The sequence below is a fragment of the Paraburkholderia sp. BR14312 genome (assembly GCF_040948675.1).
In the GTDB taxonomy this organism is placed as follows: Bacteria; Pseudomonadota; Gammaproteobacteria; order Burkholderiales; family Burkholderiaceae; genus Paraburkholderia; species Paraburkholderia nodosa_A.
Map to the genome: position 1 here is coordinate 170,942 of NZ_JBFPKI010000015.1, position 54,664 is coordinate 225,605.

The 54,664-nt window shown below is 66.0% G+C and carries 53 protein-coding genes and 2 pseudogenes (1 of these 55 only partly in view); 28 read left to right on the forward strand and 27 right to left on the reverse strand.

Features of this window, described 5'->3' with window-relative positions:
* The first annotated feature begins 81 nt into the window (after positions 1 to 81).
* From AB3X98_RS34815 to AB3X98_RS34845, 7 genes are all read left to right on the forward strand, one after another.
* Positions 82 to 543, forward strand: coding sequence for a universal stress protein (locus AB3X98_RS34815; protein WP_069261958.1), 462 nt, complete (start codon positions 82 to 84; stop codon positions 541 to 543).
* A gap of 389 nt (positions 544 to 932) precedes the next feature.
* Entirely contained in the window at positions 933 to 1,484 is a 552-nt protein-coding gene (locus tag AB3X98_RS34820; RefSeq protein ID WP_368604828.1) for a hypothetical protein, read from the forward strand.
* The gene (gene phbB / locus AB3X98_RS34825) at positions 1,474 to 2,220 is read left to right on the forward strand and encodes an acetoacetyl-CoA reductase (RefSeq protein WP_368604829.1); all 747 of its coding nucleotides are present in this window, start codon (positions 1,474 to 1,476) and stop codon (positions 2,218 to 2,220) included. The genes AB3X98_RS34820 and phbB overlap by 11 nt, the downstream gene beginning before the upstream one ends.
* A gap of 252 nt (positions 2,221 to 2,472) precedes the next feature.
* Entirely contained in the window at positions 2,473 to 2,904 is a 432-nt protein-coding gene (locus tag AB3X98_RS34830) for an Hsp20/alpha crystallin family protein (RefSeq protein ID WP_368604830.1), read from the forward strand.
* 236 nt (positions 2,905 to 3,140) lie between these two features.
* Positions 3,141 to 3,353 carry a hypothetical protein gene (locus tag AB3X98_RS34835; RefSeq protein WP_069261954.1) on the forward strand — a complete coding sequence of 71 codons (213 nt, stop codon included), beginning with the start codon at positions 3,141 to 3,143 and terminating at the stop codon, positions 3,351 to 3,353.
* A gap of 158 nt (positions 3,354 to 3,511) precedes the next feature.
* Entirely contained in the window at positions 3,512 to 3,673 is a 162-nt protein-coding gene (locus AB3X98_RS34840) for a hypothetical protein (RefSeq protein ID WP_176732820.1), read from the forward strand.
* A 243-nt stretch (positions 3,674 to 3,916) separates the two neighbouring features.
* Complete coding sequence (locus AB3X98_RS34845) at positions 3,917 to 4,906, forward strand: hypothetical protein (RefSeq protein ID WP_342946079.1); 990 nt, start codon at positions 3,917 to 3,919, stop codon at positions 4,904 to 4,906.
* A 68-nt stretch (positions 4,907 to 4,974) separates the two neighbouring features.
* Here the strand turns inward: AB3X98_RS34845 and AB3X98_RS34850 are convergent, their stop codons facing one another.
* On the reverse strand, positions 4,975 to 5,823 hold the full coding sequence (locus AB3X98_RS34850; protein ID WP_368604831.1) for an SH3 domain-containing protein: 849 nt from the start codon (positions 5,821 to 5,823) through the stop codon (positions 4,975 to 4,977).
* Between the two features lie 271 nt (positions 5,824 to 6,094).
* On the opposite strand from AB3X98_RS34850, the gene AB3X98_RS34855 reads away from it, so the two are divergent.
* The gene (locus tag AB3X98_RS34855; protein ID WP_069262390.1) at positions 6,095 to 7,417 is read left to right on the forward strand and encodes a TIGR00366 family protein; all 1,323 of its coding nucleotides are present in this window, start codon (positions 6,095 to 6,097) and stop codon (positions 7,415 to 7,417) included.
* 33 nt (positions 7,418 to 7,450) lie between these two features.
* Here the strand turns inward: AB3X98_RS34855 and AB3X98_RS34860 are convergent, their stop codons facing one another.
* Together AB3X98_RS34860 and AB3X98_RS34865 are read right to left on the reverse strand one after the other, a co-directional pair.
* Positions 7,451 to 7,819, reverse strand: coding sequence for a DUF488 domain-containing protein (locus tag AB3X98_RS34860; RefSeq protein ID WP_368604841.1), 369 nt, complete (start codon positions 7,817 to 7,819; stop codon positions 7,451 to 7,453).
* A gap of 42 nt (positions 7,820 to 7,861) precedes the next feature.
* Positions 7,862 to 8,479: pseudogene (locus tag AB3X98_RS34865) on the reverse strand (uracil-DNA glycosylase family protein); the annotation flags it as partial.
* A 193-nt stretch (positions 8,480 to 8,672) separates the two neighbouring features.
* On the opposite strand from AB3X98_RS34865, the gene AB3X98_RS34870 reads away from it, so the two are divergent.
* The 4 genes and pseudogenes from AB3X98_RS34870 to AB3X98_RS34885 form a co-directional block, all read left to right on the forward strand.
* Positions 8,673 to 9,731 carry a patatin-like phospholipase family protein gene (locus AB3X98_RS34870; RefSeq protein ID WP_368604832.1) on the forward strand — a complete coding sequence of 353 codons (1,059 nt, stop codon included), beginning with the start codon at positions 8,673 to 8,675 and terminating at the stop codon, positions 9,729 to 9,731.
* Complete coding sequence (locus tag AB3X98_RS34875; RefSeq protein WP_368610381.1) at positions 9,728 to 11,215, forward strand: GntP family permease; 1,488 nt, start codon at positions 9,728 to 9,730, stop codon at positions 11,213 to 11,215. Before AB3X98_RS34870 ends, AB3X98_RS34875 begins: the two co-directional genes overlap by 4 nt.
* A 91-nt stretch (positions 11,216 to 11,306) precedes the next feature.
* Positions 11,307 to 12,851 carry a hopanoid C-3 methylase HpnR gene (gene hpnR, locus AB3X98_RS34880; RefSeq protein WP_368606865.1) on the forward strand — a complete coding sequence of 515 codons (1,545 nt, stop codon included), beginning with the start codon at positions 11,307 to 11,309 and terminating at the stop codon, positions 12,849 to 12,851.
* A gap of 58 nt (positions 12,852 to 12,909) precedes the next feature.
* A pseudogene (locus tag AB3X98_RS34885) lies at positions 12,910 to 13,098 on the forward strand (hypothetical protein); the annotation flags it as partial.
* 78 nt (positions 13,099 to 13,176) lie between these two features.
* Here AB3X98_RS34885 and AB3X98_RS34890 read toward each other — a convergent pair.
* From AB3X98_RS34890 to AB3X98_RS34910, 5 genes are all read right to left on the reverse strand, one after another.
* Complete coding sequence (locus tag AB3X98_RS34890) at positions 13,177 to 13,944, reverse strand: DUF4410 domain-containing protein (protein WP_368606864.1); 768 nt, start codon at positions 13,942 to 13,944, stop codon at positions 13,177 to 13,179.
* Between the two features lie 189 nt (positions 13,945 to 14,133).
* Positions 14,134 to 15,531, reverse strand: a complete 1,398-nt coding sequence (locus tag AB3X98_RS34895) for an ATP-binding protein (RefSeq protein WP_368606863.1) — start codon at positions 15,529 to 15,531, stop codon at positions 14,134 to 14,136.
* Complete coding sequence (locus AB3X98_RS34900) at positions 15,531 to 16,244, reverse strand: response regulator (protein WP_342946085.1); 714 nt, start codon at positions 16,242 to 16,244, stop codon at positions 15,531 to 15,533. The genes AB3X98_RS34895 and AB3X98_RS34900 overlap by 1 nt, the downstream gene beginning before the upstream one ends.
* 16 nt (positions 16,245 to 16,260) lie before the next feature.
* Complete coding sequence (locus tag AB3X98_RS34905; protein WP_069262388.1) at positions 16,261 to 16,566, reverse strand: hypothetical protein; 306 nt, start codon at positions 16,564 to 16,566, stop codon at positions 16,261 to 16,263.
* Positions 16,567 to 16,668: 102 nt separating this feature from the next.
* Positions 16,669 to 17,646 (reverse strand): hypothetical protein, encoded by a 978-nt coding sequence (locus AB3X98_RS34910; RefSeq protein WP_368606862.1) that lies wholly within the window; start codon positions 17,644 to 17,646, stop codon positions 16,669 to 16,671.
* 332 nt (positions 17,647 to 17,978) lie between these two features.
* On the opposite strand from AB3X98_RS34910, the gene AB3X98_RS34915 reads away from it, so the two are divergent.
* Together AB3X98_RS34915 and AB3X98_RS34920 are read left to right on the forward strand one after the other, a co-directional pair.
* A complete protein-coding gene (locus tag AB3X98_RS34915; protein WP_342946087.1) occupies positions 17,979 to 18,920 on the forward strand; it encodes a sterol desaturase family protein in 942 nt (313 codons plus the stop codon).
* Between the two features lie 90 nt (positions 18,921 to 19,010).
* Positions 19,011 to 19,721, forward strand: a complete 711-nt coding sequence (locus AB3X98_RS34920) for an SDR family NAD(P)-dependent oxidoreductase (RefSeq protein WP_368606861.1) — start codon at positions 19,011 to 19,013, stop codon at positions 19,719 to 19,721.
* 76 nt (positions 19,722 to 19,797) lie between these two features.
* Here AB3X98_RS34920 and AB3X98_RS34925 read toward each other — a convergent pair whose 3' ends face one another.
* From AB3X98_RS34925 to AB3X98_RS34940, 4 genes are all read right to left on the reverse strand, one after another.
* Positions 19,798 to 20,154 (reverse strand): hypothetical protein, encoded by a 357-nt coding sequence (locus AB3X98_RS34925; RefSeq protein WP_368606860.1) that lies wholly within the window; start codon positions 20,152 to 20,154, stop codon positions 19,798 to 19,800.
* 117 nt (positions 20,155 to 20,271) lie between these two features.
* Positions 20,272 to 21,774 (reverse strand): PepSY-associated TM helix domain-containing protein, encoded by a 1,503-nt coding sequence (locus AB3X98_RS34930; protein WP_368606859.1) that lies wholly within the window; start codon positions 21,772 to 21,774, stop codon positions 20,272 to 20,274.
* Between the two features lie 64 nt (positions 21,775 to 21,838).
* Positions 21,839 to 24,235, reverse strand: a complete 2,397-nt coding sequence (locus AB3X98_RS34935; RefSeq protein ID WP_368606858.1) for a TonB-dependent receptor — start codon at positions 24,233 to 24,235, stop codon at positions 21,839 to 21,841.
* 101 nt (positions 24,236 to 24,336) lie between these two features.
* On the reverse strand, positions 24,337 to 24,708 hold the full coding sequence (locus AB3X98_RS34940) for a DUF2946 domain-containing protein (RefSeq protein ID WP_069261940.1): 372 nt from the start codon (positions 24,706 to 24,708) through the stop codon (positions 24,337 to 24,339).
* A gap of 373 nt (positions 24,709 to 25,081) precedes the next feature.
* On the opposite strand from AB3X98_RS34940, the gene AB3X98_RS34945 reads away from it, so the two are divergent.
* Both AB3X98_RS34945 and AB3X98_RS34950 read left to right on the forward strand, forming a co-directional pair.
* Positions 25,082 to 25,672, forward strand: coding sequence for a YSC84-related protein (locus AB3X98_RS34945; RefSeq protein WP_069261939.1), 591 nt, complete (start codon positions 25,082 to 25,084; stop codon positions 25,670 to 25,672).
* 45 nt (positions 25,673 to 25,717) lie between these two features.
* Entirely contained in the window at positions 25,718 to 26,155 is a 438-nt protein-coding gene (locus AB3X98_RS34950) for a thioesterase family protein (protein ID WP_069261938.1), read from the forward strand.
* A gap of 14 nt (positions 26,156 to 26,169) precedes the next feature.
* Here the strand turns inward: AB3X98_RS34950 and surE are convergent, their stop codons facing one another.
* Positions 26,170 to 26,958 (reverse strand): 5'/3'-nucleotidase SurE, encoded by a 789-nt coding sequence (surE, locus tag AB3X98_RS34955; RefSeq protein WP_133186902.1) that lies wholly within the window; start codon positions 26,956 to 26,958, stop codon positions 26,170 to 26,172.
* Between the two features lie 157 nt (positions 26,959 to 27,115).
* Here surE and ydiK point away from each other — a divergent pair, with 157 nt between their 5' ends.
* The gene (gene ydiK, locus AB3X98_RS34960) at positions 27,116 to 28,213 is read left to right on the forward strand and encodes an AI-2E family transporter YdiK (protein WP_368606857.1); all 1,098 of its coding nucleotides are present in this window, start codon (positions 27,116 to 27,118) and stop codon (positions 28,211 to 28,213) included.
* A 199-nt stretch (positions 28,214 to 28,412) separates the two neighbouring features.
* A complete protein-coding gene (locus tag AB3X98_RS34965) occupies positions 28,413 to 31,103 on the forward strand; it encodes an ATP-dependent Clp protease ATP-binding subunit (RefSeq protein WP_368606856.1) in 2,691 nt (896 codons plus the stop codon).
* Between the two features lie 37 nt (positions 31,104 to 31,140).
* Here AB3X98_RS34965 and AB3X98_RS34970 read toward each other — a convergent pair whose 3' ends face one another.
* From AB3X98_RS34970 to AB3X98_RS35010, 9 genes are all read right to left on the reverse strand, one after another.
* Positions 31,141 to 32,376: a type II toxin-antitoxin system HipA family toxin gene (locus AB3X98_RS34970; protein WP_368606855.1), complete on the reverse strand. Its 1,236-nt coding sequence runs from the start codon at positions 32,374 to 32,376 to the stop codon at positions 31,141 to 31,143.
* A complete protein-coding gene (locus tag AB3X98_RS34975) occupies positions 32,373 to 32,651 on the reverse strand; it encodes a helix-turn-helix domain-containing protein (protein ID WP_368606854.1) in 279 nt (92 codons plus the stop codon). The genes AB3X98_RS34970 and AB3X98_RS34975 overlap by 4 nt, the downstream gene beginning before the upstream one ends.
* 213 nt (positions 32,652 to 32,864) lie before the next feature.
* The gene (locus tag AB3X98_RS34980) at positions 32,865 to 34,502 is read right to left on the reverse strand and encodes an AMP-binding protein (RefSeq protein ID WP_368606853.1); all 1,638 of its coding nucleotides are present in this window, start codon (positions 34,500 to 34,502) and stop codon (positions 32,865 to 32,867) included.
* Between the two features lie 52 nt (positions 34,503 to 34,554).
* Positions 34,555 to 34,971 (reverse strand): RidA family protein, encoded by a 417-nt coding sequence (locus AB3X98_RS34985; protein WP_368606852.1) that lies wholly within the window; start codon positions 34,969 to 34,971, stop codon positions 34,555 to 34,557.
* Between the two features lie 41 nt (positions 34,972 to 35,012).
* On the reverse strand, positions 35,013 to 36,200 hold the full coding sequence (locus tag AB3X98_RS34990) for an acyl-CoA dehydrogenase family protein (RefSeq protein ID WP_368606851.1): 1,188 nt from the start codon (positions 36,198 to 36,200) through the stop codon (positions 35,013 to 35,015).
* Position 36,201: 1 nt separating this feature from the next.
* Positions 36,202 to 37,056 (reverse strand): enoyl-CoA hydratase family protein, encoded by an 855-nt coding sequence (locus AB3X98_RS34995; RefSeq protein ID WP_368606850.1) that lies wholly within the window; start codon positions 37,054 to 37,056, stop codon positions 36,202 to 36,204.
* A gap of 35 nt (positions 37,057 to 37,091) precedes the next feature.
* Positions 37,092 to 37,655 carry a MarR family winged helix-turn-helix transcriptional regulator gene (locus tag AB3X98_RS35000; RefSeq protein WP_069261929.1) on the reverse strand — a complete coding sequence of 188 codons (564 nt, stop codon included), beginning with the start codon at positions 37,653 to 37,655 and terminating at the stop codon, positions 37,092 to 37,094.
* Positions 37,652 to 38,431, reverse strand: coding sequence for an SDR family NAD(P)-dependent oxidoreductase (locus tag AB3X98_RS35005; RefSeq protein ID WP_368606849.1), 780 nt, complete (start codon positions 38,429 to 38,431; stop codon positions 37,652 to 37,654). Before AB3X98_RS35005 ends, AB3X98_RS35000 begins: the two co-directional genes overlap by 4 nt.
* A gap of 2 nt (positions 38,432 to 38,433) precedes the next feature.
* Positions 38,434 to 40,794 (reverse strand): bifunctional salicylyl-CoA 5-hydroxylase/oxidoreductase, encoded by a 2,361-nt coding sequence (locus tag AB3X98_RS35010; RefSeq protein WP_368606848.1) that lies wholly within the window; start codon positions 40,792 to 40,794, stop codon positions 38,434 to 38,436.
* 578 nt (positions 40,795 to 41,372) lie between these two features.
* Between AB3X98_RS35010 and opgC the strand changes: the two genes are divergently transcribed.
* Positions 41,373 to 42,461, forward strand: coding sequence for an OpgC domain-containing protein (gene opgC, locus AB3X98_RS35015; protein ID WP_368606847.1), 1,089 nt, complete (start codon positions 41,373 to 41,375; stop codon positions 42,459 to 42,461).
* 33 nt (positions 42,462 to 42,494) lie between these two features.
* Here opgC and AB3X98_RS35020 read toward each other — a convergent pair whose 3' ends face one another.
* The gene (locus AB3X98_RS35020; RefSeq protein WP_368606846.1) at positions 42,495 to 43,271 is read right to left on the reverse strand and encodes an SDR family oxidoreductase; all 777 of its coding nucleotides are present in this window, start codon (positions 43,269 to 43,271) and stop codon (positions 42,495 to 42,497) included.
* Between the two features lie 209 nt (positions 43,272 to 43,480).
* Here AB3X98_RS35020 and AB3X98_RS35025 point away from each other — a divergent pair, with 209 nt between their 5' ends.
* Positions 43,481 to 44,431: a ProQ/FINO family protein gene (locus tag AB3X98_RS35025; protein ID WP_069261924.1), complete on the forward strand. Its 951-nt coding sequence runs from the start codon at positions 43,481 to 43,483 to the stop codon at positions 44,429 to 44,431.
* A gap of 212 nt (positions 44,432 to 44,643) precedes the next feature.
* On the opposite strand, the gene AB3X98_RS35030 is transcribed toward AB3X98_RS35025, so the two are convergent.
* The 3 genes from AB3X98_RS35030 to AB3X98_RS35040 form a co-directional block, all read right to left on the reverse strand.
* Positions 44,644 to 45,381, reverse strand: coding sequence for a transglycosylase SLT domain-containing protein (locus AB3X98_RS35030; RefSeq protein WP_368610382.1), 738 nt, complete (start codon positions 45,379 to 45,381; stop codon positions 44,644 to 44,646).
* A 154-nt stretch (positions 45,382 to 45,535) separates the two neighbouring features.
* Complete coding sequence (locus tag AB3X98_RS35035; RefSeq protein ID WP_342946106.1) at positions 45,536 to 46,432, reverse strand: fructose bisphosphate aldolase; 897 nt, start codon at positions 46,430 to 46,432, stop codon at positions 45,536 to 45,538.
* Positions 46,433 to 46,629: 197 nt separating this feature from the next.
* Positions 46,630 to 48,024: a PLP-dependent aminotransferase family protein gene (locus tag AB3X98_RS35040; RefSeq protein WP_368606515.1), complete on the reverse strand. Its 1,395-nt coding sequence runs from the start codon at positions 48,022 to 48,024 to the stop codon at positions 46,630 to 46,632.
* Between the two features lie 172 nt (positions 48,025 to 48,196).
* Between AB3X98_RS35040 and cyoA the strand changes: the two genes are divergently transcribed.
* The 5 genes from cyoA (at position 48,197) to AB3X98_RS35065 (ending at position 52,542) form a co-directional block, all read left to right on the forward strand.
* Positions 48,197 to 49,231, forward strand: coding sequence for a ubiquinol oxidase subunit II (cyoA, locus tag AB3X98_RS35045; protein WP_368606514.1), 1,035 nt, complete (start codon positions 48,197 to 48,199; stop codon positions 49,229 to 49,231).
* A gap of 7 nt (positions 49,232 to 49,238) precedes the next feature.
* Complete coding sequence (cyoB, locus tag AB3X98_RS35050) at positions 49,239 to 51,248, forward strand: cytochrome o ubiquinol oxidase subunit I (RefSeq protein ID WP_342946109.1); 2,010 nt, start codon at positions 49,239 to 49,241, stop codon at positions 51,246 to 51,248.
* Positions 51,249 to 51,251: 3 nt separating this feature from the next.
* Entirely contained in the window at positions 51,252 to 51,869 is a 618-nt protein-coding gene (cyoC, locus tag AB3X98_RS35055; protein WP_368606513.1) for a cytochrome o ubiquinol oxidase subunit III, read from the forward strand.
* Complete coding sequence (cyoD, locus tag AB3X98_RS35060; protein WP_368606512.1) at positions 51,866 to 52,240, forward strand: cytochrome o ubiquinol oxidase subunit IV; 375 nt, start codon at positions 51,866 to 51,868, stop codon at positions 52,238 to 52,240. The genes cyoC and cyoD overlap by 4 nt, the downstream gene beginning before the upstream one ends.
* Before the next feature lie 104 nt (positions 52,241 to 52,344).
* Positions 52,345 to 52,542: a CsbD family protein gene (locus AB3X98_RS35065; protein ID WP_069261918.1), complete on the forward strand. Its 198-nt coding sequence runs from the start codon at positions 52,345 to 52,347 to the stop codon at positions 52,540 to 52,542.
* Between the two features lie 98 nt (positions 52,543 to 52,640).
* On the opposite strand, the gene AB3X98_RS35070 is transcribed toward AB3X98_RS35065, so the two are convergent.
* Positions 52,641 to 53,060 (reverse strand): response regulator transcription factor, encoded by a 420-nt coding sequence (locus AB3X98_RS35070; protein WP_368606511.1) that lies wholly within the window; start codon positions 53,058 to 53,060, stop codon positions 52,641 to 52,643.
* Positions 53,061 to 53,090: 30 nt separating this feature from the next.
* On the opposite strand from AB3X98_RS35070, the gene AB3X98_RS35075 reads away from it, so the two are divergent.
* The 3 genes from AB3X98_RS35075 to AB3X98_RS35085 form a co-directional block, all read left to right on the forward strand.
* Entirely contained in the window at positions 53,091 to 53,522 is a 432-nt protein-coding gene (locus tag AB3X98_RS35075) for a hypothetical protein (protein WP_368606510.1), read from the forward strand.
* A gap of 147 nt (positions 53,523 to 53,669) precedes the next feature.
* Entirely contained in the window at positions 53,670 to 53,993 is a 324-nt protein-coding gene (locus tag AB3X98_RS35080; RefSeq protein ID WP_368606509.1) for a hypothetical protein, read from the forward strand.
* Between the two features lie 178 nt (positions 53,994 to 54,171).
* Positions 54,172 to 54,664: the 5' portion of a histidine phosphatase family protein gene (locus AB3X98_RS35085; RefSeq protein ID WP_133186972.1), read on the forward strand. 125 nt of this gene lie beyond the right edge of the window; only the first 493 of its 618 coding nucleotides appear in the window; its start codon is at positions 54,172 to 54,174; its stop codon lies beyond the right edge, outside the window.

The window sequence follows — 54,664 nt, forward strand, 5'->3', positions numbered from 1 at the left end:
CTGAATGCGCTACAACGATCTTTATCTGGATAGCGCGCCGGGAGCCGGTGCGCAACATGGGCGACGCCCGGGAGGTCCATGATGTACAAGCAGATTCTGGTAGCGGTCGATGGCAGCCGCAGCGGCCGGCGCGCGCTCGAGGAGGCCGTGAAGGTCGCGAAAGCGACTGGCGGCGCCGTTCAGGCGCTGTATGTCGTGCGGCATCCGGCGCGGCTCGTGGACGTCAGTACGGGCTTCGCCGAGGAACAGGCGCGCCACTCGGCGGAAAACGACGCGGCAACGGCGGCGCTCGAAGAGGCGAAACTGGTGTTCGCGCAGGCTCAGGTGCCGGGCTCAACGCGCGCGGCCGATGCAAGCGGCGAGGAGATCGCCGCAGTGATCTCGCGCATCGCCGCCGAGGACGGCGCGGACCTCGTCGTGATGGGTACGCGTGGCTTGTCGGGCATGAAGCGCCTGTTGCTCGGCAGCGTGGCCGAGTCGTTCCTGCGCATGGCGGACCGGCCGGTGATGCTGGTGCGCGACGAAGAGCTGCCGGCCAACTGACCGGTGTGCCCGGTTCCACCGGCCGGTTCGGGTCGAGGGCGCGATCGGCCGGGCAGCGTTCCCGCCCTTACAGTCCGTCGCGAAATACCCGCGATGACAAGCCTGGTGTTGACTCGCTGCGCATCAGGTATCTCGAAATGTGACGTCGATCAAGCGACAAATCGCCCATTCGTCGCGCGGGACGCCGTCTTCCTGCCTATGATGTTGGCTTGAGTCGGCCGTCTTGCGAACATACGGCACTCCGAAGCATCCCGTTCCCCATCGTCGCGCGTGAAGCGCTTTCATTTCGCTCGCCGCAGCCCGCGTCCCGTCGCGGTCCACCGCGGTCTCTTTGGCAGCAAACGCATCCGGCCGCGCCGGGCGAAAGCTACATAAGGAGGAGATTGACCATGGCAACCGCTTCCCATCCCTCATTCGACGCCGCCTCGCCCGGCAACGCGATGGGCGCCTCATTCGACACGTACCGTGCCAACACGTCGGCCGCGTTGCGCCTGCTCGTCGGGCAGCAGCAATGGCGCGAGCAGTTGCTGAAGCTGGAGCAGCGCCGCATCGCGCGCGACCGCGAGGCGGTCGAGGGCCTGCTCGAATCGCTGCGCACCGCGCGCGACTGGACCGATTTCGCGGTCGCCACGCAATCGGTCTGGCGCGACTATCTCGGCGCGAGCACCACGCTCTGGCAAGAGGGCGTCGCGGCGGCGATGCAGAGCGCGAGCACGTGGTCCGACAGTGCGCGCGACTTCACGCAGCAGTGGCAGGAGGCCTGTGCGGGCGCGCAAGCCAGCGCAGCCAAGGTGCCGGGTGCGCTGCCGATGCGCGAGTGGATGAACGCCTTCGAGCGCGCAATGAGCAGCGCCGCCAATGGTGCAGTGCATCCGGGCAAGGCGGCGGGCGCAGGCCGTGCGCAGGGCGCGAGCGCGGGCGGAGGCCAGCATGGCCACTAAGCGCGTTGCTTTCGTCACGGGCGGCATGGGCGGACTCGGCGAGGCGATCAGCCGGCGCCTGCACGATGCGGGCATGACCGTCGCCGTCTCTTGCTCGGCGGCGAACACGCGCGCCGATGCCTGGCTTGCCGCCGAACGCGCGGCGGGCCGTGACTTCGGCTGCCACCAGATGAACGTCGCCGACTACGAGGCCTGCGAGCGCGCGGCGCAGCAAGCGCTCGACGATCTCGGCCAGGTGGACGTGCTCATCAACAATGCGGGCATTACGTGCGACCGCAGCTTCGTGAAGATGTCGAAATCCGATTGGGACTCCGTGCTGCGCACCGATCTCGACGCGCTCTTCAACGTGACGAAGCCGTTCCTGCCCGGCATGATCGAGCGCGGCTTCGGGCGCATCATCAATATCGGCTCGGTCAACGGCTCGCGCGGCGCTTTCGGGCAGACCAACTATTCGGCGGCGAAAGCGGGCATGCATGGCTTCACGAAGGCGCTCGCACTGGAAGTGGCGAAGAAAGGCGTGACGGTGAACACCGTGTCGCCGGGCTACCTCGCCACGCAAATGGTGGAAGCCGTACCGAAAGATGTGCTGGATGCGCGCATCCTCCCGCAGATTCCAGTAGGCCGTCTCGGGCAACCGAACGAGGTCGCGGCACTCGTGGCGTTCCTCTGTTCGGACGATGCGGCGTTCATCACCGGCGCCGATATCGCGATCAACGGCGGCATGCACATGCAATGACGCGCCGCGCGGCGACACAAAAATTTCGCGCGCGGCAAAAAACGGGTCTTGCAAACGCGCGAGGCGCCTTCATGTTGGAACGGCAAGCGGCAGCGACCGCGCCGCGCGAGCGGCGCGCTTCGTTGCAGGCGATTCCCGGACGTCGGCCGCAGAGGTGTCATGCGCCTGTGCGAGTTGATGGGGGAACTTAGGAATCCGACGCAACGCCGTCGTTGTGTGGACACGAAAAACGTTCTGCCCATGGAGGCATCAATGAGCACTATCTCGCGTTACGATCCGTTTTCGATGGAAGGTGTGCCCGATCTGTTTCACGGGCTGTTCCGGCCGTTGCGTGCTACGAGCGGCGCGGAAGGGCAAGCGGCCAGTATCCGGATCGACGTGACGGAAGACGAGGCTGGTTTCACGGTGAAGGCTGAAATGCCCGGCGTCGACCGGAAAGACATCGACGTGAAAATCGATGGCAATCTCGTTTCGATTGCCGCGAAAGTCGAGCGCGGCAGCGAACGGAAGGAAGGTGAGCGCGTGGTGCGTCGCGAGCGTTATGCGGGCAGCGTGAGCCGCGCGTTCACGCTCGCCGCGGAAATCGACGATGCAAAGGCGGCCGCGCAATACAAGGATGGCGTGCTGACGCTGACGCTACCGAAGCGGGCCGCAAGCGCCAGTAAGCGCCTCGAAATCAACTAAGGGCGAGAGGCTGTAAGCGGGCGGCGCGCAGACTGCATATCGTGCAGCTGCGCGCCGCTTTCTTGCTTCAGACACCGGCGCGTAACACAGCGAAACATGGCTGTAGCGAAACTGTACGATTGACTCGCTATGCTGGGGTGACTCAAGCCCACGGCCCTTCGGTCGATTGCTTTTTCGGGCATGTGGCTGGAATCGGCGCTTGCGCCTCGACTCCGGCCAACAACTGGAGAGACCTGATGCTCAGTCACCACGAACTAGCGACCCTGCTGCTGATCCGTGATGCGGACGCGCCGATTCAAATGATCGATTCCGATTTCCTTGCGCTGCAGCGCTATCGTCTCGTCGAAATGGACGAGGCGGGCGGCGACCCCACGCTGCGCCTCACCACCCGCGGTCGCGAACTGCTGCGGCGACTCACCCACGACGAGGGTGGCGAGCCCACTATTTGAGCGGCCGCCGCGAGCCGCTCTTGCGTAGCAAGGCGTGTCAAGAGCGTTTCATCGAGCGCTACGCCCGTTACATCCGTGTAATGCGTCGCGGAACGCTCTGCGATACAGTGCTGGCTTTTGATTCCCACCACGCTGTTTTCATACGCAAGAGCCGAGTCATGAACGCCGTTACCAAGCCCGCTGTCCGCCTGTTTGCCCTGATTTCCTGCGCCGCGCTTTTCGCGCCGCTCGCTGCTGTCGCCCAACCGTATCACCACGAGGTATGTCACGTCGAGCACGTCCACCATCACGCTGAGCGCGTCTGTCATCACGTGCGCTGATATTGCACCGCTTGCAAAGCTGAATGCAGGAAGACGCCGCACTTTTTGTGCGGCGTTTCTTTTTTATTCATGTAATTAGGATGGCAAAATAAATATCAGAAATTTGTGCTACGTCATGTCGTAATTAATTGAAAGAGTGGGTTTCCACAAAATATGCCGCGTCGCGGTATGCTCCGCGTTCCGTTGCATACGTTTTCCTTGCAGCGAGTCACGTCATCCCAACCGCAAGGCCAAACGCACGCAATGAAAAACATCACGTCGCTAGCCGCAGCCGGTGTTGTCGGCAGCGCGCTCGCCTTGGCTTCGGGGTCAGTTTGCGCGCAGGAATTCACGCTCTACACAGGGCCGCTCAAAAGCGGCGCCGATCATACCTATTCGTGGCAAATGGATTACACGGAGGGTTTCGGCCAGTATTTTGCCGGCAGCATTGCCTGGCTCAACGAAGGCCATATTCCGGATCATCACCGCGACGGCCAGGCCATCCAGGCGTGGGCGCGTTTGCCGCTCGCGCAACGCCGCTTCGTATTCGCGCTGGGTGTCGGGCCGTATCGCTATTTCGATACCGAGGCCGCGTCACAGGGTCAGGGCTGGTCCGATACGCACGGCTGGGGCGTGCTCTACAGTGCGCGCGCCACGTGGTACTCCACGCATCGCTGGACAGCGAACCTGCAGCTCAACCGCGTGCAAGTGTCGCGCGGGCCATCGACGACATCGCTCATGCTGGGCGTGGGCTATCAGCTCGACGCGCCCGGCACGCCAGGGCCGCGCGATTTCGCGCTGCCGCGCACGCAGAAAGTGACGAACAACGAGATCACGCTGATGGCGGGCGAGACGATCCTCAACAGCCTCGAATCGCAGACATCTGCGGCCGAGGCAATCGAGTACCGGCGCGGCATTAATTCCTTTCTCGACGCCACAGTGGGATATCTGCACGAGGGCAATGGCATCTCGGCGCGGCGCGATGGCGCGACGGCGCAAATCTGGCTCACGCGCGCGTTCTTCGACGAGCGTCTCACGCTCGGGTTCGGCGCTGGCCTCTACGCGGCGATCCATCACGGCGAGCATCCCGACGAGCGTGATACCGGCGACGGGATTCTCTCGGGGCTTGTCTCCGTTTCGGCTTCCTATCGCTTGACGCAGCACTGGGCGGCGCGCGTCACCTGGAACCGCGTGGTCACGCGCTATAGCCGCGATACGGACGTGATCCTGGGCGGTATCGGCTACCGGTTCTGAGCGATGGTGAAGTAGCCAGCGCGGGCACGCCTTGCGTCGGCATGGACTTTTGCCCGCTAGTCGCGACGTTAGCTACCCTGAGGCGGACGGCCACCGCCGCCGCCAGGCCCGCCACCGCCGCCAGGTCCGCCACCGCCTCCCGGTCCGCCACCACCACCGCCGCCACCAGTCCCGCCACCACCGCCACCTCCCTGCGGTCGATTATTCCCGCCGCCGGACGGCCGCCCACCGCCTTGCCCCTGAGGCCGGCCGCCGCCCTGGCCGGGCGGACGGGCATTCCCTTGACCAGGCGGACGGGCATTTCCTTGTCCCGGCGGCCGCGCGTGCCCTTGTCCGGGCGGCCGCGCGTTGTTATTGCCGGGGCCCGCGCCGGGTGGCCGGTTTCCCTGTCCCGCGTTGTTGTTGGGCGGCCGATTCCCGCCGCCCTGGTTGGGCGGCCGTGTGCCGCCCGGCGGACGACCGACGGGCGGACGCGGCCGCACGGGCGGCGGCGGCAGAGGTCGTGGTCCTGGATGGCGCGCCCAGCGCGATTGATTGGAGTACCACGGCCGGTCGCGGTAGTGCATGCCCCAGTACGCGCCGAGCGAGAACGTCACGATAGGCAGACCGATGCGCGGGCCATAGTTCATCACCGGCACGCGTTGTCCTTGCCACGGATAGCTGATGAAGGTGCCGTAGACCCAGCCTCGCAGGCCCGGAAAACCGATGTCGCACCAGCTAAAGCCCGCGACGCAGCCCCATACCGTCACTGCCACGCCACCCGGAATCTGCGCGACGATAGGAAAGTCGGCTGCGGGTCCTGCGTAGATGTTGACGGTCTGATTCGTGAATGCCTGCGACTGGGCGTGCGCGGGCGGAGTAGCCACGAATATGCCGGCTAGCGTGGCGAGCACGACACCGAGAAACTGCTTGCGCATTGCTGCCTCCCGCTGGGTGGAATCACCCGGACATTTATTGAGATAGCAACCATAACGGTAGCAGATAAGGCTTTTAGGGCGCACCGAGGCATGTAACGGCTTATTTCGTGCGGGTGCGCGCGCACCGGTCAGGCGCAGCGTTCAGCACGCATTCGGCCAATTGCCGGCGTGGCGCACGCAGTATGCCGCGCTGTGCAAAAATCGCGGCCTCGGTTCGCAAAGAAGAAAACAGGCGGCCGATTCCGTATCAGCAGACGAGGAGCAGACCACCGTGATTCAGCGTATTTCCCACTTCTTTACCGGCGTAGTGCATCGGATCCTGCCGGACCCGCTCATCTTCGCCATTCTCCTCACCGTCGTGACCTTCGTGCTGGCGTTCGCGCTCACGCCGCAGCCGCCTGAAGCGCTCGTCTTGATGTGGGGTTCGGGCTTCTGGAACCTGCTCGCGTTCGCGATGCAGATGGTCCTGATTCTCGTCACCGGCCACGCGCTTGCCAGCTCCGGCCCGGTCAAGCGCATGCTGGTCGCGCTGGCGAGTTGCGCGCGCACGCCGGGCCAGGGCGTGATGCTGGTGGCATTCGTGGGCGCGATTGCCTGCGCGATCAACTGGGGCTTCGGCCTCGTGCTCGGCGCGATGTTCTCGCGCGAAGTGGCCCGGCGAGTGCGCGGCGCGGACTACCGGCTGCTCGTCGCCGCCGCGTACATGGGCTTTCTCACGTGGCACGGCGGCCTTTCCGGCTCGGTGCCGCTCGTCGCGGCCACGAAGGGCAATCCCATGGAAAAGGCCGTCGGCCTGATTCCGGTCTCGCAGACCATCTTCACGGGCTATAACGCGTTCATCACGCTCGGACTGATCGTGCTGCTGCCGATTCTCGTGCGTCTCATGATGCCGAAGCCCGAGGATGTCGTCTCGGTCGACCCCGCGCTGCTCGAAGATCCGCCGAGCGTCGAGCGCAAGCTCGGCCCGGATGCGACCTTCGCCGAGCGCATCGAGGAAAGCCGCGCGCTCGCGCTGCTGGTGGCGGCACTGTGCTTCGTGTTCCTCGGCTTCCGCTTTCACACGAAGGGCTTCGCGCTCGACATCGACACCGTGAACCTCGTGTTTCTCGCGGCGGGCCTCGTGCTGCACAAAACGCCGATGGCCTACGCGCGCGCCGTGGCCGGCGCCGCGAAGGGCGCCTCGGGGATCATGATCCAGTTCCCGTTCTACGCGGGCATTCAGGCGCTCATGGACCACTCGGGTCTCGCGGGCGTCATCACGAAGTGGTTCGTCGATATCGCGAACGTGCACACGTTTCCGCTGCTCGTGTTTCTCAGCTCGGCGGTGATCAACTTCGCGGTGCCTTCGGGCGGCGGCCACTGGGTCGTGCAGGGGCCGTTCGTGATGCCGGCGGCGCAGGCGCTGGGCGCGGACCTCGGCAAGTCGGCGATGGCGATCGCTTACGGCGAGGCATGGACCAACATGGCGCAGCCGTTCTGGGCGCTGCCCGCGCTCGCGATCGCCGGCCTCGGCGTGCGTGACATCATGGGTTACTGCGTGACCACGCTGCTGTTCTCGGGCGTCGTATTCGTCGCGGGGATGTATCTCTTCTGAGCGTGAAACGGGCGGGGCGCGAGCCCCGTCCGGTCATTTGTGCTTCACGTGCTTCGCCAGATAGTCGCGCAGCACGATTGCGTGATTGCGCTCCGTATCGTGGGAGCCATAGAGCAGGGTGATGTGCCCGTTCCCGGCCGCTTCGGCGAGCGGCCGCCAGGCGTCCGGATTGGCGTTCAGCTCGGCCAGATAGCGCTTCCTGAATTCGGTCCACTGCTCCGGGTCCTTGTGGAACCATTGGCGCAGTTCGGTGCTCGGCGCCACCTCCTTGAGCCACTCCACGTTCGCGAGCTTTTCCTTGCTCAGGCCGCGCGGCCACAGCCGATCCACCAGATAGCAGTGGTGTCCCTGCTCGGGCAGCGGTTCGTAGACGCGCTGGATATCGATTGCCGGTTTCGTCATCGTCGGCTCCTTTTTAGTGGTGTGCGCGTGGCGGCCGTCGGGTGCCAGCAATGCTTTTACGCGTGCCTGCAGCGCGGGCAGGACGTCGAGTTCGAACCACGGATGGCGCTTGAACCACGCCTGATTGCGTGGCGACGGATGCGGCAGCGGCACGAAATTGGGTGCATAGTCGCGCCAGGCCGCCACCGTCTCGGTGAGCGAGCCGCGGCGCTCGCTGCCGAGAAAATAGCGCTGGGCATACTGGCCGACGAGCAGGGTCAGGCGCACGCCGCGCAACTGCTCGATGAGCCGCGCGTGCCACAGTGGGGCGCATTCCGGGCGCGGCGGGTTGTCTCCGCCGCCGCCGCGGCCGGGGTAACAAAAGCCCATCGGCACGAGCGCGACCTGGGCGGCGTCGTAGAACGTTTCGCTGTCGATGCCGAGCCACGCGCGCAGCCGTTTACCGCTCGCGTCGTCCCACGGCACGCCCGAGGCGTGGACCTTCGCGCCCGGCGCCTGGCCGACGATCAGCAGGCTTGCCGTATCGCTTGCCTGCAGCACAGGGCGCGGCCCGAGCGGCAGCGCGTCGGCGCAGGCATGGCAGGCGCGGATTTCAGCGAGCAGCGCGGGAAGCGGGCCCGATAGCGAATCCGGCCCGCGAAGCGGATGGGCATTCGACACGGCAAGGCAGGAAGGCGTGGCGGGAGATCCAGTCTACCAAACGCCCTGGTGCGCCGCTGCGACCGGCCCGCCGCGCGCTGATCGCAGCGCGACTCCAGCGCGTTCGAGCCAGATTGCGCGCTGCGTCATTCTCGTGCGGCCATTTGCGCTTTTCCTGTAATCTCGCCCGTGGTCTGTCTGGAACGGAGCCGCAATGCCTGCCGAAGCCGAGACGTCAACCCGCACGACCCGCACCGAGCCCTTGCTCGTCGATCTCGCACTGCAAGGCGGCGGCTCCCATGGCGCATACACATGGGGTGTGCTGGACCGCCTGCTCGAAGAGTCGTGGCTGCAGATCGAAGGCATTTCGGGCACCTCGGCGGGCGCGATGAACGCCGCCGTGCTCGCGAGCGGCCATGCGTTGGGCGGCGCGGCCGGCGCGCGCGAGGCGCTCGAACGCTTTTGGCGCCGCGTGGCCGACGCCGCGCGCTTCAGCCCGTTCCGGCGCGGCCCCGTCGACATCCTGCTCGGGCGCTGGACGCTCGATCATTCACCCGTGTTCGTCGCGCTCGACATGATGGCGCGTGTCGTCTCTCCGTACGACCTGAATCCGGGGCGCGTGAACCCGTTGCGCACGATCCTCGCCGACACCATCGACTTCGACGCGTTGCGCCGCTCGCGCATCAAGCTCTTCGTCACGGCCACGCGCGTTTCCAACGGGCAGGCGCGCGTGTTCCGCAATGCCGATGTCACGCCCGACGCGCTGCTCGCCTCGGCCTGTCTGCCCACGCTCTTTCAGGCCGTCGAGATAGACGGTGAGGCCTACTGGGACGGCGGTTACGCGGGCAATCCGACGATTACGCCGCTGATTCGCGAGACCGATTCAATCGACACGATCCTCGTGCAGGTGAACCCCGTGGAGCGCGCGGGCACGCCGCGCTCGGCGCGCGACATCATCAACCGCGTGAACGAGATCGCATTCAACTCGCCGCTAATCAAGGAGCTGCGCATGATGGCGCTGCTGCACAAGGTCGCCGACGCAGGCAGCGAGGAGGGCCGCCGCTGGGCGCATATGCGCCTGCATCGCGTGCATAGCGCGAAGCTCGTCACGCTGGGCGCGTCGTCGAAGCTCAACGCCGAGTGGTCGTTCATCACGATGCTGCGCGACGAAGGCCGCCACACCGCCGATGAATTCCTGGCGCAGCACGGTGCGCAGCTCGGCGAGGCATCCACGTTCAAGTTCGAAGCGCTGCTCGAAGGGGTGCTGCAATGAGCGCGGGCACGCTCGTTATCGGCCTCGGGGGCATGCTCGCGAGTCTCGCGCTGCTGATCTGGCTCGCGTATCGCGGCTGGAGCGTGCTGCTGCTCGCGCCACTGTGCGCCATGCTGGCCGCGCTCATTTCCGGCGAGCCGGTGCTCGCGCATTGGACGCAAACATTCATGTCGAGCACGGGCCGTTTTCTCGCCCAGTTCTTTCCGCTCTTCCTGCTCGGCTCGCTGTTCGGCAAGCTGATGGAAGACAGCGGCTCGGTGGACGCCGTGGCGCGCCTCATGATCGACAGGTTAGGAACGCGTCACGCACTCGTGGCCGTGGTGCTGGGCGGCGCGCTCGTCACCTATGGCGGCGTGAGCCTGTTCGTCGCGTTCTTCGTGCTCGCCCCCATGGCGCAGGCGCTGTTTCGCTCCGCCGATATCCCGCGCCGCCTGATGCCCGCTGCGATCATGCTCGGCACGGCGACCTTCACGATGTCGGCGCTGCCCGGCACGCCCGCGCTGCAAAACGCCATTCCGATGCCGTTCTTCGGCACGACGCCGTTCGCGGCGCCGGGCCTTGGCGTGATCGCGAGCCTCGTGATGGCGGGCTTCGGCCTCTGGTGGCTCGGGCGCGCGGCGGCGGCGGCGCGGCGCAACGGCGAGGGCTTTGTCGAGCCCGATAACGGCGGCGCCGATGACGAAGAGCGCGGCAAGTCCTCGCTCGTGCGCGAGCGCGCGAGTCTCGCCCAAGCCTTCGATCCCGCCGAGATCGGCGGCGCGGCTGTACCGGACCATGCGGGGCCGCCGTCGCCCTTCGTTGCGCTCGCGCCGCTCGTGGTCGTCGTGGCGATGAACTTCGTGATGAACGTCGTGGCGTTCCCGCGCATCGACGCCTCGTATCTCGCCGAACCGCGCTGGGGTTCGACCACGCTTTCGGCGGTGGCGGGCGTGTGGGGTGTCTCGGTCGCGCTCGCGCTCGGCATCATCGTGCTGGTGGCGCTCAATCGCGGGCGGCTCGGCGCGCTACGCGAGAGCGTCGATGCGGGCGCCAACGCGTCGGTGTTGCCGGTGCTGAGCGTGGGCAGCCTCGTGGGCTACGGCGCCGTGATTGCCGCATTGCCCGCGTTCGAGGCCGTGCGCGACTGGGTGCTCGGCATCGGCGGCGGCCCGCTCGTCTCGCTCGCCGTGGCCACGAACCTGCTCGCCGGGCTCACGGGCTCGGCCTCGGGCGGCTTGACCATCGCGCTCGACGCGCTCGGTGGCACCTACATGGAGCTCGCTGCCCAGCATGGCATCGATCCCGCTTTGCTGCACCGCGTCGCCGTGATGTCGTCGGGCACGCTCGACAGCCTGCCGCACAACGGCGCCGTCGTCACGCTGCTGGCCGTGTGCGGCTCGACGCATCGCGAAAGCTACCGCGACCTCGTGGTGGTGAGCATCGTCGGCGCGCTCATCGCGCTCGCCGTCGTGATCGTGCTCGGTTCGCTGTTCGGCAGTTTCTGACTGGCGTTCCTGCGCGAAACACGCTGCGGGGCAGCGATCCGCCAACGCGCGTAGACTCTCGCGAAGCGGCGGCCCTTCGCAAGGAGGCTTCATGAAATTGCTTGCTGTCCACCCGAGCGGACTGATGTACACGCGCGTGTTCCTGCGGCTCGAGCCGCTGGGTCTGGAATCCGTAGCCGGTACGGCGCGCGAGGCGGGCCATGACGTGCGCCTGCTCGATCTGCAGGTCGAGACACACCGTGACCTCATGCGCATGGTGCGTGACTGGCAGCCCGAGGCGCTCTGCTTCTCGGGCAACTATCTGGCCAACATTCCCGAGATCATCGATCTCTCGAAGGCCGTGAAGGCCGCGCTTCCCTCGTGTTTCGTCTTCGTCGGGGGCCACAGCGTGTCGTTCACCGCACACGATCTGCTGCGCCATGCCGAAGGCGCGATCGATTGCGTGCTGCGCGGCGAGGGTGAAGCTTCGGTGAACGAACTGCTCGAAGCAGTGTCGCGCCGCGCCGACCTGCTCGAGGTGCCCGGCGTCCTCACGAGCCACGGATCGGGTCCGCCGCCAGGCTTCGTCGAGAATCTCGATCCGGTGCGGCCCGCGCGCGACCTGCTACGCCATCGCCGCAAGTATTTCATCGGCACGCTCGATCCCTGCGCCTCCATCGAGTTCGCGCGTGGCTGCCCGTGGGACTGCACGTTCTGCAGCGCATGGACGTTCTACGGACGCAGCTACCGCACGCGCAGCCCCAAAGTCGTCGTGGACGAACTGGCGGCGTTGCGCGAGCCGGGCGTATTCATCGTCGATGACGTGGCGTTCGTGCATGCCGAACACGGCATGGCGATCGGCGAGGCGATCAAGCGGCGCGGCATCGACAAGCGCTACTACCTGGAAACGCGTGGCGACGTGCTTCTGCGCAACAAGGACGTGTTCCGTCTGTGGCAGTCCATTGGCCTGAAGTACATGTTCCTCGGTCTGGAGGCGATCGACGAGGCGGGGCTCAAGGCGTTTCGCAAACGGATCAGCCTTGACAAGAATTTCGAGGCGCTCGAATTCGCGCGTTCGTTGGGGATTACCGTCGCGATCAACCTGATTGCCGATCCGGACTGGGACCGCGAACGCTTCGAGACGATCCGCCAGTGGTGCCTGGAGATTCCCGAGATCGTCAATATCAGCGTGAATACGCCATATCCGGGCACGGAGAACTGGCAGCGCGAGGCGCGGCGCCTCACGAGCCTCGACTATCGCCTTTATGACATCCAGCACGCCGTCGTGCCGACGAAACTTCCGCTGCCCGAGTTCTACGCGGAACTCGTGCGCACGCAGCAGGTGCTCAATCGCAAGCACATGGGCTGGACCGCGCTGCGCGGCGCGGCGGGGCAGGCCACGCATCTGCTATTGCACGGCCAGACCAATTTCGTGCGCATGCTGTGGCGTTTCAACTCGGTGTTCGATCCGCGCCTGCAAATGGCCGACCACGCGCGCGAAGTCCACTACGAGATGACGCCGCCGCCCGGCATGAGCGGCGCGCCGCAGGTCGATATGAAGACCGTCTACATTCATGGCCCCTCCGGCCGCAAGGGCCGCAAGATCGACGACGCCACGGAGAAGTTCGTCGACGAGACACGCATGGGGCTAGGCTGATTGTTCGGCCGGCGCCGTCTTGACGTACACCGGTTGCGCGCGCGTCCTGCCGTCGAGGTTGGACGCGCGCGGCGCCGAATAGCCCGCTGAGCACAACGTCGGCCGTCTCTACGATGCGAAGCCTGCGCTGAAGTCGTTTTACGAAACGCTCGATCCATGCAACTGCTTCAATCCCGGCATCGGCCATACATCGAAGTTCGCGCGACATCGTGAGCCGCAGGCGCAGCGCGAACCGCAGGCGCATTAAACAAAAAGACGGCGGCGGTATCGAACCGTCGCCGTAAAGGGCACGTACCCTCGCGCTGCGCAGCGCGCTTCCTCCGTATCAGCTCTTCGTCGTCGTTGCCATCCAGCCGTTCTGCGTGCTGATTTGCGTGATTACCTTCGCAATCGAGCGGGCCAGCTTGCCGGCATCCGACGAGAGCGTGTCGCGCTTCGCCTCCGAGGCGCCGTGCAGACCGCCGCCCACCACCGCGGCCGTCGCCACATGGCCAGCCGCCGCGCCCACGCCCGCCGTCTCGGCCATGCCAGGCATATGGCCGCTATCCGACTTCGTCTGGAAGCTCAGGAGCGGTTGCGGTTCGCCGCCGTTGGCGGGCCGGAACAGCACCGCGATCGTCGCGCCCACTTCGCTCTTGCCCGCGCCGAGACCAATCAGCATGCGGCGGCGGCTGCTGCCCGCGTCCATCGTGTCGATGCGGCCTTCCACGATCAACGCGTTGCGGCCAGCGGGTGCGGGACCGTCCATGCGCACGGCGGGCAGGCCCATTTTCTGAAGTTCGCTCACGAGCTGATCGGCGAGATGCTCGCGCGTTTGCAGCGCGGCCTGCTGTTGCTGCTGCGCCGACGACTCGCCGCTCGTCATCGTCTTGAGCTTGTGCAGCATGCCGGTGCTGTCGAGCTTCACCTGGTCGGCGGCGGCGTCGAACGTATAGACGTAGACGACGTCGGCGTGCAGTTGCGGGAGCGGGCCGTTCGTCTGCACGACCGGCGCGGCCGACGCGCAGCCGCTCGCGAACAGCGCGCCGGCGAGGAACGTGGTGCCCGCGATGCGCTTGGCCTTGTTGACGAGGAAGTTGATGATCGTTTGCATGTCGATGTCCTTTTACCTGAAAGAGTGTCTCGTTTCTGCCGATACTCGCAATTTATTCAGGATGGCGAACTATCGACCGGGGTGCTTCGGCGTCTGGGCTTCGGTTTGTTCTGCTCCGTTGCTCAGGCTCAGGCGCAAGTATGGGGGGAAGGGCGCACGAAATCCACGCGCAAATTATGTCGAGTCATGTCATGGGCGCGCGGCCGGCGGCGCGCCGTTCCGACTCGACGAGGGACGGTTCAGCGGCATGCGCACTACGGCTTCGAGGCCGCCGCCTTCGCGGTCGCGGAAGGTGAGCGAGCCGCCGTGCAGCCGCGCGATGCGCTCGACAATGGCAAGCCCGAGCCCCGATCCGCCCGAATGCGTACGGGCGTTCGCGCCGCGGCTGAAGGGCGATTTGAGGCGCTCCAGTTCCTCGGCGCGGATGCCGTTGCCACGGTCGGCAACGATCACGCAGGCGGTGTCGTCGTCGCGCCACGTGCGAATCGTCAGACCTGTGCGGCCATAGTTCACGGCGTTCTGCATGAGATTCATCAGCAGACGCATAACCGCGATGGGCCGGAACGCGAAAACCGGCAATTCACCCTCGTCGAAATCGAATTCATGCCCGAGCCCCGCGAAGTCGGCAACGAGTTGGCCTGCGAGCGCGTTGAGGTCGCCTGGTTGCGGCGCTTCGCGCTCGCCGCTGCCTGCGTAGTCCATGAACTGCTGGAGGATCGTGTCGATCTGGTCCAGATAGCTCTCGGACGAGGCCACGAGCGCGTCGTTGCTGCCGCGCGGCAGCGCCATCGCAATCGCAAGGCGCAGTTTCGTGAGTGGCGTGCGGATGTCGTGCGAGACGCCGGCCAGCATCAGCGCGCGCGTGGCCTCAGCCTGCTTCAGCGCTTCGGTCATCTGGTTGAAGGCGCGGCTCACCTGGGCGATTTCGGTCGGGCCGTTGGTCGGCAGTGGCGGCGGCGTTTCGCCTGCGCTCACGCGCCGCGCCGCGCGCGCGAGTTTGCGCAGCGGGCGGTTGATGTGGCGCTGCAACAGGTAGCCGGTGAGCGCGGCGAGCAGCGCGAGCGCGGCTGAGAGGATCAACGCCGTAGTGATGCCGCTCGCTCGCGCGTCGGCGGTCACCGGCAGGGCGATCCAGACCGGTTCGCCCGCTGCGTGAAGGCGGATCCACAGGCGCTCCTGCGCGGCTTCGCCAGCCTCGGCGGGTGCGGTCTCGTCGTGACTCGCGTCCCAGCGCACCAGCAACTCGGGCGGCAGATGGCTTTGCAGCGCTTCGACGAACACGTCGCGCTGCCAGGTGCGGAAAAAGTCGACGAGACTCGGCTGCGCCTCGCTCGACGCTTGTGGCGGCGCCGCACGGCGCGCATCGAACCGCGCGGCCGCCGCGCGCCCTTCGTCGGGTGGCATGGACGCGAGCGTGGTGTCGAGCAGCTTGACGTAATCGGCGAAGATGATCGAGGCGCGTTCGATGCGTGGGCGCTGCACGAAATGCAGCAGGACGACGAGCGAGCAGATCTGCGAGAGCGCGACGAGCGCCACCAGCAGCGCGATGTTGCGCGAGAGCAGCGAGCGCGGCAGCCGCAAGCGCATTACGATTCGACGCCGGCCACCAGCATGTAGCCGATGCCCCAGACGGTCTTGATGAAGCGCGGCTTGGCGGGATCGTCCTCGACGATCTGGCGCAGGCGCAGGATCTGCACGTCCACGCTGCGGTCGAGCGCGCTGTGGTCGCGTCCGCGCGCGCGGGCGAGCAGGTTCTCGCGGCTCACAGCGCGATTCGGCGACGAGCCGAGCGCGTGAAGCAGCAGCATCTGCGCCGAGTGGACTTCGATGGGCGTGCCGTCGCGGTAGAGCGTTTGTTTGCCAACGTCGAACTGAAAGTCGCCGAAGCGCAGCATTTGCGAGGTGACCGTGGGCTCGCCCGAGGCCATCTTCTGGCGACGCAACAGGGCGCGAATGCGCGCGACCAGTTCGTCTGGGAGAAACGGCTTGGCGAGATAGTCGTCGGCGCCGGTTTCGAGGCCGATCACCTTGTCGGCGGCATCGCCTTTCGCGGTGAGCATGAGGATCGGCAGCGTCTGGCCTTCGGCGCGCAGGCGTCGGCATACGGTGAGGCCGTCTTCGGGCTCCATCATGAGATCGAGCACCAGCAGGTCGTAGGGCTCACGCTGGAGCAGGCGGTCGAGGCGCTTGCCGTCGGCGACGGCGCGTACCTCGAAACCCTGGCTCGTGAGAAAGCGCTGCAGCATGTTGCGCAGTTCGGCTTCGTCGTCGAGCACGATGATCCTGTTTGCCTGCTCCATGTGACGCCTCCGGCGTTCATCGGGCTGCTGCGCGCGCTCGCATGAAGTCCTCGATCTGCGCGAGGGTGACGAAGCCGGCCTTTTGCGTGTCGATTTCGTCGAAGTGCTGCGCGACCTTCGGCATACCCGCCTGCGCCTGCTCGCGCGTGAGCTTGCCGTCGTGCGTCGTGTTCGCGGCGGCGAAACGCCCTTGCAGCTGCGCCATCATGCGTTCGACGCGCGCGCTGTCGCCTGAGCCGTCCGGCAAGGCCTGAGCCGATGCCGGCACGCAAACCGCTGCTGAAACGATACACAAAACGAGGGCAGCGATCATCTTCTTCATGGTGTTCTCCGTGAGGTGGCCGACGAAGCTCGCCGGCCGGTTGATCAAGCGAATGAGGCGGGCGGCTGCGGGTCATGCGAATCCGCAGCCGCCGGTGATGGTTCAGGCCCAGTGAGCAGGGACCCACACGCGGCCGACCCAGTGGCCGGGAATCCACACGGCGGGGCGCGGGGCGATGTACACGGCGCGCGGCAGCGGCTGGCCCACATAGACGACCTTGGGTGCCGGCGGCGCCACGTAGACGACCTTCGGTGCGGGAGGCGCGACATAGACGGTCTTCGGTGCAGGAGTCGCGACATAAACCGTCTGCGGTGCAGGTGCGGGCGCGACGACGACCGTCTTGGGGGCGGGCGGCGGCGGGGCGACATACACCGTGGTGCTGGGCGGCGGCGGCGTGACGACGACCGGCGCGGGCACGGGGACCGGGGCGCCGACGACGGCGACCGTCGTGCCCGAGGTCGTTACCGTGCCGGTGGTCACGGTGCCGCCATGGACAACGGTCGTGCCGCCGCCCGTGGTCACCACGCCGGTTCCGACGCCCGTGGCGCTGCCCGAGTGGTAGACGGTGCCGCCCTGCGTGCCGGTGACGGTGCCCGAGCGATTGCACGTGTTGCCCGCGCAGCTCGTGGATGCCGAGTGCCCGTAGGTGTTGCCGTTGCCCGTCGTGACCGTGCCCGTCGACGAATACTGGCCCGGCGCCGTGCGCGTCACGCTGCCCGAGGTGCTCGCGCTGCGGCCATCCGAGCCGTTGAGCGAGCCGGTGTGCGAGCAGGTGCCGCCCGCGCAGCTCGTATCGCCCGAATGCTGGACCGAGCGGCCGTTCGGACCGTAGGCCGTGCCGCTGTTGCTGAACTGGCCCGGTGCGGTGCGGGTGACGGAGCCGCTGTTGGTGGCGACGCCGCCCCAGGGACCGGCCACGCCGCCCGCATGCGAGCAGGTGCCGCCGCTGCAGGAACCGTAGTGCGCGCCGTTGTACGTGCCGTGCGGCGTGTATGCCGTGCCGTGGCCGGACCAGCCGGCGAAAGCGGGGGCGCTGGCGAAGCCGATGAGCGCGGCGACGACGAGGGGGAGCGTTTTCATCAGAGGTCCTTGCGGTTCGTTTCGGGAGGCACGCTGCGGCGTGTCAGCGGAACGAACTATAGGGCTGGGCCAGGCGCAAGTCGCGTCGTAAACCATGTCACGGTGTTACACGTCGCGGGGCCGCTGACGCGCCCTCCCCGCGCACGCGGCGCGGCGGGCGTATCGAGGTGTTTCGCGCGCGTGGCGCGTGACATATCCCGACATACTTTGCGCGTGGTTTTTGCCGCTGCGCGCCACTACAGTGCCCTTCATCCGACGCAACGCCGCGACTCCTGCGTGCAACACGCGTCTTTCTTCACCGCGCAAGACGCGCTCAATGCACACGATCCATCATGCTCACTACAGGAAAACTCGCGTTCTATGTCACGCTGTTCGTCGTTGCCGTCTCGCTGATCGAGGCGTGCGTGCTCACGTTCAGGAAGCGCCGCGAAGCGGCGGGAGAGGCCGCATTCGATTGGTCTGAGGTTGGGCTTTCGCTCGCCGACCTCGCGGGCCGCAAGCTCCTCGCGTTCCTGCCGCTTTCTCTCGCCGCGCCGATCCTGGATTTCGCGTGGGAGCATCGGCTCTTCACACTGAATATCGACACGGTTGCGCTCGTGCTGCTGGTCTTCATCGGTCAGGAGTTCTGCTATTACTGGTATCACCGCGCTTCGCACCGCATCCGCTTCTTCTGGGCCACGCATGCCGTGCACCATTCGCCGAACCAGTTGACGCTTTCGTCTGCCTACCGGCTGGGATGGACCGGCAAGCTGACCGGCCCGGCCATGTTCTTCGGGCCGCTCGTGTGGCTCGGCGTGCGGCCCGAAGTCGTGCTCGCCATCCTCTCGCTCAATCTGCTCTATCAGTTCTGGCTGCACAACACGTGGATTCCGAAACTCGGCTGGCTCGAGTACGTGTTCAACACGCCGTCCAACCACCGCGTGCACCACGCTTCGAACGTCGACTATCTCGATGCCAACTATGGCGGAGTCCTGATCATTTTCGACCGCCTGTTCGGTACCTACGTGCCGGAACGTGCCGAAGAGCCTTGCCGCTACGGGCTCGTGACGCCCGTGCGCTCGCGCAATCCGTTCGTCGTCGAACTGGAACACTGGGAGACGCTCGCACGCGACGTCGTGATGGCGAAGGACATCTGGACCGCCGTGCGCTATGTTTTCCTGCCGCCGGGCTGGCGCGCGGACGGCGGCGGCGACACCACGGAGAACCTGCGCAAGCAGCACGCGCTCGCCACGGTACGCGCGGAGGTTTCACGCGGACGCCCGCGCGCCGGTTGATGGAAGGCCGCGGCTCGCGTAACGTGGCGCCAGCGGCGCCCGCATCGATCGCGGGCCGCATCGAATTCAGGTTAGCAAAGGAATAAGAGCATGGAAAATGGTTTGAACGGCAAAGTGGTCGCGGTGACGGGCGGCTTCGGCAGCCTGGGTCTGGCGACGGCGCAATTGCTGGCCGAACGCGGCGCCCGCGTGGCGCTGATCGGCCGCGGCGCGGCCCCCGAAGCGGCGGCGCTGCCCGCCGCGCTCGCGAACGCGCTGCGCATGGGCGGCGTCGATCTCGTCGACGCGAAGGCGGCCCAGACTGCCTTCGGCGCATTGCAGGAGAGACTCGGCGGGCTCGACGCGCTCGTCAACGTGGCGGGCGCGTTCCGGTGGGAGACTATCGGCGACGGCGACGCGCGCACGTGGGATTTGATGTTCGATTTGAACGTGAAGACGGCGCTCAATGCCTCGAAGGCCGCGCTGCCTCATCTCGTGAAGAGCGGCGCGGGGCGTGTGGTCAACATCGGCGCAGGCGCGGGACTCAAGGCGGGGCTCGGCATGGGCGCGTATTCGGCGTCGAAGGCGGGCGTGGCGCGTTTGACGGAAGCGCTCGCGGAAGAGCTGGAGGACAAGGGTGTGACGGTGAACGCGATCTTGCCGAGCATCATCGACACGCCGCAAAACCGCGCCGACATGCCGGACGCCGATTTCACGCGCTGGGTACAGCCGCGCGAGATCGCTACGGTGATCGCGTTCTTCCTGAGCGAGGACGCGCAGGCGATTACGGGAGCGCTGATTCCGGTGAACGGGCGCGTATAAGCGCGCGCCGCGCTGACACGCACGGTATACGGACCGCTTCAACAGAGTGGTCCCGCTGTGGTCGCGCTGTGACGGGTTAGTGGCCGTGGCCGCCGCCGGCCCCCCTGCCACCGCCGCCGCCTTGCCACGTGCCGCCACCGCCTCCATGCCAGCCGCCGCCGTGTCCACCGCCACCGTGCCAGCCGCCGCCATGGCCACCGCCGTGCCAGCCGTGGTGATAGCAGCATCCGCCGCCACCGCCCCAAATTGCGATGCCGCCATAGCCGCCGCCGAAATAGCCGGGGTAGTAGTCGTAACCGTAGGCGTACGGATAGCCCGAGTCGTACGGGTAGCCGTAGTCATAACCGTAGTACCCGGGGTAACCAGGATAGGGCGCGACCGCGCAGCCCGCAAGCACCGCGGCCGCGCCGAGCGCTGAAATTCGCCGCAACACGATAATCTCCGCATATCTACGTTTGAAACCATTTGGCGCAGCCAGGTTCAGACGTATTTGTGTCCGCAGATTACCGCAGGGCCGCCGCTGCCGCCGACGCCGGCACGACGGCAGCTTCTAGGCGCGTCGGAAGGCTGCACGGTCGAACAGCCAGACCGCCACGAGCGTCGCGCCCATCAGCGGAAACACGATGCCGAGCAGCACGAGACCGGTCTTCCAGGCGCGCAGCGGGGGCGCGGCGCGCTCGCGTGAGGGCGCCGCCAACATCGATGCGCCCTTCGCGCGGGCGGGGCGGCGTAGCCACCACATCACGAAGCCCGTCACCGCGAGCGCGCCGAGGCCCAGCGAAATCGCCGCGCAGATCAACTGGTTGGCGAGGCCAAAGTAGCGGCCCATGTGCAGCGACGTGCCATATGAAATGGCCTGCGAAACTGCGCCGTAATCGTCATAGCGAATGTCCTTGAGCACGGCGCCGCTGTATTGGTCGATATACACGGTGCGTTCCGCTTTCGGATCGGGCGGAAAGTACGAGACCGTGTAGACGCCATCGGGCGTGGCGGGCAGCACGATGTCGTAACCGTCGCGCACGCCGAGATCGCGCATCTGGGCGACGACCTGGGCGAGCGTCCAGTGTTGCGATGCGCCGGACGCGTCGGGCGAGTGCGGCACGGGAACCGCGCCGACGGCCCAGGGCACGAGCGGCAGCGGCATGTCGTCCATCACCATGCCTGGCATCGACGCCATGTCGTGCCCCGCGTGCTCTCCGCTGTGTTCTTGTCGATCGGCGTGGCTTGCGGGAGGATTCGCCGCTGCGCCGCTAGCTGCTGCCGGCGCACCCGGCAAGGCCGACTTCAGCGCGAGACCGCCGCCCCACGCGCCGCGCGGCGCGCCGAGGCTCGCGCGCGTGGCGAGCGCCTTGAACTGCTTGCCCCACGAGCCGGTCCACGGCAAGCCGCTCAACACGAACGCGAGCGCGCCCACGGCGAGCCAGATGCCGACGCTCGCGTGCACGCTCTTCCAGAACGGCCGCCCGCGCGCGGCGAAGCGAGGCAGCAGCGCGGCGCGCCACGACGCACCCGGGCGCGGCCACCAGAGCGCAATGCCGGTGGCGATCATCACCAGCGTCCAGCAGGCGGCCAGTTCCATCAGCAGCTCGCCGGGCTTGCCGAGCAAGAGCTTGCGATGCAGCATGCGGTCGACCTGCATGAAGCGGCGATCGACGTCGAGCGTGCCCAGCACCGCGCCATCGTATGGATTCACGTAGACGCTCTCTTTGGTCCCCCCAGGCAGCGCGAAAACGAATTCGGCACTGCGCGCGGGATTCGACTCGACGTGCGCGCGCAGCGCCCGCGCGTCGGGCGGCAGCGCGGCTCGCGCGCGGGCCAGCAGTGTATCCACGGGCAGGCGCGGTGTCGCCGCCGGCGCGACCACCAGCCGATGCGGGTAAAGCAGCGGTTCGATCTGCGGCTGGAAACAGTAGATCGTGCCCGTAATGGCGAGCACGAGCAGCAAGGGCATGACGAAGAGGCCGGCGTAAAAATGCCAGCGCCACAGCGTGCGGTAGCCGGACTGCGCCGCGTGGGCAGGCGGTGCGCTGACCGGGTCGGATATCGTGGACATCGGGGACTCCCTGTCGAGCCGGCACGGCTCGAATGCATGGATGATTCAAACGAAAACGAGCCGCTCAAATGCCGAGCTTCGCTTCGAGGTAGTAGGTACGGCCGGGATACGGGTGATAGACGAAGTAGCGCGCGTCGAACAGGTTGTCGATGCCCACGCCTATCTCGCTCTTCTTCGTCGGCCGGAAGGTGTACTTCACGTCGGCGACCGTGTAGGTGCTCGTGCCGCCGAATACGTTCGGGTTCGTGTCCGTATTCGTGAGCGTGTTGTACTGGCGCCCCGAGTAGCGCGCGGCGAGTGTGAGCGCGGAGCGCGCGTCGAACCGGTAGGTCGCGACGAGATTCGCGCGCCACAGCGGAATGCGATAGAAGTACTTGCCGACGCTCGCCGGATTCTGCGCGTTCTCCAGGATCTTCGACTGCGTATACGCCACGCTCGCCGCGAGATCGAGCCCGCGCACGATGACGTCTTCTCCCTGATAGCTCGTTTCCACGCCGCGCGAGCGCACCTTGCCAATGTTCTGGAAGTTCGTGACGTTCGGAATGACCGTCGTATCGGTCTGGCTAAAGATCGTGTTCTTTACGTCGTCCTGAAAGAGCGTCAGGCGGAACAGGCCGTTCCAGTGCGCCCATTCGGCGCTCAGTTCCTTCGAGAGATCGTCCTCGGGGCGCAGGTTCGGATTGTTGTTGACGATGGACGAGCCGTTCACCTGCCCCTGGAACAACTCGCTCACAGTCGGGAAGCGGTAGGCGCGCGCAATCGATGCACGCAGCGTGAGGTCGTCGGTCACGTCGAACGAGAGCGAAGCTTTCGGCGAGAAGTGATGGTCGCCCACGTTCGCATAAGGCACGTTCACACTGCCGAGCGCCTGATAGCCGTCGAAGGCGCGCCAATTCTCGTAGCGCACGCCGTACACGAGCTTCCAGCGTGGCAGGAAGCGCCAGGCGTCCTGTGCATAGAGCGCCTGCATTTCGGTCTTGCCCGCGAAGGCGTTGGCGAAACTGTTCGCACCGCCGTCGCGCCACGCGAGCGTGTTGTACGTGCGGTTGTCGAGCGCGTAATCGTCGTAGTGATAGCCGAAGGTGAGCCAGTGGGCGGCGAGTCCGGCGTCGGGTGTGGCCGGCGTCCACGTCGTCTTGAGGTCGAGCGTCTTCCAGCCGGTGCCGTCGCCGAGCGTCATGACGCCGGGGCCGTTGCCGGGTCCCCCGGCATTCGCCGTGCGCCCCACGCTGTTGCTTACGTCGTAGTACGAAGCAACGGCTTCCGCATTCCAGCCGGTGGCCTGATGCGTGCGCAGTGTGGCACCGTAGAGCCAGTTTTCGCTCCAGCCCCGGCTCGGCGCGAACGCGGCGGCGGGAATGGTGTACTCGTAGCCATTGATCGATACCTTGCCGCTGTACACGGGGTTGCCGTTCGCATCGTAAAGGAAGGTCGAGGTGGCGTTGTTATAGGTCTGATGCCAGTAGCCGAGCGTCACGCCGCCTTGCACGGTGGGCGTGAAGTCGTACTGCATGCGCAGCTTGAACTGGTCCTGCACCGTGTGCTGCATGCCTTCGCCGTTCACGCCGAGCACGACCGTGGGCGTGTTGGTCTGGTTGTTGTAGAAGTAGGCGCCACGCACGGGCACGTCGCCCGGCTGCGCGGGTTTCGTCGACTGCGCAAGCGTGGCGAACTGCAGCGGCTGGCTCGTGTTCTCCAGGTGGTTCACGCCAAGCAGATACGAGAACTTGCCGATGCGGTCGCCGATCGAAGCGCTCATCTCGCTGCCGTTGAAGTTCTGGTTTACGCCGAAGAGGCTGAAATGCTGGGTGAACGCCTTCACGTCCGCGGTCGCTTCGAACGCCTTCGGCATGCGCGTGGTGATGAGCACAGTGGCGCCGAGCGAGTTGCCGGGATAGAGCGCGGAATACGGCCCGTAGATCACATCCACTTGCTGGATCTGGTCGGGGAACACCATCGACCAGCGTGGCGGAAAACTGTAACTGTTGCCGAGCAGGTTCGAGAGCAGCAGGCCGTCGGCATAGACGAGACCGCGCGCGCTTTGCGTATTGCTCGTGCCGCGCACGGCGATGATCGAGTTCAGATCGCCCACGTAGCGCTTGCGTACGGCGAGATTGGGCAGGTACTTGAGCACGTCCTCCGTGTTGACGACGTTCCAGTTCGCGAATTGCGCGGGCGTGACGGTTTTCACCGTCGCGGGCAGGTTGGGATCGACGGCGGGCGCCGCGGCGCTGCCAGCGGAGGCGCTGACCGTGACGGTGGGCAGCGTGGTGGCCGAGGCGGCATCGGCGGCTTGCGCCTCGGCAGCATGGGCTGCATGAAAGACGACGGGTGCAACGAGAGGCAGCGGCAAGACGCGCGGCAGCATGGCGAGCGCGAGGCGCCCGGCATGCCGCAGCGCGCGCGGCGTTGCGCGTTCGCGCGAGCGAACGCCAGCGCCACGCGTGGTGAGCGTGGACATGAAATGCTTTCCTGGAAACGGGAATCGAGCAGTCGCGCGTGTCGTGCGTGCTCGTTGGGCACGCGATCAGATCGCGGTCGAACGGCCGGTAAAGGCGTAACTCAGGAAAGGACGGGTGGGGCGCGCGGCCTGCCCGAAGGGAAGGCGCCTAAGGGGAGGTCGTGGGTGACGGGCGGCGCGATCGTCTCGCGGGCGAGCACGAGGGCGGCAAGCGGAGCGGGCGCGGCGACCGAAGCCATCGCCACATGATGCTCGAGCAGATGGCAGTAGCCGCAGGCGCCGAATGCGTCGTCGTGCGAAAGATGCGGCGCGCTACCGGACTGTACCGGCTGCACGGCCGAGCATAGCGTGGCGTCCGGCTCATGCGCGTGCTGCGCGGCGACGAGCTGGCTCACGAGCGGCGCAAGCACGATGAGCCACATGGCGACGAGGCCAAGCCATGCGGTCAGCAGTGAATGCTTGCGTGAATTCATGAGAATGAGAATGATTGCGCGGCGGAGTCTAACACGGCCTTTCGCGTTTGCGCACGCGCGCCCGCGGCCCTGAGGATGGCAATAAGCGCGGTGAGATGTCGCGTCCGTCGACGCCGTTGCGTGGCATCGAAACGCCCGCGGCTGGGGATTTCCTTACCTCTTCGCGCGAACTCGATGCCCGCTGCATGGTCCTATACCCCCAAGGATGAGCGGTCATGGCCGCCGCGGGCGGCCGGTGCCCACGCGCCGGATTGCGGGTTTGCCCCGGCGACGGCCATGCGCGCTATCCTGTAGCGCTTTGCGCACGGCCCGGATGTCCACGATCGGGCCGGCGCGGGCACCCGAAGCCCCATTTGCACAGGAAAACCACGCAATGCGCCGACGTCAATTTCTTCTCAGCTCCAGCGCCGCTCTCGCCGCCAGCGGCCTCGCGCTTGCCGGCTGCACGACCACGCCGCTCGGCACGCAGAACAGCGCCTCGCAAAACACGGCGAAGCGCAATTCGATCGACGCAGGCGTCGACGCCACGCTCTCGCGCCTCTTCAGCACGGTGAGCGGGTCGCAGGAGCTGGTCTCGAAGGCGAGCGGCGTGCTCGTCTTTCCGCAGGTGCTTTCGGCAGGTTTCTGGATCGGCGGTCAGTACGGCACCGGCGCGCTGCGCGTGGATGGCCGCACGACGGGCTACTACAGCACCATTGCGGGCTCGTTCGGCCTGCAGATCGGCGCGCAGTCCAAAGCCATCATCTTCGCGTTCATGAACCCGGTCGCGCTCAACGATTTCACGAGTAGCCAGGGGTGGTCGGCAGGCGCAGACGCCACGGTTGCGCTCGTCACGGTGGGCGCGAACGGCAATGTCGATACCTCGACCGCGACGAGCCCCGTGGAAGCGTTCGTGCTGACCAACGCGGGCCTCATGGCCGGGGTGTCGCTGGAAGGCGTGAAGGTGTCGCGGCTCGTCATTTGACGCTGCCGCGCGCAGTGACGAGTTGGCATGAAAGGAGACACACGCATGGCGATGCCCACGTACCGCCGCAAACACAAGATTCACTTCTCGGAGTGCGATCCCGCCGGGATCGTGTTCTATCCGCAGTATTTCGTCCTCTTCAACGATCTCGTCGAATCGTGGATCGACGAGTTGTTGCCGCAGGAGGGCTATCACGGCGTGATAGGCGCTCGTCGCGTGGGCATGCCGACCGTGCGGCTCGAAGTGGATTTCAAGGCGGTCAGCAAGATGGGCGACGAGGTCTGGCTCTCGCTCGACGTCGAGCGCCTGGGCGGGGCGTCGCTCACGCTCGCGTGGGCCTGCACGGGCGTGGACGGCGTGCTGCGCATGGCGGCACGCCAGACCATCGTGACCACCTCGCTCGACACTCACAAGTCGATTGGCATTCCTGAGGACATTCGCGATGCGATCGCGCGGGCGATGACGGCCGCCGCGCGCGATTGATCATTGGACCACGTTCAGGCGGCAGCGCCGAGTGCCGCTTGCAACGTGACAAACGTTTTTTCGTCGGTGCGTTCGAAATGCAGCGGCGTGACCGAAACGCGGCCGGAGTTCACCACGGCCGTTTCGCTGTCGGGCCCGTTTTCGCGCGGGCCGCGATTGAAGCGCAGCCAGTGGTAGTCCATGCCACGCGGGTCGATCTGCGGCACGACGTCGATGCCCTGCACGAGCCCGACGCCCTGGCGCGTGACCGTGAGCGGGCCTGCGGCGCTGGCGTCGATATCGGGAAAATTCACGTTCAGGCAGACCGGCGCGTCATGCGCGACGGCGGCGAGGCGGCGAATCACGTCCGGCGCGAGCGCGCGGGCGGTGTCCCAGCGCACCCGCTCGCGGTCGCGGAAGGTCTGGCTCAAGGCGATGGACGGCAGGCCGAGCAACAGGCCCGTCATGGCTGCGCCCACCGTGCCCGAGAACATCGTCTCCACGCCGAGGTTGCCGCCGCGGTTGATGCCCGAGAGCACGAGCGAAGGGCGCACGTCGCCCATCAGCTGGCGCACCGCCATCACCACGCAATCGCCGGGCGTGCCGAGCACCCCGAAGCGCCGCGCGCCGCGCCGGCTCACGCGCAGCGGCGTATGCAGGCTGATCGAGTGCGAGGTGCCGCTCTGGTCGTGCTCGGGCGCGACGACCCAGACTTCGTGCGCGAGCTCGGCGGCCACGGCTTCGAGCACGGCGAGGCCGGGCGCATCGATGCCGTCGTCGTTGGTGAGGAGCACGCAGGGCAGTTTCGTATCGGTTGCGGTCATGGCTGGCTCTTCTTCGTGGCAAGGTCGGGGGAAAGGGGCATTATTCCAGAGTGCGTTCCGTGCTGCCGTGCGGGACTTTTGAAACGGATTCGTAGCCTATCCGATATAGACTAGCGCGTCGGCGCCATGAGGCGCGCCCTGCATCGAGGAGAAGTACGTGAAGCCGCAAGCCCTGCCGGACCTGGCCCGCATCCTGTTCGTTGTTGCCATACTCTGCGCGCTGACGATCGGCAGCCTCTATGTCATGCGCCCGTTCCTCCCGGGGCTGATCTGGGCCACGACCATCGTCGTCGCGACCTGGCCCGCCATGAAAGCCATCGAGAGGCGCTGCGGCAACCGCCGCTGGCTCGCCACGCTCGTCATGCTGCTGATCCTTCTGGTCGTGATCGTGCTGCCGCTCTATGAAGCCATCTCGACGCTCGCGGTGCACGGCGGCGAGATCATGGAGCTGATCCGCAAATTGCCCGACTATGCGTTGACCGCGCCGCCGCAGTGGGTCAGCGACATTCCCGTGGTTGGCTCGCGCATTGCCGCCAAGTGGCAGGAGTTTTCGGACGCCGGCCCCGGCGGTCTGCTCGCGCAGCTCGAACCGTACGTTTCGATCGCGGCGCACTGGTTGATCGGCCACGCCGCTTCGGTGGGCGTGTTCGTCATGCACATGTTCATCACCGTCATCATCACGGGCATTCTGTACAGCAACGGCGAGCAGGCCGCCGACTATGTCACGCGCTTCGCCATTCGCGTGGCTCCCGCTTATGGCGAGCAGGCCGTCAAGCTCGCGGGCGCTTCTGTCCGCGCAGTGGCGCTCGGCATCGTCGTGACGGCGGTCCTGCAGTCGGCGCTGGGCGGCATCGGTCTGTGGGTGGCGGGTGTGCCGGGCGCGGGCGTGCTCACGGCCGTGATGCTCATGCTGTGTCTCGCGCAGATCGGCCCGACGTTGCCGCTACTCGGCGGCGTGATCTGGCTGTTCGTGCACGACGCGCATGTCACGGCGATCCTGCTCGCGGTGTGGTCGGTGATGGTCGCCATGCTCGACAACCTCGTGCGTCCGGTGCTGATCCGGCGCGGCGTCAATCTGCCGATGCTGCTCATTCTCTCCGGCGTGCTCGGCGGCCTGTTCGCCTTCGGCATCGTCGGGCTCTTCATCGGGCCGGTGATCCTCGCCGTTTCGTCCACCTTGCTGAGCGCCTGGATACGCGACCCGGCGGCGCAAGCCCACGGGGCGTCCAGTTCGGCCGCCCATCAGGACGTTTGACGCCGCGCACCCAACACCATCGATTAGCAAACGTCTCCTCTTGCCGACGCGCAGTTCGATTCGACGTTACGATGACGTCTGAACTTCGCTTCGGCATTCGTTAGAGCATTCATGCGGTGCTCGCGTGGGCATGCCTCGTGCCGTTCCTGGTCGCGGGCAGCGCACCGCGCGCGCCGCGCATCGCTTCCAAGGAGACGAAATGGCTCAGTTCAACTGCGATATCTGCGGCGTGCGCCCCGCGACGGTGCGGGTCGCCGTGTTGCAGGACGGCAGGCGGCGCTTTCTCGATGTCTGCGACTATCACTACGCGCAACTCACGCGGCATCAACGGACCTTGAGCCCGCTGGAGGCGCTGTTTCGCGCCACGCAGCAGGGTGACGGCACGGACGATGCGGGCGGCCCGGCGGCTGAACCTACGCCACAGGCCATGGAAGCGGGCGACGGCGCCATCGTCGAACGCTATTTCAGCGACGTGGCGCGTGAATTGCTCCAGCGCGCGGCGGAGCGGGCGGTGCAGTTCGGGCGGCGCGAAGTCGACACCGAGCATCTGCTTTACGAACTCGCGGGCAACGACGCGGGCGCGGCGATCCTCAAGCGCCTCGGCATTCAGCCCGACGATGTGCGCGCGTTCATCGACGCCAACGCGCAAAAGCGCGAAGGCGCGCCCGCGCGGGAGGACGGCCGTATCGGCGTCTCCCCGCGCCTGAAGGGCGCGCTCGACCGCGCATTTCTCGTCTCGCGCGAACTGGGTCACAGCTACGTTGCGCCCGAGCATCTGCTCTTCGGGCTCACGCAGGTGCCGGAAAGTTTTGCGGGCCATCTGCTGGGCCGCTACGGCGTCACGCCCCAGAAGGTATTGCAGCGGCTCGTGGAGGCCCAGGGCGACAAACGCGAGCGTCCCGCCGCGAAGGGGCCGAGCGCGACGCCGCAGCTCGACCAATACAGCCGCGATCTCACCGCGCTCGCGAGCGAGGGCAAGCTCGACCCCGTGATCGGCCGTTCGAGCGAGATCGAGACCGTGGTGGAAGTGCTCGCGCGCCGGCGCAAGAACAATCCGGTGCTGATCGGCGAACCGGGGGTGGGCAAGACCGCGATCGCCGAAGGCCTCGCGCAACGCATGCTCAACGGCGACGTGCCCGAATCGCTGCGCGGGCGGCGCCTCGTCGAGCTGAACGTCAACGGGCTGATCGCGGGCGCGAAGTATCGCGGCGAATTCGAAGAGCGCGTGAAAGGCGTGATGGAGGAAATCTCGGCGCAGCGCGAAAGCCTCGTGCTCTTCATCGACGAAGTGCACATGATCGTCGGCGCGGGCCAGGGCGGCGGCGAGGGCGGGCTCGACATCGCCAATGTCTTCAAGCCCGCGATGGCGCGCGGCGAACTGAACCTGATCGGCGCCACGACGCTCTCCGAGTACCAGAAGTACATCGAGAAGGACGCGGCGCTCGAGCGGCGCTTTCAGCCCGTGTTCGTCTCCGAGCCCAGCGTCGATCAGACGATCAACATCCTGCGCGGCTTGCGCGACAAGCTCGAGGTGCATCACCACGTCACCATTCGCGACGACGCGCTGGTTTCGGCGGCCGAGCTCTCGGACCGCTACGTGATGGGGCGCTTCCTGCCCGACAAGGCCATCGATCTCGTCGACCAGGCGGCGGCACGCGTGCATCTTTCGGCCACCTCGCGACCTGCGGCGATCCTGGAACTCGAGGCGGAGCTGGCGCAATTGCGGCGCGAGCAGGACTACGCGGCGACGCGCAAAAATTTCGAGCGCGCCCATACGCTGGATGAGCCGATCGCCGACAAGGAAAAGGCGCTCACGCAGGCCACCAACGACTGGAAAGGTCAGCTGGGCACCGTGACCTCGGACGTGACGAGCGAAGACGTCGCGGAGATCGTCTCGAAGCTCACGGGCGTGCCGGTCACGCAATTGACCGCCGAGGAGCGCACGCGGCTGCTCGAAATGGAAGCGCGGCTGCATGAGCGTGTGATCGGGCAGGAACAGGCCATCGTCGCGGTCAGCGACGCGGTGCGCCGTTCGCGCGCCGGGCTGCGGCGCGGCCGGCGGCCCACGGCAGTCTTCCTGTTCCTCGGGCCGACCGGCGTGGGCAAGACGGAGCTTGCGAAGGCGCTGGCCGAAGTGGTGTTCGGCGACGAAGACGCCATCGTGCGCATCGACATGAGCGAGTACATGGAGCGCCACGCGGTGTCGCGGCTGATCGGCTCGCCGCCGGGTTACGTCGGCTACGACGAAGGCGGCCAGTTGACCGAGAAGGTGCGCCGCCGACCCTATTGCGTGATCCTGCTCGACGAAATCGAGAAAGCACACGCCGACGTCTACAACGTGCTGCTGCAGGTGTTCGACGACGGCCGGCTCACCGACGGCAAGGGGCGCGTGGTCGACTTCAGCAATACGGTCGTGATCGCGACGAGCAATCTCGGCTCCGACCTGGTCTCCGGGCAAAAGCGCTCGGGGCCGGGGTTTCTGTCGAGCGCAGAAGGGTCGATGCAAGGCGCGGTCATGGGCGAGCTGCGCCAGCATTTCCGGCCCGAGTTCCTGAATCGCATCGACGAGATCATCATGTTCCAGCCGCTCACGAGCGACGAGCTGCGCTCGATCGTGCGGCTGCAGCTCGAACAGGTCCGGCGGATGGCACACAGCCAGGACATCGACCTGACGTTCGACGACAGCGTGATCGATTACCTCGCGGCGGAGGGATATCGGCCGGAATTCGGCGCGCGCGAGTTGAAGCGCAAGATGCAGCAGGCGGTGGAGAACGAGCTGGCGAAGGAAATGCTCAAGGGCGGCGTGAAAGAGGGCGCCAAAGTCATATGCCGTTACGACGCGGCGGGCAAACGCATGGCATTCGCGTTGCAGGGGGCGGCCGCAAGCTGATGCAGTTGGCCGGGCGGCGTTGCCCGTGCTCGCGCGCCTAACGCACCAGCTTCGGGCGCGAGACGGGTTTGACGCCCGGACGTTCGACGGCCCGCCGGATCCTGGCGAGCAGGTCGCCCTCGTGGAATCGCCGGTCCTGCGCAAAACGCTCGGCGACCGTGAGATAGGCGCCGTGCAGGCGGCTCATGATTTCCTCGCCTTCGGACTGCCGCATGCCGAGGCGCCGGGCGAAGGCATGGAGTTCCGCCGGCAGCGGGAACGTCTTGCTCCGGTTGAGGCTGAGCGCCATGCGTCCATCGAGATCCGGATAGATGTCCGTGCAGACCACGTCGAACACCGGAGCGAGCCGGCGCGGTCCGGTCGGATCGATATAGAGGATTCCCAGGTTCTTCATGTGGGCGTCGCCGTCGCGCAACAGGCACGAGAGGGCGATGCGCTCGAACAGGCGGCGTTTCTGCGCCGGGTCAGAGCGCGTATAGATGTCCACGGCCTTGGCGATCATCTCGTAGCTGCCCTCGTATTTCGCCTTGCCGGTGAGCACGCTCATGTCTTCGAATCCGATGGGCGTGCCGTCCGCCTCGCGGTCGAAGCGTGACATGACGAAGAGTTTGCCGTCTTCGGAAAGCCAGAAGTCGGGGACTTCGAGCGCGGCCTCTTTCGCCACCGACATGCAGAAGTATTCGTTGCGCGCGAGCCCGGGGAAGTCGTCGCCTTCGGCCTTCACGATCACCGTGCGCAGGGGCAGCGCCGTGTGTTCGGCGGGGCGCGGGGCGTTTTCTGCGGCGAGCGGGACGACCGCCTTCGGCTGCACGCCGGAGATGCCCGAGCCGAGTGCATAGCGGTCGATCAGGCGCTCGAACAGCCGGCCCGACGGCGAGGAAAGCAATTCGTCCAGACGTTCGCCGTCGCTCTGCGGCACCCGCTCTCCCGGCACGGAATAGGTGAGCCGCCCGATTTGATTGGTGCCGGCGAGAAAGAGCAGAAACATGTCGCTCGGCGCACCGTAACGCGCGAGCCGTTCCTCGATGACGAAACGCAGGTAGCCCTCTGGCCGGTTCATCGCGAAGATGCCCATCAGGTCGCCGCTCGCGTAACTCTGGCGCCGCACGGGCATGGTGAGTGATACGGCGGCCATGTCGGGCGCGTCGCCGTAATTGAAGACGAAGCGGCTCTCGCGCGCCAGCAGACCGCTCGGTCCCTGCGGCGTATGGACTTCCAGGTTGCGGATTTCGCGCAGGAGCCGCTCGAGGTCGAATGAGGCGCTCGCAGTCATTCGTCGTCCCTGAATATGTCGTTCAGGTCCTCGAGGATGACGGTATCCATGGGGCGAAGCACGACTTCATAGCCGAGCGCGTTCACGAGCCGGCAGAGTTCGCGTACGCCGACGTTGCCTGCGTGTTCGGCGTTCGTGACGGTGCGACGGGCGACGCCGGCCTGCTCCGCCAGGGCCTGTTGGGTCAGCTTGCGCTCGCGGCGCGTCGCGCGCAGGCCTTCTGCCAGGCGCTCGGCGTTGGAAATCGAGAGGTTCGTGGTTTTTTTGCGCATCATAGTGCGCATTATAGGTCGTTATCAGTGTTTTGCGCAGAATTCTGCGCATCCAATCAATCGGATTCGTGGCGGAAAATGCGCGCAATTTTGCGCAAGATGGTGGATAAAACGCCGATATGCGCAATATCGTGCGCATATCGGCGTTTCAGGGGGTCAATGCGTGTTCGTTGAAGATTCAACGGTTTACGTTGTATTTTCCCCCCAGGGGCCGCTTCACATCGACCGCAGCGCCGAGCGCTTGAGCTTGCCGGTCTCGGTGCGCGGCAATGCGTCGATAAAGGCGATCAGGCGCGGATATTTGTACGCCGCCACCGCGTTCTTCACGAAGTTCTGCAACTCGGCGACCAGGGCGTCGCCGGCGCTGAAGCCCGGGCGCAAGACGACGAACGCCTTCACCACCTGGCCACGCACTTCGTCGGGCACGCCCGTTACGCCGCACTCGGCCACGGCGGGGTGCTGCATGAGCACCGTCTCGACTTCGGGACCCGCGATGTTGTAGCCCGACGAAACGATCATGTCGTCGGAGCGGGCCTGGTAGAACACATAGCCGTCGGCGTCGATGGATACGGCGTCGCCGGGCAGGTTCCAGCCGCCGCGCACGAACACGGCCTGGCGTTCGTCGGCGAGATAACGGCAGCCGGTCGGGCCGCGCACGGCGAGATTGCCCGTCACGCCGGGCGCCACCGGCTGCAGGTCATTGTCCAGCGCCTGCACCACGTAGCCAGGCACCGCGCGGCCGATCGAGCCGGGGCGCACATCGGCGCCGGCGGACGACACGAAAATATGAATCAGCTCCGTGCCGCCAATCCCGTCGATCATCTCGATGCCCGTCGCGTCGCGCCATAGATCGCGCGTGGCCTGCGGCAGCGCTTCTCCGGCGGATACCGTCTTGCGCAGGCTGGCCAGGTCGTACTGCGTGACGAGCGCCGCCATCTGCCGGTAGAACGTGGGCGCGGTGAAGACGATCGTCGCGTGAAAACGCTGGATCGTGTCGAGCAGCAGCGCCGGCGTGAGCTTTTCGATCAGCACCGTCGACGCGCCGACGCGCAGCGGAAAACACAGCAGCCCGCCCAGCCCGAACGTAAACGCGAGCGGCGGCGTGCCGCAGAACACGTCCTCGGCCGTGGGCTTCAGAATGTGGCGCGGGAACAGGTCGCACATGGCGATCACGTCGCGGTGAAAGTGCATGCAGCCCTTGGGCGTGCCCGTCGTACCGCTCGTGAAGGCAATCAGGCAGACGTCGTCGCTGGCCGTGTCGCAGGCCATGAAGTCGGCGGGCTTGTCTGCCGCGAGCGCTTCCATCGTGCCCGGCGCGGTGTCGTGAAAGTAGCAGACCTGCTTGATGCCTTCGCAAAAGAACTCGTCGGCGGGGTCCATGCAGCGCGCGAGCTCTTCAGTGAGCCGCACGTCGCACAGCGCCGCGCAAACCTGCGCCTTGTCTGCGATCTGCTTGAGTTCCTTTGCACGCAAGAGCGGCATGGTGGGAATCACCACGAGCCCCGCCTTGAGCGACGCGAGAAACGCCACCGCCATTTGCAATGTGTTCGGCCCGCGTAACAGGACGCGGTTGCCCGGCTTCAGTCCCATGTCTTCCACCAGCACGCGGGCGCTGCGATTGACGAGCGCGAGCAGTTCGGCGTACGTGGTGGCTTGTGGCTTGCCATCGATATCCGACCAGATGGCCGGGCGTTCGCCGTGTCCCGCCTCGATCGCGCGGTCAAGCAACTCGACCGCGCAATTCATGCGCGCAGGGTAGGCAACATCGGGATTGTCGAGCAGCATGTCGGGCCACTGCGACTCCGGTGGCAGATGATCGCGTGCGAACGTATCGACATGGGCGGTGGGTTGCATGGCGTCTCCGGCTGTCTGTATGAGCTGATCGTGCTGTTGCGCGGGCGCCGGTCTACTGGCGCGAGAGACGCGCGTCGTCGGGAATCACGGCCGTCGCTTCGATTTCCACTTTGGCGTCATCTTCCATGAGGGCCACCACCTGCACCGCGCTCATGGCGATGTCGTAGTCGCCGATCAGCTCGCGAAACGCAGCGCCAATTTCCTTCAGCGATGCCAGGTACTCCTTCTTGTCGGTGACGTACCAGGTCATGCGCACGAGGTGCTCGGGCTTGCCGCCCGCGGTTTCGAGAACGGCAACGATATTGCGTAGCGCCTGCACGGCCTGGGCGCCGAATTCGCGGCTCGTGAAGCGCGCGTTCCCGTCCCAGCCGATCTGGCCGGCGATATAGACCTGCGTGCCGGCAGCGGCGACGCCGTTGGCATAACCGCGCGGCTTGACCCAGCCTGCGGGAAGAAGGGCTCGTTTCATGTTTGGTCCGGTTCCGTAGTGAAGCGTCGCGCAGCAGGCGCTTACGCGGCGTTGTATGCCTTGAGCAAGTCACGCCCGACAATGAGCTGCTGCACCTCGGTCGCGCCTTCGTAAATGCGCAGCGAGCGAATCTCGCGGTAGAGCGACTCGACGATGTTGCCGCTTTGCACGCCCATGCCGCCCCAAAGCTGCACGGCCGCATCGATCACCTGCTGCGCGCCTTCGCTTGCATGCCACTTCGCCATGGCGGCTTCGCGCGTCACGCTTTCGCCCTGGTCGCGCAGCCACGCCGCGCGATAGACGAGCAGGGCGCTGCTGTCGATGGTGAGCGCCATCTGCGCGAGTTTTGCCTGGGTCAGCTGAAAATCGCCGAGCGTCTGGCCGAACATCTTGCGCGAAGCGGCGCGCGCGAGCCCTTCGGCCATCGCGCGGCGTGCGAAGCCGAGCGAAGCCGCGGCGACCGAGGTGCGGAAAATATCGAGTGTGCGCATGGCGATCTTGAAGCCTTCCCCCGGCGCGCCGAGCATCTGGCTGCGCTTCACGCGCGCGCCGGTAAAGCGCAGGCGCGCGAGCGGATGCGGCGCGATCACGTCGATGCGTTCGGCGATTTCGAGCCCCGGTGTGTCGGCATCGACCACGAACGCGCTGATGCCGCGCGAGCCCGGCGCATCGCCGGTGCGGGCGAATACCACGTAGAAGTCGGCGATGCCGCCGTTCGAGATCCACGTTTTTTCGCCGGCGAGCACGTAGTCGTCGCCGTCGGCGCGTGCGGCGAGCGCCATCGCGGCGACGTCGGAGCCGGCTTCGGGCTCGGAGAGCGCAAACGCGGCGATGGCTTCGCCGCGCGCGACGCGCGGCAGATAGCGCGACTTTTGCGCTTCGTTGCCAGCCAGCGAGATCGCGCCGGAACCGAGGCCCTGCATGGCGAGCGCGAAGTCGGCGAGACCCGAGTGTTTCGCGAGCGTTTCGCGCAGCAGGCAGACGGCGCGCGTGTCGATCGTGTCGCCATGGCCGCCATAAGCGGTGCCGCCCACGCCGTAGCGTAGCCAGCCGGCTTCGCCGAGCTTGCGCACGAGCGCGCGGCAGGTCGCATCGACGTCGTCGTGCGGCACGTGCGCGAGATGCTCACGCGCCCATGCTTCGATTCCCGCGCCGAGCGCGCGATGGCGATCTTCGAAGAACGGCCACGCGAGTGCGTCGTGGAGATTCGTTTCAACGGCAGCGTTCAATTCAATCCCCTTCGAAAACCGGGCGCGTTTTGGCCGCGAACGCCTCATAGGCGCGGCCGAAATCGCGCGTGGCCATGCAGATCGCCTGCGCCTGCGCTTCGGACTCGATGGCCTCGTCGATGCTCATGGTCCATTCCTGATGCAGCATCGTCTTGGTGATGCCGTGCGCAAAGGTCGGACCGGAGGCGAGATCGGCGGCGAGTTTCTGTGCATCGGCGAGCAGCATTTCGGGCTCGCAGATGCGGTTGTAGAAGCCCCATGCGTGGCCTTCTTCTCCGCTCGCGGAGCGGCCCGTGTAAAGCAGCTCGGCTGCGCGGCCCTGACCGATGATGCGTGGCAGGATCGCGCACGCGCCCATGTCGCAGCCCGCGAGCCCCACGCGCGTGAAAAGGAACGCGAGCTTGCTGCGCGCCGTGGCGTAGCGCATGTCGGAGGCCATGGCGAGAATCGCGCCCGCGCCGGCGCAGACGCCGTCCACGGCGGCGATGATCGGCTGCGGGCAGTGGCGCATGGCTTTCACGAGGTCGCCGGTCATGCGCGTGAACATCAGCAGTTCGGGCATCGGCAGATCGATGAGCGGCGCGATGATGTCGTGAACGTCGCCGCCCGAGCAGAAGTTTTCGCCCGCGCCATGCAGCACGATGGCCTTCACGTCCGTCGCATAGGCGAGCTGGCGAAACAGATCGCGTAGTTCCGCATACGATTCGAACGTGAGCGGATTCTTGCGTTCGGGGCGGTTCAGCGTGATGGTTGCGACGCGGCCTTGAACCGACCAGCCGAAATATTGCGCCTCATAACCGGCAAGCGTGACGCGGTTTCCCGCGAAGAGCGCTTCGGCGCTGGAACGTGTCGTCAAGATATGTCTCCCGGATCTTTGCAATTTCAGTGTGTTCAGCTTTCGAGCCCGTTGCGCAGATGCTGTTTGAGCTTGCCGAGCCGCTCGTGCATCTTCGACTTCTCGTCGAGCGAGAGGCCGCCGAACAGTTCCACCACCCATTGCTCGTGCGCGGCCGCCATGCGGTCGAACAGGGCGCGGCCCTCGGGCGTGAGGCGCACCACGAAGGCGCGCCGGTCGTCGGGGGCGACGTCGCGCACGACGAGGCCTTCCTTTTCGAGCTGATCGGTAATGCCCGTGACGTTGCCGCCCGTCACCATCAGGCGGCGCGAGAGTTCCGTCATGCGCAGACCTTCGGGGTGGCGCTCGAGTTGCGCCATCAGGTCGAAGCGCGGCAGCGTCGTGTCGAACTCGACGCGCAGGCGGCGGCGCAATTCGGCCTGCACGAGGTTCGTCGTGGTGAGCAGGCGCAGCCACAGGCGCAGGCCCATGTGGCTGTCGGCGCCCGTGCTCATTTCCATGTCGACGACATTCTCCGCCGGCTTTTCGACGCCCTTGCGCGGCGCTTTCGTTGCGGCCTTCGCGGTGGCGTTCTTGCGCGTGGATGCGGGCGATGTCATGTGATTTCTCCACCGGAAACGGATAGGGACTGGCCCGTGATCGCGGACGATCCAGGCGCGCAAAGCCACAGCACGGCGTTGGCGACTTCTTCCGGCGTGACGAAACGCTGCTGCGGGTTGTGGCGCACGAGAATGCTGCGCGCCTCGGCTTCGCTGCGCGAAGTCTTGCGCGTGATCTGTTCGAGCGACGCCTGCAGCAGTTCCGTTTCCGTGTAGCCGGGGCACACGGCGTTCACGGTTACGCCCTGGGTGGCCACTTCGAGCGCAAGCGCGCGCGTCAAGCCGATCACGCCATGTTTCGAGGCGCAATAGGCGGCGACATACGGATAGCCGACCTGGCCCGCCGTGCTCGCGACATTGACGATGCGTCCGGCCTTGCGCGCGAGCATGCCGGGCAGCACCGCGCGCGTGCACAGAAACGCGCCCGTGAGATTCACGTCGAGCATGCGCTTCCACAGCGCGAGGTCGGTTTGCGTGAACGGCGCGGCCTGAGCCTGGCCCGCGTTGTTCACGAGGATATCGACAGCGCCGAGCGTTTGCGCCGCATGCACGAACGCGGCGTTTACGGCGTCTTCGTCGGTGATATCGACGCTCACGCAAGCCACGTTCTCGCCGCCGCCGAGCGCGGCACGCTGGGCGTCGAGCCGCGTGGCGTCACGGCCCATCAGTGTGACGCGCGCACCGGCATGCAGGAGCGCGGCGGCAGTCGCCGCGCCGATGCCGCTGCCGCCGCCGGTCACGACGGCATGACGATCGTTCAGGATTGCCTGGTTCATGCTCACACGGTTCCTTCGGCGCGTTGCGCACGCTCGATCGGCGACTGGCCGGCCGCGGCTGCCGCTGCGGCGCGTTCGCGCTCGATGTTGCGTTCGAGTTGGGTCTTGGCCGCCATGTACTGGTTCGGCCACTTGATGTCGAGATAGCCGATGCGCGCCGCTTCGGTGAGCGTCCACGAGGGGTTGGCCAGGTGCGGCCGCGCCACGGCGCACAGGTCGGCGCGACCGGCAGCGATGATGCCGTTCACGTGATCCGCTTCGGAAATCGCCCCGACGGCGATCGTCGCGATGCCCGCTTCGTTGCGGATGCGGTCGGCGAAAGGCGTCTGGAACATGCGGCCGAAGACGGGCTTTTCTTCCTTGCTCACCTGGCCCGACGAAACGTCGATCATGTCCGCGCCTGCCGCCTTGAACGCGCGCGCGATTTCGATGGCGTCGTCGGGCGTGTTGCCGCCTTCCACCCAGTCGTGTGCCGAGACGCGTACTGAAATGGGCTTGTTTTCCGGCCAGACCGCGCGCATCGCCTTGAAAACCTCGAGCGGATAACGCAGCCGGTTTTCGATCGATCCGCCGAACTCGTCGGTGCGCTGGTTCGTGAGCGGCGAGAGGAAGCCGGAAAGCAGATAGCCGTGCGCGCAGTGCAATTCGAGCCAGTCGAAGCCCGCTTCGTCTGCCATTTGCGTGGCTTGGACGAATTGCGCCTCGATGTCGCGCAGTTCCTGGGTGCTCGCTTCATGCGACCACTGGCTCACACCGCGCAGATATTGCTGCGGCGAAGCGGAGACGAGCGGCCAGTTGCCGTCGTCGAGCGGCTGGTCGATGCCTTCCCATGCCACGCGCGTCGAGCCCTTGGCGCCGGAATGGCCGAGCTGCATGCCGATTTTCGCGTCCGAGTTCGCATGCACGAAATCGACGATGCGCTTCCACGCCTGCAGATGCTCGGGCGCATACATGCCGGGGCACGCGGGCGTGATGCGGGCCTCGGGGGAGACGCAGGTCATTTCGGTCATCACGAGCGCGGCGCCGCCCATGGCGCGCGCGCCCAGATGCATGAGGTGATAGTCGCCGGCCACGCCGTCATGGGCGGAGTACTGCGCCATCGGCGAGACGATCACGCGGTTTTTCAACGTCACGCCACGCACCGTAAAAGGCGTGAACATGGGCGGCACGGCGCGCGCCTCGCCACCCGCGCGTTGCGCGAGCCACGTTTCGAAGCCGGACAGATAATGCGCGTCGCGCTCGCGCAGATTCTCGTGCGAGATGCGCTGCGAGCGCGTGAGCAGCGAATAGGCGAACTGCTCCGGATCGAACTTCGCGTAGCGGTCCACGTGCTCGAACCACTCCGTGGAATTGCGCGCGGCGTTCTGAATGCGCAGGACGTCCACGCTACGCACGTTCGTGTAGTGCGTGAGCGCCGCGCGCAGATCGCCGGGATGCGCTTGCATGCTGTTGGCGAGTTCGATCGCGTCTTCGAGCGCGAGCTTCGTGCCCGAGCCGATCGAGAAGTGCGCGGTGTGCGCCGCGTCGCCCATCAGCACGACAGGCGTTTGCTTACCGTCGGCCGCGGTTTTCCAGTGCACCCATTCGCGATTGACCACGCGGGGAAAGCGGATCCATTGCGACGAGCCGCGCATGTGCGACGCGTTCGAGCGCAGCGCGTGGCCGTCGAGATAACGCGCGAACAGCTTCTCGCAGAACGCGATGCTGTCTTCCTTGCTCATGGTGTCGAGGCCGGCTGCGCGCCACACGTGATCGGGCGTTTCGACGATGAACGTCGACGTGTTGTCGTCGAAGCGGTAGGCGTGCGCCTGGAACCAGCCCCATTCGGTTTCTTCGAACGCGAACGTGAACGCGTCGAAGAGTTTCGACGTGCCGAGCCACACGAAGCGGCAGTTGCGCAAATCGATATCCGGCTGATACGTGGCGGCGTACTTTTGGCGCGTGGCGCTGTTCAGGCCGTCGCTCGCAATGATGAGGTCCGCGTGGGCGACGTCGTCGTCGGTGATCTGCGATTCGAATACAAGCTTCACACCGAGCGCCTCGCAGCGCGCCTGCAAGATGTTGAGCAGACGCTTGCGGCCAATGCCGCAGAAGCCATGGCCCGACGAGCGGATTGCGCTGCCGCGAAAGTGAATCTCGATGTCGTCCCAATGATTGAAGGCGTCGAGAATTTCGTCCGCGCTTTCGGGGTCGGCCGCGCGCAGGTTGCCCAGCGTCTGGTCCGAGAACACCACGCCCCAGCCGAACGTGTCGTACGGACGGTTCCGTTCGATTACGGCGATTTCGTAGTCGGGGTGACGGCGCTTCATCAAAAGGCCGAAATAGAGGCCCGCGGGCCCGCCACCCATGCAAACAATGCGCATGCTCGCTCCTTCGTTCAGTCTGCAAGGCCAATGTAGGTTCAATTACTTTAGGTGTCAAGTAATATGCGAGCGAGGGCGGGATGACCCTGGGCGCAGCGGCGAAACATCTGAATATTTGTGGAACCCTTGGTGCGGCGCGGCGTCAACTCGCCAATGACGCAAGCAAAGGGAACACGCAGGCTTTCGTGCGCCTTTCCACGAGACGCGACGGCCCAAATGCCGCGACGGGGCGGACGCCGGGACGCCATAGGATGTGGCACCAGAAACGGGCGGATGCCGATTCCGTGTGCATGGCGCGCACCGTCCGGGGCTGCGCGCGCGACTGCGTGCAACCGTGAAGCGGGCGAAATGCTTACCATGGGTCACGCTGGCGCATTGCGCGTGGAGCTGGCATTAAAGTCGCTTGGTGAGGCGGCGCTCCGGTGCAGCCTTTTACGGAACCCTTTCATGCGTTGCGCGTGTGGCCATGAATCGATCAGGCATCCTTACAAAAATAGCCGTAAAGCTGAAAGCTTCATTGAATCGAAGTCGCGCACCCCTTCAATCGTAATCTTCGACACGAACGGGAGTCGTCACCCATGAGTCAGACAGCGAAGCGATCGATCGAAATCGACTTTTTCCGGGGTTTCGCTTTGATTTCCATCGCGCTCGATCACATTCCTTCCAGCGTGCTTTCGCATGCGATGCTGCACAACTTCGCGTTCTGCGACTCCGCGGAAGTGTTCGTGTTCGTGAGCGGCTATGTATGCGCGGCGAGTTGGCTCGCCATTGCCGGACGCAAGGGCGAGGGCGCGGCCAACCGGCGCTTCTGGCGTCGCGGGCGCGAGATCTACGCCGCCTACCTGTGCACCGCTGCGCTCATGCTGCTGTCGGGCGCCGCCGCGGTAACGATGCGGGTGGATTCGCCGCTGGTCGCAGAGTCGGGTTATCTGCGCTTCGCCGCGCAGCCGTTCACGATGCTCGCCAATATCGCGGTGTTTCGCGACCAGCCGTATCTGGCCGGCGTCCTGCCCATGTACATCGTGCTCGTGATGCTCCTGCCATTCGTGATGCCACTTGCGCGCCGCTCGCCCGATCTCGTGCTCGTGGGCAGCTTCGTGCTGTGGTTCGGCGGGTGCTGGCTCGTGGGGTATTTGCCTACCGCGCCCGGCGCCATCTGGCCGTTCAACCCGTTTGCCTGGCAGGCCATGTTCATGCTGGGGCTGCTATGCCGCATCTATCCGGTGTCGCGTGCGTTCCAAGTCTCCTGGACGGGCCGCGCGTTGACAGCGTTCGCGCTGGTGCTCGTCGCCACGTTCGCGTTAATCCAGTTGTTCGCCGATCTGGACCCTCAGCCTGGCTACATGAAGCAGAATCTCGCGAGCGTGCGCATCGTGAACTTCGCCGCCGTGGCGTGGCTCGCCGCGCAGGCGGTGCGCAAAGGCTGGATAGCGTGGCTTGCGCAGCGGCTGCCGGCCGTCGTCACCGTGGGGCAGCAGGGCCTCGTCTGTTTCGTGGGGGGCGCGGTGGCTTCGAACGTCATCGACACGCTGCTGCGTGCAACGCATGTCACCGCTTCGTTGCCCGCACGGCTCGCGGGCGACGTGCTCGCGGTCGGCGCATTGCTCGCGCTCGCGGGTGGCATGCGGCGCCTGAAAGCGGTACGGCCGCGCGTCGCGCTTACGTGAAGCGCGACGGCAACGATTCAACGCACGACGCGCTCACGCCTTGCCAAGTTCGCGCACATCAACGACGGGCAACGAGCCGAAGGCATCGCTCAACGCATAGTCGATCAATTGTTGCGCGGCCGCTTCGGGCGTGGACAGCAAACCGTTCTGCTTGAGCTGTTCGAAGCGCTCGCGCATCGGGAACTGGTCGACGCTCGTCGCGCGGATCATCCTTTGCATGCCGGTATCGATCACGCCAGGTGCGATGCTGCAAATGCGCAGGCCGGCCGGCGCATCGAGGGCGACGGCGCGCGCGTGGTGGTCGAGCGCAGCCTTGGTCGCGCAATACACGCTCCAGCCCGCATACGCGTTGCGCGCGGCGCCGCTCGAAATATGCACGATGCGTCGTGATGCGCTCGCGCCGGGCGCAGACGTGGCGGCGAGCGCATTCGCGAGCATCAACGGCGCTGCCACGTTGAGCGTCACGGCGCGCGCGATGGCGAGCGGGTCCTGCGCGCCGAGCGGGCCAATCGGCTCGACGCTGCCCGCGTTGTTGAAGAGCAGCACGCACTGCGCGCCGAGCGCGAACGCATCGAGCGTGTCGCCCGCCAGCCAGCGTTCGAGTGCGGCGGGATCGGCGAGGTCCACGACGGCCTCGGCGAACCGTTCCGGATGGCGGGAAGCCAGTTCCGCATGCGCGCCACGGCCGAGGCCGAGCACCTCGATGTCCCGTTGCAGCAGCGATTGCGCGAGCGCCGCACCCAATCCGCGCGTATGGCCGGTCACGATGGCGCGAATGGTGGAACGGGGGGCGGATGTCGAAATCGTCATGGTGTCGTGATGATAAAGGGATGCGATCCTTGCGTGCGCAAGGTGTCGATGCATGAAATCGAGGGATTTTGCCGCGCGCCGCGTGCAGTCGCGGTGTGGCGCGGCACACGACGGCGGACGCGAAACGGGGCGCAACAAACGATTGCCCGGTTGGATCGGCCGTGTTTTCGGTATCATAGCGTCCGGTTCCATATGGAAGAGATCTGGACGTGAAAGCCGCATCGCAACAACGCCGTACCCTGAGCTTCAAGGAAGGTCTTCTTGAGATCAAGAAGAGCATGGGGGGCGGCTCAGGCCAGCCAGCCGAAGAACAGGCGCAAAAATCGCAAGGCAAGCCCGCTCACAAGGGCGCGAAGGGCCATGGCGGCTCGCACGCCCCGAAGGGCCCGCGTGCGCCGAGAGAGGGTTCGGCGGCTGCTGGCGCAGCCGGCGGCAAGGACGAGCGTGCGCGCTCGCGCCATGGCCGGCCTCAGGGCGCGCGAGCGCAGGAGCAGAATCAAGGTGAGCAGGGGCAGCGCGCGCAGCAACCGCGCCGGCCGCAGCAGCCGAAGCCGGCCCGCGGACCTGAGGCGGCCGAGCGTTCCGGGCAGCAGCAACGCCGCCGTCCGGCGCGTCCCCAGCAGCCGCCGGCCGCGAATCTGAGCGAGGCCGAAAAGGCGCGCATCGAGCGCAATCGCCAGCTGAACACGGTCTGGAATGTGTTCGCGAAGCACTATCCGGCTTTCCGCGACCGTTTGCCGCTCAAGATCGGCGTGGCCGAGGACCTCGTCGCGCGTCACCCCGAGTACGAGCGCACGATGATCGTCGCCGTGCTCAAGCGCCATGTGAACCATCCGCGCTATCACGAGCGCGTGGCCGCAGGCGGCTCGCGCTACGAACTCGACGGCACGGCTTCGGAAGGTCCGGGCATCGACCCGTCGCACGTCGGCCGCGCAAATGCGGCGCTGGCGCGTCAGAAGGCCAAGGCCGAGGCGCAAGCCAAGGCGCGCGAAGAGGGCAACGCCCAGCCGGAGGTCAAGACAGAAGCCAAGGCCGAGGCGAAGACCGAACCCGCGCCCCAGCTCGAAGCCCAGAGCGTAGAGCCGCAAGGCCCGTCCAGCGCGCCGGAAGCCGCGGTACAGCAACCGGAAAACGGCGAGACGCCCGCAAGCGGCGCCTGAGCCCGCGCGCCGGAAGTTCCCTCGTCGAAACGCCCCTCTCGCGGCACCGCCGCGCGAGGGCGTTCGCACGTCTGGCGAGGCGCTGCCGATCGATGCGCGCGCAACCTTCGGCGCGCACGTCGGCCTTCGTATCGGGAACTCGGGTGCTTTCGATGCGCATCGCATGGCCGCCGATCGCACGCGAGGCAGCCTGAGCGAAGCAGGTAGCAGTGTTAGCGCGCGCTGGCCGAAGCGGTGCCTTGCGCGGCAGCCTGCGCGGAGGCCGCCGATGTCGCGGAGGGTGCAGCGGCAGGGCCGGATGCGCCGATCGCGGCCGTTGCCGCCGCAGCCGCAAAGGCGGAAGCCGCCGATGCCGCCAGCCCGACGCTCGCCCGCGCATCGCTCGCGGCCGGCGTGCTAGCGGTGTCGAGCACCCGGCTGAACTCCACGGCGCGCGTGCGGATCTTTTCCGCATAGGCCTTCGATCCGCCATAGTTCTTCATCGCGGCATTGAGGTCGCCGCCGGCAGCCCGCTGGTAGCCATAGAGGATCGACGAGCCCACGTCGATGTTGACCTCGGGGTCGGTGAGATCCTTGTTGCGCAGGAGATTGCGATGCGCCGACGGCACGACCTGCATGAGTCCGGTCGCGCCATTCGCGCCGTGCGCCTTCTCGCGAAAGCGCGACTCGATCGAGATGATGGCGAGCAGCACCGCGGGCGGCAGCGAATATTTCTCGGCGGCGCCCGTGACGGCTTGCGAGATTTGCGCCGCTTTCCCTTTCGCGATACCGAACTTTTGCGTGAGGTATTTCGAAACCGCGCCGGACATGGCGCTGGAGCTTGCGGGAGCAACCTCGCTCGCAGCCGATGCGCCGACGACGTCGCTAGCGGGCGCCTGCTGCTGCGCCTGCGCGGCCGCGGTCTGCACGAGGCCCGGCAACAGGACGAGCAGGCAGAGGAACTGCCTCATGGCCGGTGCATAGGAGAAAAAGAAGGCGCAAGTATAACCGGCCCCGATTAATGAGGCCGGCTGCGTGTCATCCCGTTTTCACATCCCTGACCGGTGTCGTGCCGGGCGCGGCGCCCGGCGCCCGGCGCGGCTTGAGGCCGAGTTCAGGCCGGGTTCAGTCCTTCCGCACCGAAGCCTTCCAGATTTCGTCGATGCTCGCGGCGAGCGCGGCATCGAACTCGGCGTCGCTCATCGACTTCGTGAGGTCGTTGATCAGCGCGCGCGAAAAGCTTGCAATCATGCGATGGTTTTTGGCGAGACGCTCGCACGCGTCAGTACGCGAGTAGCCGCCCGAGAGCGCCACCACGCGCACCACGCGCGGATGTTCGATGAGCGGCAGGTAGAAGTCGGGCGTATCGGGAATCGTGAGCTTGATCATCACGTTCTGCGAGGCGGGCAGCGCGTCGAGCCCTTTGAGCAGTTCGTCGCGCAACAGCTTCTCGGCCTTGGCCTTGTCGGGGGCCTTGATGGAGACTTCGGGCTCGAGGATCGGCACGAGTCCGTGCGCGGAAATCTGCGCGCCGAATGCGAACTGCTGCGCGGCGATGGAAGCGATGCCGGAAGGCGAAGCGTGCTCGATCACCGAGCGCATCTTGGTGCCGAAAATGCCGGCCGTCACCGCACGTTCGAGCAGGGCGTCCAGGCCCGGAATCGGCTTCATGAGGCGCACGCCGTCGGACTCGGCCTCCAGCCCCTTGTCGACCTTGAGGAAGGGCACGACGCGGCGTTCGTTCCAGAGGAAGTCGGGCACCGGCTTGCCTTGCGCCTGGCCGTCCATGGTCGCCTCGAACAGGATCGCGCCGATTACCTTCTCGCCCGTGAATGCGGGGGCGCTGACGATGCGCACCCGCATTTCGTGGATGAGGCGAAACATTTCGGCGTCGCCGCTATACGCGCTTTCGGGGATGCCGTACTGGCGCAGCGCGCCAGGCGTCGAACCGCCGCTCTGATCCAGCGCGGCGATGAAGCCCGGTTTGTCGCGCATCTGCGCAAGCATTTGCTCGTTTGCCATCGTCGTATCTCCCGTATTTGGGGCGCCCTTGCGGGCGCGGTTACTCGAATCGGGTCGCCGCCTGCTGCGACGAGTGTACTTGCGCCGCTGCGCCGCGTCTTTGCCATTATGTGGGCATGGCCGCGCAGCCGCGCTGAAGCAGGGGAAACGATACACCGCAGCAATTACGGTGCCAGGGAAGATCGCGGCAAGCGCCGTCACACGATGACTTGCGCCTGCGCGCTGCGGTCGTTCGCGAGCAGCGCCGAGAGCTTGCGCAGCGCGGCCTGCAATTGTTCGCGCCCGCCCGTCGCGCCCAGAGAAATGCGGATCGCGTTCGCGGTCTCCGGGCCTTGCTGGAAAGCCGTGGAGGGCGCCACGGCGAGGCCTTCGGTGCTCGCGGCCGCGGCCAGCTCGCGCGCCTGCCAGTAGCGGGGCAGCGTGTACCAGAGGTGAATGCCCGCGCCCGCCGACGATCCCAGCGTATGCGCCGCGATGCGCTGGCGCTCGCGCGCTTCGGCCTTCACGTCCGCGAAGATCTGCTCGGCCACGCCTTCCTCGATCCAGTGTGTGGCGAGCGCGTTGGTGAGCGGCGCGGCCATCAGCGAGAACGTGCGCAGCGCGGTCACGAGGCGGGTGCGCGCGTCTTCGTCGGGCAGCGCGAGATAAGCCGTGCGCAGGCCGGGCGAGAGCGTCTTGGAAAGCGTCGCGAGATAGCAGACCTGAGCGGGCGCGAGCCGGGCAAATGGCGCTGGCGCATCGGGCGCGAAACGCCAGTAAGGATCGTCTTCGACGATCAACGCGCCGCAGCGCTGCGCCACCCGCAGGATTTCCAGGCGGCGTGGCTCCGGCATGGTCGCCGTCGTCGGGTTCTGCAACGTGGGGTTCACGTAGATGAAACGCGCCGCGTGCTTGCGGCAAGCCGCTTCGAGCGCGTCGGGGCGCATGCCGTGGTCATCCACGGCAACGGGGGCGATGCGGCGGCCCAGTTGTGCCGCCGCGTGCGGCATGCCCGGATAGAGCAGCGGCTCGGCGAGGATGACCTCGCCCGGCTGCGTGAAGGCGAGGATCAGCGCGGCCAGCGCCGCCTGCGCGCCGGGACAGACCACCACGCGATCGGGCGCCACGTGGCCGAGCACGGGCTGCAGCCACTTCGCGCCCGCCTGCCAGTCGGCGCGGCCGCCGCCGCCCATGTGGTAAGTCATGAGCAGATCGGCGTCGCTGCGCACCAGCACGCGCGCCATGCCTTCGCGCAGCAGCGCGTTCATGTCGAGGTCGGCGGGCGCAGGCGGGATGTTCATGCTGAGGTCCACGCGTTGGAGCAACTCGGCGCGCGGCGCGGCGATGAAGGTGCCCAGCGGCCCGCGCGCCTCGATCAGGCCGCGCCGCCGGGCTTCGTTGAAGCCGCGCGTGACGGTGGTGAGATCGACCGCAAGCAGGTTGGCGAGACTGCGCTGCGCGGGCACGCGCTCGCCGGGGCGCAGCGTGCCATGCGCCACCGCGGCTTCGATGAAATCGGCGAGCCGCAGGTAGCGCGGGCCGTTGCCGGACTGCATCGCCGTGGCCCATGCATTGATATCTCCGGCGCTTTCAGCAGGTTGGTCGTGTGTCATTCTGTCGCGGATGTATGCGTCATGTCTTACTCTAGCATGCGTGCATGAAGCGCGTAAATCCATACATATAGGCTATGTATGGCTTCTGCGGCGGCCCTCCAAGGCCGCTCGTGCGGCAGCAGAGTGAGCACGTATGGATGGGTTTGCGCGAACGTCAACCTTGGAACCAGACATGCGCAATCCAGACCCTCGCTCGGGGCGGGCCGCTACCGCCGGCCCGCCTTCTTCATCACGTCCACTCCGCATTACCCGCTTTCTGCGGCGCGCCGCTCTCGGCGCGGCGGGCATCCCGCTCGTGCTGCTCAGCGGCTGCAACATGGCGCTGCTCGCCCCGAAGGGCGAAATCGGCGTGCAGGAAAAGAATCTGATCCTGATCGCGCTCGGCTTGATGCTGCTCGTCGTGATCCCCGTGATCGTGCTCACGTTATGGTTCGCGTGGCGCTATCGCGCCTCCAACCCGAACGCGACTTACGCGCCGCGCTGGTCGCATTCCACGGTCATCGAAGTGGTGGTGTGGACGATTCCCTGCGTGATCGTGCTCACGCTCGCCGTGCTGATCTGGCGCACGACGCATTCACTCGACCCGTATCGCCCGATCGAATCGCAGACGAAACCCGTGCGCGTGGACGTGGTTGCGCTCAACTGGAAGTGGCTCTTCATCTATCCGGATTACGGCGTGGCCTCTGTGAACCAGCTGGCGATTCCCGTGGATACGCCCGTCGAGTTCAACCTCACCGCCGAGTCGCTGATGAATTCGTTCTTCATCCCGCAGCTGGGCAGTCAGGTGTATGCGATGCCGGCCATGCAGACGAAGCTGCATCTCATCGCGAACGAGCCCGGCATCTATGCGGGCCGGTCGGCGGCATTCAGCGGCCCGGGCTTCTCCGACATGCATTTCGAAACGCTGGCCAAGAGCCGCGCCGACTTCGACGCCTGGATCGCGCAGGCGAAGGCATCGCCCACGATGCTGAGCCGGGCGGCCTACGAACAGCTCGCGTTGCCCGGCGAAAAGACCCCAGTGACGCTCTATTCGAACGTCGCGCCGGGCCTGTTCGACGGCGTGGTCGGCAAATACATGCGGGACGTGCACGGCAACCCGATTTGCGGCACGGTCCCCGCGGTCCCGGGCACAGCCCCCAGCGCAGTCCCTGGCACAGGCGCCCCGGCGCTCACGCTCAACCGTAGCGCCATCCTGGCAGCGGAGTAATCACACCATGTTCGGAAAACTCACGCTCGACGCCGTTCCCTGGCACGAGCCGATCATCATGGGCACGGGCGCCGTCGTGGCGCTCGGCGGCCTCGCCTTGCTCGCCGCGATCACGATCGCGGGCAAGTGGGGCTATTTGTGGCGCGAGTGGATCACGTCGGTCGATCACAAGCGCATCGGTGTCATGTACATCATTCTCGCGGTCGTCATGCTGCTGCGCGGTTTCGCCGATGCGATCATGATGCGCGCGCAACAGGCGCTCGCGTATGGCGACGCCGCGGGCTATCTGCCGCCGCATCACTACGACCAGATCTTCACGGCGCACGGCGTCATCATGATCTTCTTCGTGGCGACGCCGCTCATTCTCGGCTTGATGAACGTGGTCGTGCCCCTGCAGATCGGCGCGCGCGACGTGGCCTATCCGTTCGTCAACTCGCTCTCCTTCTGGCTTTCGGTCGTGGGCGCGGTGCTCGTGATGGTCTCCATGTTCGTGGGCGATTTCGCGGCCACGGGCTGGGTGGCGTATCCGCCGCTATCGGAGCTTGGCTATAGTCCGACAGTCGGTATGGACTACTACATATGGTCGCTGCAGCTATCGGGTCTCGGCACCACGCTCTCGGGCATCAACTTCATCGTCACGATCCTGCGCATGCGCGCGCCGGGCATGAAGATGATGCAGATGCCGGTGTTCGTGTGGACGGCGTTCATCACCAACATCCTGATCGTCGCGGTGTTCCCGGTGCTCACCGCCACGCTCGCGCTGCTCACGATGGACCGCTACTTCGACATGCACTTCTTCACGAACGAGCTGGGCGGCAACGCGATGATGTACATCAACCTGATCTGGGTCTGGGGTCACCCGGAGGTCTACATCCTCATCCTGCCTGCGTTCGGTGCGTACTCGGAAATCATCGCGACGTTCTCGGGCAAGCCGCTGTTCGGCTACAAGTCGATGGTCTACGCCACGTCGTCGATCGGCATCCTCTCGTTCTTCGTGTGGCTGCACCACTTCTTCACGATGGGCTCGGGCGCGAACGTCAATGCGTTCTTCGGCATCATGACCACGGTCATTTCGATCCCGACCGGCGTGAAGCTCTTCAACTGGCTCTTCACGATGTATCGCGGGCGCATCCGCTATCACAGCGCCACGCTCTGGACCATCGGCTTCATGGTGACGTTCGCCGTGGGCGGCATGACCGGCGTGCTGCTGGCCGTGCCGGGCGCGGACTTCGTGCTGCACAACTCGCTCTTTCTCGTTGCGCACTTCCATAACGTGATCATCGGCGGGGTGGTATTCGGCTGTCTGGCGGGCGTGAGCTTCTGGTTCCCCAAGGTGTTCGGCTTCACGCTCAACGAGTTCTGGGGCAAGGTGTCGTTCTGGTGCTGGCTGATTGGCTACTGGCTCGCGTTCACGCCGCTCTACATCCTCGGCTTCGAAGGCATGACGCGCCGCATGAATCATTATGAGGTGGCCGAGTGGCATCCGTGGCTCGTGGTGGCGCTCGTGGGCGCGGTGTTCGTGGGCCTCGGCATTCTCTCGTTCATCGTGCAGATCGTGGTGAGCCTGCGCGATCGCGAGGCCAACCGCGACGTGACCGGCGACCCGTGGGATGGCCGCAGCCTCGAGTGGTCGACCGCTTCGCCTGCGCCGTTCTACAACTTCGCCGTGCTGCCGGAGATCACTTCGACGGAGCAGCACTGGGACAACAAGGAAGCGGGCCGCGCCTACGTGCAGCCGGCGAAGTACGAGGACATTCATATGCCGCGCAACACCGGCGCGGGCTTCATCATCGCCGCGTTCAGCCTGCTGTTCGGCTTTGCGATCGTGTGGCACATGTGGCTGTTCGCGGCGGCGGGACTCATCGGCATGATCGTCACGTTCATCGCGCGCACGTACAACCAGGACGTGGATTACTGGGTTCCGGCCGCCGAGGTCGAGCGCATCGAGAACGCGCGCTTCAGGCAACTCGGCATCCAGCGTTTCGATCAATCCGAGCACATCGAGGAGATGGCATAAACCATGGCTCACGCTGCTACTACTCACGCCCATGGTCATGCTCATGCTCATGGTCACGATCACGACGACAGCACCAGAACCACGCTGGGCTTCTGGATCTACCTGATGAGCGACTGCCTCATCTTCGCGACGCTCTTCGCCACGTTCGGCGTGCTCGCGAATGCGACGGCAGGCGGTCCGGGCGCGAAGGAACTATTCGAACTGCCCTACGTGCTCGGTGAAACGCTGCTGCTGCTTGCGAGCAGCGTCACCTTCGGCATGGCCATGCTGAATCTCTACGCGCAGCGGCGCGGCCAGGTGATCGTGTGGCTCGCCGTCACGTTCCTGTTCGGGGCGGGCTTCGTCGCGATGGAGGTGAACGAGTTCGCCAAGCTCATCGCCGATGGGGCGGGGCCCGGCACGAGCGCCTACCTTTCGGCGTACTTCACACTGGTCGGCACGCACGGGCTGCACGTCACGGCGGGTCTGTTGTGGATCGCGATCATGATGCACCAGACCTTCAAGTTCGGTCTGACCGGTACGATCCGCCGCCGCCTCGCCTGCCTGAGCCTCTTTTGGCACTTTCTCGATCTCGTGTGGATCTGTGTATTTACGTTTGTTTACCTGCGAGGTTTCCTGTGAGCCAGTCCCATGCCACCCACCACGCCGTGCATGACGCGTCGCACGGCAGTTTCAAGGGCTACATGATCGGCACGGTGCTCTCGCTCGTGCTGACGCTCGCGTCGTTCGGCGTGGTGATGTTTCGAGTCGTTTCGCCGGCCTTCGGGCTTGCGGCCATCGTCGTGCTCTGTATCGCGCAGCTCATCGTGCAACTCGTGTATTTCCTGCATATCGGCGCATCGCGCAGCCAGCGCGCCAACACGGGCATCTTCATCTGCACGGCGTTCCTGATCGCGGTGATCGTCGGGCTTTCGCTGTGGGTCATGCACAACGCAAACGTCAACATGATGCCCACGCAGATCTCGATCGACCGCGCCATGGCGCACGACTGACGTGTGACGTTGCGTCCCCGAATACGGGCGCCGGAACCGCGGGCACGGTGCATGCGCTCTGTGAAGCGTCGCGACACACCGTCGCTTTTACGTGGAGTGTGACCATGAACAAGGACCAGGTGAAGGGCACGGCTGAAAAGATGAAGGGCAAGGTCAATGAGGCCGTAGGCCGCGCAACCGACAACCCGGCGCGCGAAGTGAAGGGGGACCTCCAGCAGGGTGCTGGCCAGGCACGCAAGAACGTTGGTGACATGAAGGAGGCCGCAAAGGACGTGGAGAAGGACACGAAGCGCCATCACTGATAAACGATCGCTAACCCACCGCGCCGCCGCCTCGAAAGGGGCGGCGTCATGCTGTCCGCGCGTGGCGCGTTCGGCGCTCAGGCCGACGAGATCCACAATCAAGGAATCAGCCCTTTCGCACGGCCGATGGCGACTGCCTGGGTACGATTGCCCGCGCCGAGCTTGGCGTTGATCTTGCGAAGATGCGACTTCACCGTCAGCTCGGAGACGAACAGCTTCTCCGCGATCACGCGGTTGCGGTGGCCGGCCGAAAGCATCCTTAGCATGTCCAGTTCGCGCGCCGTGAGCGCGTCGGCGGGAGAGTCCGCGGCGTAGGGCGAAAGATCGGCGGCACCCGTTGAGCCCGCCATGCGCGCGCGGGCGGACGCCACGCCGTCCAGCAACTGCGCGACGAACGCGGGCACCACGCCAAGTGAGCCGATTTGCGTGGGACGGCGCTCGGCCCATGCGCCAAGCAGGCGCATCAATGCTTCACCTTCATCGAGGAACGCGCGCACGAAGCCTTCGTGGCTCGCCATGCGCAGCGCGCGGTCACGCCCGGCTGGCGTGTGCTGCGCTCGCACTTCGGCAGCGCCACGGTGCTGACCGTCTTGTTCCAGTCGTTCGCGGGCTATGCAGTCGTCGCCTGCGGCATCACGTGGATGCCCGTGTATTTCCGCCTCGGACTGGGCTTGCCGCCCGCACGCGCAGGCTGGCTGTTCGGTCTCCAGGTGCTTTTGCAGGTGCCGGTCGGGTTCGCGCTGGCCACGCTCTCGCACGCGCTGCTCAGGCGCAACGTTTCGACGCGCATCGCCCGTGGCGGGCTTTCTGTGGCTGCAGCCCACAAAGGAGGGCCGCGGGGCGCGCTGACATCCGCGTGCCCGATTCGACCGAAAGATTATCTCGGCCGGGTTCCTGGTAATTCGCAGTGCAATCCATTCCGCCAACGAGCGGATACCGACAATAGAAGAGGAGACATGCATGCGTTTGAAGCTGATTAGCCAGGGTGTGATGGGCGCGACGTTCGCAATGGCCGCGAGCGCCGCTTGCGCCCAGACGAGCGTGACGCTCTACGGCGTGGCCGACACGTTTTTCCAGTACCTGAACAACGGCGGCTGCAGGCGAACTATTCGTATGCGAGGCCGAAAATGCCACCGTCGCATTCACTCGCTGCTGCGCTCGGCACCGCGAATGCGTATAACGTCACGGAGGTTGGCGCGACGATTCAGGCCACCTCGTTCGACGCGATCCAGATCGCCGGTATTCAGCGCAACATTCACGGCGTTAGCGACGAGACGCTGGGTGTGGAGCTTGGCTACGATCATCAGATATCGAAGCGCACGAGCCTTTACGCGCGTGCGGGTTATCTGAAGAACCACGGCCAGGCGATGATGAGCTGGCCCGGCATTTCCGTCACGACCCCGCATTCTTCGCAAACGCTTGCCGTGCCTGGCATCTCGCATCTTTTCTGAATCACATTACTACGGAGTGCAAATAAATAGCGGCGCGGCATGACAGCCTCGTCGCTTTCGATCTGCCTTCATTTTGCCATGTGCAACAGGAGGATAGCGGCACGGCGAAAAGCCCTCAGAACAGGTATGCTGCAGGCATCCCGTGTGTTCCGCGCGGGGCACGAACGTGGAGCTCCCGATGTCTGCCAATCCTGCCAGTGTGTCCTCCGGACTGCGCGAAGTCTGGTTGATCCGTCATGGTGAAACGGAATGGAGCCTCTCCGGGCAGCACACCGGCCGCACCGATATCGCGCTCACCGGTCACGGACGCGAGCAGGCGCGCTCGCTGGCGCCGTCGCTCGCCGCACAGCACTTCGACGCGGTGCTTTGCAGCCCGATGGCGCGGGCCATCGAGACCTGCCAGCTCGCGGGCCTCGGCGATCAGATGACGATTTCGGCCGACTTGCACGAGTGGGACTACGGGATTTACGAAGGTCTCAAGACAGCGGATATCCGCAAGACCGAACCTGACTGGAGCGTGTGGCATTCGCCCATCGCGCATGGCGAGGATCTCGCGCGGGTTCAGGCGCGGGCGGCGTCGGTAATCGAGGGCCTGCTGGCCATGCGGGGCCGCGTGGCACTCTTTTCACACGCGCATTTCCTGCGCGCGTTGGGGGGCTGCTGGGCTTCCG

What these genes read in the sequence shown, in the direction of transcription:
- AB3X98_RS34815 (WP_069261958.1), top strand. Translation starts at nt 82, where the DNA reads ATGTACAAGCAGATTCTGGTAGCGGTCGATGGCAGCCGCAGCGGCCGG.
- AB3X98_RS34820 (WP_368604828.1), top strand. Translation starts at nt 933, where the DNA reads ATGGCAACCGCTTCCCATCCCTCATTCGACGCCGCCTCGCCCGGCAAC.
- phbB (WP_368604829.1), top strand. Translation starts at nt 1,474, where the DNA reads ATGGCCACTAAGCGCGTTGCTTTCGTCACGGGCGGCATGGGCGGACTC.
- AB3X98_RS34830 (WP_368604830.1), top strand. Translation starts at nt 2,473, where the DNA reads ATGAGCACTATCTCGCGTTACGATCCGTTTTCGATGGAAGGTGTGCCC.
- AB3X98_RS34835 (WP_069261954.1), top strand. Translation starts at nt 3,141, where the DNA reads ATGCTCAGTCACCACGAACTAGCGACCCTGCTGCTGATCCGTGATGCG.
- AB3X98_RS34840 (WP_176732820.1), top strand. Translation starts at nt 3,512, where the DNA reads ATGAACGCCGTTACCAAGCCCGCTGTCCGCCTGTTTGCCCTGATTTCC.
- AB3X98_RS34845 (WP_342946079.1), top strand. Translation starts at nt 3,917, where the DNA reads ATGAAAAACATCACGTCGCTAGCCGCAGCCGGTGTTGTCGGCAGCGCG.
- AB3X98_RS34850 (WP_368604831.1), bottom strand. Translation starts at nt 5,823, where the DNA reads ATGCGCAAGCAGTTTCTCGGTGTCGTGCTCGCCACGCTAGCCGGCATA.
- AB3X98_RS34860 (WP_368604841.1), bottom strand. Translation starts at nt 7,819, where the DNA reads ATGACGAAACCGGCAATCGATATCCAGCGCGTCTACGAACCGCTGCCC.
- AB3X98_RS34870 (WP_368604832.1), top strand. Translation starts at nt 8,673, where the DNA reads ATGCCTGCCGAAGCCGAGACGTCAACCCGCACGACCCGCACCGAGCCC.
- AB3X98_RS34875 (WP_368610381.1), top strand. Translation starts at nt 9,728, where the DNA reads ATGAGCGCGGGCACGCTCGTTATCGGCCTCGGGGGCATGCTCGCGAGT.
- hpnR (WP_368606865.1), top strand. Translation starts at nt 11,307, where the DNA reads ATGAAATTGCTTGCTGTCCACCCGAGCGGACTGATGTACACGCGCGTG.
- AB3X98_RS34890 (WP_368606864.1), bottom strand. Translation starts at nt 13,944, where the DNA reads ATGCAAACGATCATCAACTTCCTCGTCAACAAGGCCAAGCGCATCGCG.
- AB3X98_RS34895 (WP_368606863.1), bottom strand. Translation starts at nt 15,531, where the DNA reads ATGCGCTTGCGGCTGCCGCGCTCGCTGCTCTCGCGCAACATCGCGCTG.
- AB3X98_RS34900 (WP_342946085.1), bottom strand. Translation starts at nt 16,244, where the DNA reads ATGGAGCAGGCAAACAGGATCATCGTGCTCGACGACGAAGCCGAACTG.
- AB3X98_RS34905 (WP_069262388.1), bottom strand. Translation starts at nt 16,566, where the DNA reads ATGAAGAAGATGATCGCTGCCCTCGTTTTGTGTATCGTTTCAGCAGCG.
- AB3X98_RS34910 (WP_368606862.1), bottom strand. Translation starts at nt 17,646, where the DNA reads ATGAAAACGCTCCCCCTCGTCGTCGCCGCGCTCATCGGCTTCGCCAGC.
- AB3X98_RS34915 (WP_342946087.1), top strand. Translation starts at nt 17,979, where the DNA reads ATGCTCACTACAGGAAAACTCGCGTTCTATGTCACGCTGTTCGTCGTT.
- AB3X98_RS34920 (WP_368606861.1), top strand. Translation starts at nt 19,011, where the DNA reads ATGGAAAATGGTTTGAACGGCAAAGTGGTCGCGGTGACGGGCGGCTTC.
- AB3X98_RS34930 (WP_368606859.1), bottom strand. Translation starts at nt 21,774, where the DNA reads ATGTCCACGATATCCGACCCGGTCAGCGCACCGCCTGCCCACGCGGCG.
- AB3X98_RS34935 (WP_368606858.1), bottom strand. Translation starts at nt 24,235, where the DNA reads ATGTCCACGCTCACCACGCGTGGCGCTGGCGTTCGCTCGCGCGAACGC.
- AB3X98_RS34940 (WP_069261940.1), bottom strand. Translation starts at nt 24,708, where the DNA reads ATGAATTCACGCAAGCATTCACTGCTGACCGCATGGCTTGGCCTCGTC.
- AB3X98_RS34945 (WP_069261939.1), top strand. Translation starts at nt 25,082, where the DNA reads ATGCGCCGACGTCAATTTCTTCTCAGCTCCAGCGCCGCTCTCGCCGCC.
- AB3X98_RS34950 (WP_069261938.1), top strand. Translation starts at nt 25,718, where the DNA reads ATGGCGATGCCCACGTACCGCCGCAAACACAAGATTCACTTCTCGGAG.
- surE (WP_133186902.1), bottom strand. Translation starts at nt 26,958, where the DNA reads ATGACCGCAACCGATACGAAACTGCCCTGCGTGCTCCTCACCAACGAC.
- AB3X98_RS34965 (WP_368606856.1), top strand. Translation starts at nt 28,413, where the DNA reads ATGGCTCAGTTCAACTGCGATATCTGCGGCGTGCGCCCCGCGACGGTG.
- AB3X98_RS34970 (WP_368606855.1), bottom strand. Translation starts at nt 32,376, where the DNA reads ATGACTGCGAGCGCCTCATTCGACCTCGAGCGGCTCCTGCGCGAAATC.
- AB3X98_RS34975 (WP_368606854.1), bottom strand. Translation starts at nt 32,651, where the DNA reads ATGATGCGCAAAAAAACCACGAACCTCTCGATTTCCAACGCCGAGCGC.
- AB3X98_RS34980 (WP_368606853.1), bottom strand. Translation starts at nt 34,502, where the DNA reads ATGCAACCCACCGCCCATGTCGATACGTTCGCACGCGATCATCTGCCA.
- AB3X98_RS34985 (WP_368606852.1), bottom strand. Translation starts at nt 34,971, where the DNA reads ATGAAACGAGCCCTTCTTCCCGCAGGCTGGGTCAAGCCGCGCGGTTAT.
- AB3X98_RS35000 (WP_069261929.1), bottom strand. Translation starts at nt 37,655, where the DNA reads ATGACATCGCCCGCATCCACGCGCAAGAACGCCACCGCGAAGGCCGCA.
- AB3X98_RS35005 (WP_368606849.1), bottom strand. Translation starts at nt 38,431, where the DNA reads ATGAACCAGGCAATCCTGAACGATCGTCATGCCGTCGTGACCGGCGGC.
- AB3X98_RS35010 (WP_368606848.1), bottom strand. Translation starts at nt 40,794, where the DNA reads ATGCGCATTGTTTGCATGGGTGGCGGGCCCGCGGGCCTCTATTTCGGC.
- opgC (WP_368606847.1), top strand. Translation starts at nt 41,373, where the DNA reads ATGAGTCAGACAGCGAAGCGATCGATCGAAATCGACTTTTTCCGGGGT.
- AB3X98_RS35020 (WP_368606846.1), bottom strand. Translation starts at nt 43,271, where the DNA reads ATGACGATTTCGACATCCGCCCCCCGTTCCACCATTCGCGCCATCGTG.
- AB3X98_RS35030 (WP_368610382.1), bottom strand. Translation starts at nt 45,381, where the DNA reads ATGAGGCAGTTCCTCTGCCTGCTCGTCCTGTTGCCGGGCCTCGTGCAG.
- AB3X98_RS35035 (WP_342946106.1), bottom strand. Translation starts at nt 46,432, where the DNA reads ATGGCAAACGAGCAAATGCTTGCGCAGATGCGCGACAAACCGGGCTTC.
- AB3X98_RS35040 (WP_368606515.1), bottom strand. Translation starts at nt 48,024, where the DNA reads ATGACACACGACCAACCTGCTGAAAGCGCCGGAGATATCAATGCATGG.
- cyoA (WP_368606514.1), top strand. Translation starts at nt 48,197, where the DNA reads ATGCGCAATCCAGACCCTCGCTCGGGGCGGGCCGCTACCGCCGGCCCG.
- cyoB (WP_342946109.1), top strand. Translation starts at nt 49,239, where the DNA reads ATGTTCGGAAAACTCACGCTCGACGCCGTTCCCTGGCACGAGCCGATC.
- cyoC (WP_368606513.1), top strand. Translation starts at nt 51,252, where the DNA reads ATGGCTCACGCTGCTACTACTCACGCCCATGGTCATGCTCATGCTCAT.
- AB3X98_RS35065 (WP_069261918.1), top strand. Translation starts at nt 52,345, where the DNA reads ATGAACAAGGACCAGGTGAAGGGCACGGCTGAAAAGATGAAGGGCAAG.
- AB3X98_RS35070 (WP_368606511.1), bottom strand. Translation starts at nt 53,060, where the DNA reads ATGGCGAGCCACGAAGGCTTCGTGCGCGCGTTCCTCGATGAAGGTGAA.
- AB3X98_RS35080 (WP_368606509.1), top strand. Translation starts at nt 53,670, where the DNA reads ATGCCACCGTCGCATTCACTCGCTGCTGCGCTCGGCACCGCGAATGCG.